The sequence below is a fragment of the Paraburkholderia sp. PAMB 6770 genome, from assembly GCF_057748135.1.
This window is the reverse complement of sequence record NZ_CM173239.1, coordinates 2,623,359-2,677,772: the sequence shown is the minus strand read 5'-3', so window position 1 is coordinate 2,677,772 and position 54,414 is coordinate 2,623,359. Positions and strand designations below refer to the sequence as shown.

Annotated in this window: 57 protein-coding genes (2 of these 57 running past the window's edge); 42 read left to right on the top strand and 15 right to left on the bottom strand. The window is 67.7% G+C overall.

From position 1 onward, the window contains the following. The 14 genes from AC3AP7_RS29520 to AC3AP7_RS29455 form a co-directional block, all read left to right on the top strand. On the top strand, positions 1–139 hold the 3' end of the coding sequence (locus AC3AP7_RS29520; protein ID WP_487363832.1) for a non-heme iron oxygenase ferredoxin subunit. It extends 176 nt beyond the left edge of the window; only the last 139 of its 315 coding nucleotides appear in the window; the start codon falls outside the window, past its left edge; the stop codon is at positions 137–139. A 1-nt stretch (position 140) separates the two neighbouring features. Further along, on the top strand, positions 141–452 hold the full coding sequence (locus AC3AP7_RS29515) for a recombinase-like helix-turn-helix domain-containing protein (RefSeq protein ID WP_487363831.1): 312 nt from the start codon (positions 141–143) through the stop codon (positions 450–452). Between the two features lie 57 nt (positions 453–509). Continuing rightward, positions 510–1,595 carry a Rieske 2Fe-2S domain-containing protein gene (locus tag AC3AP7_RS29510; RefSeq protein WP_487363830.1) on the top strand — a complete coding sequence of 362 codons (1,086 nt, stop codon included), beginning with the start codon at positions 510–512 and terminating at the stop codon, positions 1,593–1,595. After that, positions 1,588–2,355: an SDR family oxidoreductase gene (locus tag AC3AP7_RS29505; protein ID WP_487363829.1), complete on the top strand. Its 768-nt coding sequence runs from the start codon at positions 1,588–1,590 to the stop codon at positions 2,353–2,355. Before AC3AP7_RS29510 ends, AC3AP7_RS29505 begins: the two co-directional genes overlap by 8 nt. A 26-nt stretch (positions 2,356–2,381) precedes the next feature. Beyond that, positions 2,382–2,909: a cupin domain-containing protein gene (locus AC3AP7_RS29500; RefSeq protein ID WP_487363828.1), complete on the top strand. Its 528-nt coding sequence runs from the start codon at positions 2,382–2,384 to the stop codon at positions 2,907–2,909. 84 nt (positions 2,910–2,993) lie between these two features. Next, positions 2,994–3,887, top strand: a complete 894-nt coding sequence (locus AC3AP7_RS29495; protein ID WP_487363827.1) for an alpha/beta fold hydrolase — start codon at positions 2,994–2,996, stop codon at positions 3,885–3,887. After that, positions 3,888–4,757, top strand: a complete 870-nt coding sequence (locus AC3AP7_RS29490; RefSeq protein ID WP_487363826.1) for an IclR family transcriptional regulator — start codon at positions 3,888–3,890, stop codon at positions 4,755–4,757. Continuing rightward, on the top strand, positions 4,757–5,563 hold the full coding sequence (locus tag AC3AP7_RS29485; protein ID WP_487363825.1) for an SDR family oxidoreductase: 807 nt from the start codon (positions 4,757–4,759) through the stop codon (positions 5,561–5,563). Before AC3AP7_RS29490 ends, AC3AP7_RS29485 begins: the two co-directional genes overlap by 1 nt. Then, positions 5,556–7,214, top strand: coding sequence for a thiamine pyrophosphate-binding protein (locus AC3AP7_RS29480; protein WP_487363824.1), 1,659 nt, complete (start codon positions 5,556–5,558; stop codon positions 7,212–7,214). The genes AC3AP7_RS29485 and AC3AP7_RS29480 overlap by 8 nt, the downstream gene beginning before the upstream one ends. Continuing rightward, positions 7,207–8,037, top strand: coding sequence for an aspartate dehydrogenase (locus AC3AP7_RS29475; protein WP_487363823.1), 831 nt, complete (start codon positions 7,207–7,209; stop codon positions 8,035–8,037). The genes AC3AP7_RS29480 and AC3AP7_RS29475 overlap by 8 nt, the downstream gene beginning before the upstream one ends. Positions 8,038–8,072: 35 nt before the next feature. Next, the gene (locus AC3AP7_RS29470; RefSeq protein ID WP_487365055.1) at positions 8,073–9,563 is read left to right on the top strand and encodes an aldehyde dehydrogenase; all 1,491 of its coding nucleotides are present in this window, start codon (positions 8,073–8,075) and stop codon (positions 9,561–9,563) included. Positions 9,564–9,581: 18 nt separating this feature from the next. After that, positions 9,582–10,547, top strand: a complete 966-nt coding sequence (locus AC3AP7_RS29465) for a VOC family protein (protein ID WP_487363822.1) — start codon at positions 9,582–9,584, stop codon at positions 10,545–10,547. After that, positions 10,540–11,805 (top strand): NAD(P)/FAD-dependent oxidoreductase, encoded by a 1,266-nt coding sequence (locus AC3AP7_RS29460; protein WP_487363821.1) that lies wholly within the window; start codon positions 10,540–10,542, stop codon positions 11,803–11,805. The genes AC3AP7_RS29465 and AC3AP7_RS29460 overlap by 8 nt, the downstream gene beginning before the upstream one ends. 24 nt (positions 11,806–11,829) lie before the next feature. Then, on the top strand, positions 11,830–13,233 hold the full coding sequence (locus AC3AP7_RS29455; RefSeq protein WP_487363820.1) for an MFS transporter: 1,404 nt from the start codon (positions 11,830–11,832) through the stop codon (positions 13,231–13,233). A 253-nt stretch (positions 13,234–13,486) separates the two neighbouring features. Here the strand turns inward: AC3AP7_RS29455 and AC3AP7_RS29450 are convergent, their stop codons facing one another. Then, positions 13,487–13,690 carry a DUF3562 domain-containing protein gene (locus AC3AP7_RS29450; RefSeq protein ID WP_487363819.1) on the bottom strand — a complete coding sequence of 68 codons (204 nt, stop codon included), beginning with the start codon at positions 13,688–13,690 and terminating at the stop codon, positions 13,487–13,489. A 186-nt stretch (positions 13,691–13,876) separates the two neighbouring features. Beyond that, positions 13,877–14,455 carry a DUF2878 domain-containing protein gene (locus tag AC3AP7_RS29445; RefSeq protein ID WP_487363818.1) on the bottom strand — a complete coding sequence of 193 codons (579 nt, stop codon included), beginning with the start codon at positions 14,453–14,455 and terminating at the stop codon, positions 13,877–13,879. 89 nt (positions 14,456–14,544) lie between these two features. Between AC3AP7_RS29445 and AC3AP7_RS29440 the strand changes: the two genes are divergently transcribed. The 4 genes from AC3AP7_RS29440 to AC3AP7_RS29425 all read left to right on the top strand — a co-directional run bounded on the left by AC3AP7_RS29440 (position 14,545) and on the right by AC3AP7_RS29425 (position 18,094). Then, positions 14,545–15,144 carry a lipocalin family protein gene (locus AC3AP7_RS29440; protein ID WP_487363817.1) on the top strand — a complete coding sequence of 200 codons (600 nt, stop codon included), beginning with the start codon at positions 14,545–14,547 and terminating at the stop codon, positions 15,142–15,144. Between the two features lie 75 nt (positions 15,145–15,219). Then, positions 15,220–16,008, top strand: coding sequence for a DUF1295 domain-containing protein (locus tag AC3AP7_RS29435; RefSeq protein ID WP_487363816.1), 789 nt, complete (start codon positions 15,220–15,222; stop codon positions 16,006–16,008). A 91-nt stretch (positions 16,009–16,099) separates the two neighbouring features. Beyond that, positions 16,100–17,203, top strand: a complete 1,104-nt coding sequence (locus tag AC3AP7_RS29430) for an SAM-dependent methyltransferase (protein WP_487363815.1) — start codon at positions 16,100–16,102, stop codon at positions 17,201–17,203. A 99-nt stretch (positions 17,204–17,302) separates the two neighbouring features. Continuing rightward, a complete protein-coding gene (locus AC3AP7_RS29425) occupies positions 17,303–18,094 on the top strand; it encodes a class I SAM-dependent methyltransferase (protein ID WP_487363814.1) in 792 nt (263 codons plus the stop codon). A 34-nt stretch (positions 18,095–18,128) separates the two neighbouring features. Here the strand turns inward: AC3AP7_RS29425 and AC3AP7_RS29420 are convergent, their stop codons facing one another. From AC3AP7_RS29420 to AC3AP7_RS29405, 4 genes are all read right to left on the bottom strand, one after another. Next, positions 18,129–19,034, bottom strand: a complete 906-nt coding sequence (locus tag AC3AP7_RS29420; protein WP_487363813.1) for a copper resistance D family protein — start codon at positions 19,032–19,034, stop codon at positions 18,129–18,131. Between the two features lie 2 nt (positions 19,035–19,036). Continuing rightward, a complete protein-coding gene (locus tag AC3AP7_RS29415; RefSeq protein WP_487363812.1) occupies positions 19,037–19,414 on the bottom strand; it encodes a copper resistance CopC family protein in 378 nt (125 codons plus the stop codon). 2 nt (positions 19,415–19,416) lie between these two features. Then, complete coding sequence (locus AC3AP7_RS29410; RefSeq protein ID WP_487363811.1) at positions 19,417–20,343, bottom strand: hypothetical protein; 927 nt, start codon at positions 20,341–20,343, stop codon at positions 19,417–19,419. A gap of 96 nt (positions 20,344–20,439) precedes the next feature. Then, entirely contained in the window at positions 20,440–20,763 is a 324-nt protein-coding gene (locus AC3AP7_RS29405; RefSeq protein ID WP_488324844.1) for a DUF2946 domain-containing protein, read from the bottom strand. Positions 20,764–21,187: 424 nt separating this feature from the next. Between AC3AP7_RS29405 and AC3AP7_RS29400 the strand changes: the two genes are divergently transcribed. Both AC3AP7_RS29400 and AC3AP7_RS29395 read left to right on the top strand, forming a co-directional pair. Continuing rightward, positions 21,188–21,820, top strand: coding sequence for a cytochrome b (locus AC3AP7_RS29400; RefSeq protein WP_487363809.1), 633 nt, complete (start codon positions 21,188–21,190; stop codon positions 21,818–21,820). A 17-nt stretch (positions 21,821–21,837) separates the two neighbouring features. After that, positions 21,838–23,289, top strand: a complete 1,452-nt coding sequence (locus AC3AP7_RS29395; protein WP_487363808.1) for a glycosyltransferase family 2 protein — start codon at positions 21,838–21,840, stop codon at positions 23,287–23,289. 46 nt (positions 23,290–23,335) lie between these two features. Here AC3AP7_RS29395 and AC3AP7_RS29390 read toward each other — a convergent pair whose 3' ends face one another. Next, entirely contained in the window at positions 23,336–24,547 is a 1,212-nt protein-coding gene (locus AC3AP7_RS29390) for an MFS transporter (RefSeq protein WP_487363807.1), read from the bottom strand. Positions 24,548–24,779: 232 nt separating this feature from the next. On the opposite strand from AC3AP7_RS29390, the gene pip reads away from it, so the two are divergent. From pip to AC3AP7_RS29365, 5 genes are all read left to right on the top strand, one after another. Beyond that, positions 24,780–25,712, top strand: a complete 933-nt coding sequence (gene pip / locus AC3AP7_RS29385; protein ID WP_487365054.1) for a prolyl aminopeptidase — start codon at positions 24,780–24,782, stop codon at positions 25,710–25,712. Positions 25,713–25,791: 79 nt separating this feature from the next. Beyond that, positions 25,792–26,487 carry a c-type cytochrome gene (locus tag AC3AP7_RS29380; RefSeq protein ID WP_487363806.1) on the top strand — a complete coding sequence of 232 codons (696 nt, stop codon included), beginning with the start codon at positions 25,792–25,794 and terminating at the stop codon, positions 26,485–26,487. After that, positions 26,477–27,406 carry a c-type cytochrome gene (locus AC3AP7_RS29375; RefSeq protein WP_487363805.1) on the top strand — a complete coding sequence of 310 codons (930 nt, stop codon included), beginning with the start codon at positions 26,477–26,479 and terminating at the stop codon, positions 27,404–27,406. Before AC3AP7_RS29380 ends, AC3AP7_RS29375 begins: the two co-directional genes overlap by 11 nt. 177 nt (positions 27,407–27,583) lie before the next feature. Further along, the gene (locus AC3AP7_RS29370; RefSeq protein ID WP_487363804.1) at positions 27,584–27,997 is read left to right on the top strand and encodes a rubredoxin; all 414 of its coding nucleotides are present in this window, start codon (positions 27,584–27,586) and stop codon (positions 27,995–27,997) included. A 316-nt stretch (positions 27,998–28,313) separates the two neighbouring features. Next, positions 28,314–29,039, top strand: a complete 726-nt coding sequence (locus AC3AP7_RS29365) for a YceH family protein (protein WP_487363803.1) — start codon at positions 28,314–28,316, stop codon at positions 29,037–29,039. A 15-nt stretch (positions 29,040–29,054) separates the two neighbouring features. Here AC3AP7_RS29365 and AC3AP7_RS29360 read toward each other — a convergent pair whose 3' ends face one another. Continuing rightward, positions 29,055–29,354 carry a hypothetical protein gene (locus AC3AP7_RS29360; protein ID WP_487363802.1) on the bottom strand — a complete coding sequence of 100 codons (300 nt, stop codon included), beginning with the start codon at positions 29,352–29,354 and terminating at the stop codon, positions 29,055–29,057. A 22-nt stretch (positions 29,355–29,376) separates the two neighbouring features. Here AC3AP7_RS29360 and AC3AP7_RS29355 point away from each other — a divergent pair, with 22 nt between their 5' ends. Next, a complete protein-coding gene (locus tag AC3AP7_RS29355) occupies positions 29,377–30,438 on the top strand; it encodes a glycoside hydrolase family 191 protein (protein ID WP_487363801.1) in 1,062 nt (353 codons plus the stop codon). On the opposite strand, the gene AC3AP7_RS29350 is transcribed toward AC3AP7_RS29355, so the two are convergent. Continuing rightward, entirely contained in the window at positions 30,425–32,902 is a 2,478-nt protein-coding gene (locus tag AC3AP7_RS29350) for a penicillin acylase family protein (protein WP_487363800.1), read from the bottom strand. The genes AC3AP7_RS29355 and AC3AP7_RS29350 overlap by 14 nt on opposite strands. Positions 32,903–33,105: 203 nt before the next feature. On the opposite strand from AC3AP7_RS29350, the gene AC3AP7_RS29345 reads away from it, so the two are divergent. The 9 genes from AC3AP7_RS29345 to AC3AP7_RS29305 all read left to right on the top strand — a co-directional run bounded on the left by AC3AP7_RS29345 (position 33,106) and on the right by AC3AP7_RS29305 (position 41,440). Further along, positions 33,106–33,411 (top strand): putative quinol monooxygenase, encoded by a 306-nt coding sequence (locus AC3AP7_RS29345; RefSeq protein WP_487363799.1) that lies wholly within the window; start codon positions 33,106–33,108, stop codon positions 33,409–33,411. A 324-nt stretch (positions 33,412–33,735) separates the two neighbouring features. Then, positions 33,736–34,926, top strand: a complete 1,191-nt coding sequence (locus AC3AP7_RS29340; RefSeq protein WP_487363798.1) for a porin — start codon at positions 33,736–33,738, stop codon at positions 34,924–34,926. A gap of 161 nt (positions 34,927–35,087) precedes the next feature. Beyond that, positions 35,088–35,672, top strand: coding sequence for a peroxidase-related enzyme (locus AC3AP7_RS29335; RefSeq protein WP_487363797.1), 585 nt, complete (start codon positions 35,088–35,090; stop codon positions 35,670–35,672). A gap of 218 nt (positions 35,673–35,890) precedes the next feature. Next, positions 35,891–36,118, top strand: coding sequence for a hypothetical protein (locus tag AC3AP7_RS29330; RefSeq protein ID WP_487363796.1), 228 nt, complete (start codon positions 35,891–35,893; stop codon positions 36,116–36,118). A gap of 145 nt (positions 36,119–36,263) precedes the next feature. Then, positions 36,264–36,692 (top strand): hypothetical protein, encoded by a 429-nt coding sequence (locus AC3AP7_RS29325; protein ID WP_487363795.1) that lies wholly within the window; start codon positions 36,264–36,266, stop codon positions 36,690–36,692. Between the two features lie 169 nt (positions 36,693–36,861). Further along, the gene (locus AC3AP7_RS29320; RefSeq protein ID WP_487363794.1) at positions 36,862–37,578 is read left to right on the top strand and encodes a dienelactone hydrolase family protein; all 717 of its coding nucleotides are present in this window, start codon (positions 36,862–36,864) and stop codon (positions 37,576–37,578) included. Positions 37,579–37,868: 290 nt separating this feature from the next. Then, entirely contained in the window at positions 37,869–38,894 is a 1,026-nt protein-coding gene (gene gnd / locus AC3AP7_RS29315; RefSeq protein WP_487363793.1) for a phosphogluconate dehydrogenase (NAD(+)-dependent, decarboxylating), read from the top strand. Positions 38,895–38,986: 92 nt separating this feature from the next. Beyond that, entirely contained in the window at positions 38,987–40,072 is a 1,086-nt protein-coding gene (locus AC3AP7_RS29310) for a squalene/phytoene synthase family protein (RefSeq protein WP_487363792.1), read from the top strand. Positions 40,073–40,138: 66 nt separating this feature from the next. Next, positions 40,139–41,440: a UDP-N-acetylglucosamine 1-carboxyvinyltransferase gene (locus AC3AP7_RS29305; RefSeq protein ID WP_487363791.1), complete on the top strand. Its 1,302-nt coding sequence runs from the start codon at positions 40,139–40,141 to the stop codon at positions 41,438–41,440. A gap of 22 nt (positions 41,441–41,462) precedes the next feature. On the opposite strand, the gene AC3AP7_RS29300 is transcribed toward AC3AP7_RS29305, so the two are convergent. Both AC3AP7_RS29300 and AC3AP7_RS29295 read right to left on the bottom strand, forming a co-directional pair. After that, entirely contained in the window at positions 41,463–42,536 is a 1,074-nt protein-coding gene (locus AC3AP7_RS29300; protein WP_487363790.1) for an asparaginase, read from the bottom strand. Between the two features lie 162 nt (positions 42,537–42,698). After that, on the bottom strand, positions 42,699–42,959 hold the full coding sequence (locus AC3AP7_RS29295) for a hypothetical protein (RefSeq protein ID WP_487363789.1): 261 nt from the start codon (positions 42,957–42,959) through the stop codon (positions 42,699–42,701). A 270-nt stretch (positions 42,960–43,229) separates the two neighbouring features. Between AC3AP7_RS29295 and AC3AP7_RS29290 the strand changes: the two genes are divergently transcribed. From AC3AP7_RS29290 to AC3AP7_RS29280, 3 genes are all read left to right on the top strand, one after another. Beyond that, complete coding sequence (locus AC3AP7_RS29290) at positions 43,230–44,048, top strand: IclR family transcriptional regulator (RefSeq protein ID WP_487363788.1); 819 nt, start codon at positions 43,230–43,232, stop codon at positions 44,046–44,048. 91 nt (positions 44,049–44,139) lie between these two features. Further along, positions 44,140–44,859 (top strand): ectoine/hydroxyectoine ABC transporter permease subunit EhuD, encoded by a 720-nt coding sequence (gene ehuD / locus AC3AP7_RS29285; RefSeq protein WP_487363787.1) that lies wholly within the window; start codon positions 44,140–44,142, stop codon positions 44,857–44,859. A 37-nt stretch (positions 44,860–44,896) separates the two neighbouring features. Continuing rightward, on the top strand, positions 44,897–45,769 hold the full coding sequence (locus AC3AP7_RS29280) for a substrate-binding periplasmic protein (RefSeq protein ID WP_487363786.1): 873 nt from the start codon (positions 44,897–44,899) through the stop codon (positions 45,767–45,769). 331 nt (positions 45,770–46,100) lie between these two features. Here AC3AP7_RS29280 and AC3AP7_RS29275 read toward each other — a convergent pair whose 3' ends face one another. Beyond that, positions 46,101–46,799, bottom strand: a complete 699-nt coding sequence (locus AC3AP7_RS29275) for a DUF1120 domain-containing protein (protein ID WP_487363785.1) — start codon at positions 46,797–46,799, stop codon at positions 46,101–46,103. 200 nt (positions 46,800–46,999) lie between these two features. Next, a complete protein-coding gene (locus tag AC3AP7_RS29270; protein WP_487363784.1) occupies positions 47,000–47,860 on the bottom strand; it encodes a fimbria/pilus chaperone family protein in 861 nt (286 codons plus the stop codon). Positions 47,861–48,332: 472 nt separating this feature from the next. Between AC3AP7_RS29270 and AC3AP7_RS29265 the strand changes: the two genes are divergently transcribed. Next, on the top strand, positions 48,333–48,638 hold the full coding sequence (locus AC3AP7_RS29265) for a DUF4148 domain-containing protein (protein ID WP_487363783.1): 306 nt from the start codon (positions 48,333–48,335) through the stop codon (positions 48,636–48,638). Positions 48,639–48,877: 239 nt separating this feature from the next. Here AC3AP7_RS29265 and AC3AP7_RS29260 read toward each other — a convergent pair whose 3' ends face one another. Then, entirely contained in the window at positions 48,878–51,214 is a 2,337-nt protein-coding gene (locus AC3AP7_RS29260) for an FdhF/YdeP family oxidoreductase (RefSeq protein ID WP_487363782.1), read from the bottom strand. Positions 51,215–51,389: 175 nt separating this feature from the next. On the opposite strand from AC3AP7_RS29260, the gene AC3AP7_RS29255 reads away from it, so the two are divergent. Both AC3AP7_RS29255 and AC3AP7_RS29250 read left to right on the top strand, forming a co-directional pair. After that, positions 51,390–52,823, top strand: a complete 1,434-nt coding sequence (locus AC3AP7_RS29255; protein WP_487363781.1) for an aminotransferase-like domain-containing protein — start codon at positions 51,390–51,392, stop codon at positions 52,821–52,823. Continuing rightward, positions 52,813–53,070, top strand: a complete 258-nt coding sequence (locus AC3AP7_RS29250) for an ArsR family transcriptional regulator (protein WP_487363780.1) — start codon at positions 52,813–52,815, stop codon at positions 53,068–53,070. The genes AC3AP7_RS29255 and AC3AP7_RS29250 overlap by 11 nt, the downstream gene beginning before the upstream one ends. Here AC3AP7_RS29250 and AC3AP7_RS29245 read toward each other — a convergent pair. After that, complete coding sequence (locus AC3AP7_RS29245; RefSeq protein WP_487363779.1) at positions 53,067–53,969, bottom strand: LysR family transcriptional regulator; 903 nt, start codon at positions 53,967–53,969, stop codon at positions 53,067–53,069. The genes AC3AP7_RS29250 and AC3AP7_RS29245 overlap by 4 nt on opposite strands. 254 nt (positions 53,970–54,223) lie before the next feature. Between AC3AP7_RS29245 and AC3AP7_RS29240 the strand changes: the two genes are divergently transcribed. Next, positions 54,224–54,414: the beginning of an adenine deaminase C-terminal domain-containing protein gene (locus tag AC3AP7_RS29240; protein WP_487363778.1), read on the top strand. Its footprint extends 1,579 nt past the window's final position; the window shows 191 of its 1,770 coding nt (coding positions 1–191); the start codon lies at positions 54,224–54,226; its stop codon lies off the right edge, out of view.

The window sequence follows — 54,414 nt, the reverse complement described above, 5'->3', positions numbered from 1 at the left end:
CGACACCGTCGAATGCCCGCTGCACGAGGCCGTGTTCCATATCCCGACCGGCAAGTGCCTGAAGGAGCCGGGTGGCCGCGATCTGAAGACGTACGCGGTGCGCCTTGCCGGTGAAGAAATCCAGATCAAGGTGGAATGACATGCGAGAGGTAGCCGTGAACTTCAATCCGAACCTGAAGCCGTGGCGCGCGCCACAGCCGAACAACGTCGCCGGCAAGGGCGTCATCGAACAGCCGGGCGAGACGCCGAACATCGTCTGGCAGACCCGCAAGGCCGAACCCACGCAGTACGAAAACGACTTCGGCAACGCGCTCGAACAGGTTTTCGAAGCGGGCGCGCTCGAACTGCAGGAAGTCGTCGACGGGCTGAACCACCTCGGTTTCCGCACGCCGGAAGGCACGGCGTGGCACGCCACGCGACTCGCCGACGAATTCCGCCGGCTCGCCGAGTAAGCGCGCGCCGCGCGCCGATCCCGAACACGTCACCCGCATACGCTCCGGAGTTTCCTCATGACGTCCCCCGTTTCCCAGGACCACGGCGCCGCCGATCCGGTCCAGGCTTATCTCGATCTCGGTCTGCGCAACTACTGGTATCCGGTCGCGCCGAGCTGGCAAGTCGGCAGCGCGCCGATCGGCCTCACCCGTCTCGGCGACCAGATCGTGCTGTGGCGCGACCACGAAGGCCGCGTTCATGCGCTCGAAGACCGTTGCCCGCATCGCGGCGCGCGCCTGTCGCTCGGCTGGAATCTCGGCGGCAGCGTCGCCTGCTGGTACCACGGCATTGAAATCAACGGCGGCGGCACCGTCACGAAGGTGCCCGCGGTGTCGAACTGCCCGCTCGAAGGCCAGCAGTGCGTGAAGTCGTATCCGGTCGAAGAGCACGCCGGCGCGATCTTCCTGTGGTTCGGCGACGACGCGCACAAGGAACCGGCGCCGCTCGTGCTGCCGGAAGAACTGGTCGGCGAGGAGTACGCGAGCTTCCTGTGCATGTCGAACTGGAAGTGCAATTACCAGTACGCGATCGACAACGTGATGGACCCGATGCACGGCGCCTATCTGCACGCGACCTCGCACTCGATGGCCGAAGGCGACAAGCAGGCCGAGATGCGTGTGCGCAAGACCGAAACCGGGCTGATGTTCGAGAAGATCGGCCAGCGCGACGTGAACTTCGACTGGGTCGAACTCGGCGAAACGGGCTGCCTGTGGATGCGTCTTGCGATCCCGTACCGGAAGAAGTTCGGCCCCGGCGGCAACTTCGGGATCATCGGCTTTGCCGTGCCGGTCGACGCGGATCACTGCCAGGTCTACTTCTGGCGCACCCGCAAGGTGTCCGGCTGGCAGCGCGACGCATGGCGCTTCATGTACCGCAATCGCCTCGAAGGTCTGCACTGGGACGTGCTGGAGCAGGACCGCTACGTGCTCGAAAGCCTCGCGCCGAATGCGCGCGCGCACGAATTCCTCTATCAGCACGATGTCGGCATGACGCGCGTGCGCCGCATGCTGCGTCAGCGCGCGCAGCAGGACCTGGCCGCGCTCGACGCGCACCGTGCGCAAGCCGGCGACGCACAAGCCGCCGCGGGACACAGCCATGCGTGACGACGCTGCCTCGCCGCTCGCCGGCCGCCGCGTGATCGTGACGGGCGGCGCGCGCGGACTCGGTGCCGCGTTCGTTCGCGCGCTTGCCGCAGCGGGTGCGCAGGTCGCGTTCGGCGACGTGCTGCTCGACGCCGGCCGCGAACTGGCCGACGAACTGCAGCGCGCCGGTCACGCAGCGCACTTCGTGCCGCTCGATCTGGCCGATCCGGCTGCCATCGCAGGCTTCGTCGAGCAGGCCGTGGCGCGGCTCGGCGGCCTCGACGGACTGATCAACAACGCGGCGATCACGAACTCGGGCGGCAAGTCGGCCGACGCGCTCGCGCTCGACACGTGGGACGCCGTGATGAACGTGAACGTGCGCGGCACCTGGCTGATGAGCACGGCGGCCGAGCCGCATCTGCGGGCATCGGGGCGCGGCAGCATCGTGAACATCGCCTCGGATACCGCGTTGTGGGGCGCGCCGAAGCTGCTCGCCTACGTGGCGAGCAAGGGGGCCGTGATCGCGATGACGCGCTCGCTCGCGCGCGAATTCGGCGCGCACGGGATCACCGTCAATGCGATCGCGCCGGGCCTCACCGAAGTCGAGGCGACCGCGTATGTGCCGGCCGAGCGTCACGAGTATTACCTGAAGGGCCGCGCGCTCGCGCGCGCCCAGGTCCCCGACGACGTGAGCGGCCCGGTCCTGTTCCTGTTGTCCGACGCGGCGCGCTTCGTCACCGGACAGTTGCTGCCGGTCAACGGCGGCTTTGTGATGAATTGATCTTGGCTTACCGAAAGGAGAAAGAGATGGCGGACACCGATATCGAACGCAAGTCGTGGGACCAGCCCGCGGACGCCAGCTTTGGCGACTGGATGGAGTCGCGCGTCGCGCGTCTGGAAACGCGCCGCTACGACTGGGATGCGCTGAAGTTCCAGGCCGATTACGACCCGAAATACCGCCGTGCGCAGATGCGCTACGTCGGCACCGGCGGCACCGGCGTCGCAAAAGACGTGAATACCGTGCCGGCAGGCGGCTTCACGTTCTCGACGATGGTGATCCCGGCCGGCAACATCGGCCCGAGCCACATTCATATCGATGTCGAGGAAATCTTCTTCGTGCTGCGCGGCAAGATGAAAGTGGTCTGCGAGCGCGACGGCGAAACCTGGGAAGCGGTGCTGGGCGAGCGCGACCTGATCTCCGTGCCGCCGGGCGTGTACCGCACCGAAATCAACATCGGCGACGAAGACGCGCTGATGTGCGTGATGCTCGGTTCGTCGAAGCCGATCACGCCGACCTATCCGCCCGATTCGCCGCTCGCGAAGATCAAGCGCTGAGCGTTGCCTGCGGCGTCGTCGCGTGTCGCACGTTGCGCCGCGACGCCGCCGCCCCCCAACCGAGTCCTCGTGCCGAAATCCATCATGTCCGCCGCCCCGATCGTTTCTCCCGACACCGCCGACACGTGCGAAGCGCTGCTTGCGCGCTTTCCCGCGCAGCAGGCCGTGATCGCGGCGAGCCAGCAGGTGAGCTATCGCGAAGCGGGCGCTGCCGCGACCGCGGACGCGCTGCCGCTCGTGCTGCTGCACGGGATCGGGTCGGGCGCCGCGTCGTGGGTGCAGCAGCTTGCGGCGCTCGGCGCGACGCGGCGCGTACTGGCATGGGATGCGCCGGGCTACGGCGCATCGACGCCGCTCGCGCCGGCCTCGCCGCAAGCCTCCGACTACGCGGATGCGCTGCGCGGCTGGCTCGACGCGCTGCGCGTCGAGCGTTGCGTGCTGGTCGGTCATTCGCTCGGCGCAATCGTCGCCGGCGCGTTTGCGGCCGCGCATGCGCCGCGCGTCGCCGGACTGCTGCTGCTGTCGCCGGCAGGCGGCTACGGCAACGCGGCACCCGACGTGCGGCAGGCGCGGCGCGACCAGCGTCTCGCGATGCTGGCCGAACTGGGTGCCGCGGGACTGGCGGCGCAGCGCAGCGCGAACATGCTGTCGACTCACGCGAGCGAGGCCGCCCGCGCGTGGGTGCGCTGGAACATGGCGCGCATCGTGCCGCACGGCTATGCGCAGGCCACCCATCTGCTCGCGAATGCGGATCTCGCCGCGGATCTCGCGCGCTGCGGCGGCCGCATCGCGGTCGCGGTCGGCGCGGACGACACGATCACGCCGCCGGCTGCCTGCGACGCGCTCGCCCGCGCGGCGCGCACGCCGCTGCAGGTGGTGCCGCGCGCAGGACACGCGGGCTATGTCGAGGCCCCCGAGGCGTACACCGCGATCATCGATGCGTTTTGCCGCGCGAGTGCCGGCGCACGGAGCCACTGAATGAAACCCGTACCTTCCCCGGCCGAAACCGAGCAGGACGAACGCGCCGACAACGGCTACCGCGTGCCCGGCCTCGAACGCGGCCTGAAAATCCTCACGCAGTTTTCGCCGCGCGAGCCGGTGCTCGGCGCGCCCGAGCTGTCGCGCCGTCTGAACATTCCGCGCACGACGGTGTTCCGGCTGCTGCAGACGCTCGAATCGCTCGGCTTTCTCGAACGCGCGGACAAGGACCGCAACTACCGGCTCGGCATCGCCGTGCTGCGGCTCGGCTTCGAATACCTGAGCTCGCTCGAACTGACCGATCTCGGCTTGCCGATCATCGAGGCGCTGCGCGACGAGACCGGACTCACGTCGCACATCCTGATCCGCGATGGCCGCGACGTCGTGTTCGTCGCGAAGGCGCAAAGCCATGCGCCGATTTTCAGCTCGGTGAAGGTGAACGTCGGCACGCGCCTGCCCGCGCATGCGACCACGCACGGCCAGGTGCTGATGGGCGATCTCACGCTCGCCGACCTGCGCGTGCTGTACCCGGAGCGCAAGCTCGAACGCTATACCGCGCTTACGCCGGAAACCATCGATGAGTTGTACGAACGGATCCGCGAGGATGCGCAGCGCGGCTTCGCGATCAGCGAGTCGTCGTTCGAGCGCGGCATCTCGGTGGTCACCGCGCCCGTGCGCAACGATGCCGGCCGGATCGCGGCGGTGATCACGATCACGATTCCGCGGCCCGAGATCGACGCGACGCTGCTCGGCAGCGGCCTGATCGACAAGGTGTGCCGGGCCGCGCACGAACTCTCGAAGCGCCTGAACTACCGGCCGAAGCATGAGCCGGACGCAGGCCGGACCTATCTGAAGGCATTGGGATTCTGATGATTCAAATCGACTTGACCGGACAGGTCGCGGTGGTGACGGGCGGTTCGTCCGGCATCGGCCTCGCAACCGCCGAACTGTTTCTCCGCGCAGGCGCGTCCGTGGCGATCTGCGGGCGCGACGCCGAGCGCCTCGCGCTGGCCGAGGCGTCGCTGCGTGCGCAGTTTCCCGCAGCCGCGCTGCTGGCCGCGCGCTGCGACGTGCTGGACGAAGCCGACGTGAACGCGTTCGCCCAGGCGGTGCATGAACGCTTCGGGCGCGCGGACATGCTGGTGAACAACGCCGGCCAGGGCCGCGTGTCGACCTTCGCGGACACGACCGACGACGCATGGCGCGAGGAACTCGATCTGAAGTACTTCAGCGTGATGCGTCCGAGCCGCGCGTTCCTGCCGATGCTGCGCGAAGCCGCGCCGCGCGGCAACGCGTCGATCGTGTGCGTGAATTCGCTGCTCGCACTGCAGCCGGAGCCGCACATGGTGGCGACGTCGTCGGCGCGCGCGGGCGTGCTGAGCCTCACGAAGTCGCTCGCCGTCGAGCTTGCGCCGCAGCGCATCCGCGTGAACTCGATCCTGATCGGCATCGTCGAGTCCGGCCAGTGGCGCCGCCGCTTCGCGGCGCAGGCGCAGCCCGGTCAAAGCTGGGAAGACTGGACGGGCGAGCTCGCGCGCAAGAAACACATTCCGCTTGGCCGCTTCGGCCGTCCCGAGGAGGCCGCGCAGGCGCTCTTCTATCTCGCTACCAGCCTGTCGTCCTATACGACCGGCAGCCATATCGACGTTTCTGGAGGCAATGCACGACATGTCTAACAAAACCACCGTCGGCGAGCTGATTGCCGCCTTTCTCGAACAGTGCGGCGTGCAGACCGCGTTCGGCGTGATCTCGATCCACAACATGCCGATCCTCGACGCGATCAACACGCGCGGCAAGATCCGCTATGTCGGCGCGCGCGGCGAAGCCGGCGCGGTGAACATGGCCGATGGCCTCGCGCGGGTGTCGGGCGGCCTCGGCGTCGCGTTCACCAGCACCGGCACGGCGGCCGGCAACGCGGCCGGCGCGATGGTCGAGGCGCTGACCGCCGGCACCGCGCTGCTGCACATCACCGGGCAGATCGAATCCGAATACCTCGATCAGGATCTCGCGTACATCCACGAAGCGCCGGACCAGTTGACGATGCTGTCGGCGGTGTCGAAGGCGGCGTACCGCGTGCGTACCGTCGAGACCGTGCTGCCGACGATCCGCGAAGCGGTGCGCGTCGCGCAGACGGCGCCGAGCGGCCCCGTGAGCGTCGAGATTCCGATCGACATCCAGGCAGCCGAAATCGAATGGCCGGCCGACATCGCGGCGCCGCACGTCGCCGCGCTGCCGCACGACAGCGCGCGCGTGCAGCAGCTCGCGAACGCGCTCGCGAACGCGAAGCGTCCGCTGCTGTGGCTCGGCGGCGGCACGCGCCACGCGCGCAGCGCGGTCGAGCGGCTCGTGAAGCTCGGCTTCGGCGTCGTCACGAGCGTGCAGGGTCGCGGCGTGCTGCCGGAAGATCATCCGGCGACGCTCGGCGCGTTCAACGTGCACACGGCGGTCGAGAGTTTCTACAAGACCTGCGATGCGATTGTCGTGGCGGGTTCGCGGCTGCGCGGCAACGAAACGCTGAAGTACAAGCTCGCGCTGCCGCAGCCGCTGTACCGCATCGACGCGGACGCGCTCGCCGACAACCGCGGCTACCGCAACGCGCAGTTCGTGCACGGCGACGCGGCGAACGTGCTCGACGCGCTCGCGACGCTGCTCGAAGGCCGCCTGAAGGTCGATCCCCAGTTTGCCGCCGATCTCGCGGCCGCGCGCGAAAGCGCGGTGGGCGACGTGGTGAAGGGCCTGGGCCCGTACCGGCAACTGGTCGACGTGCTGCAGCGCGCGGTCGGCGAGGACTACAACTGGGTGCGCGACGTGACGATCTCGAACAGCACGTGGGGCAACCGCCTGCTGAAGATCTTCGCGCCGCGCGCGGGCGTGCATGCGCTCGGCGGCGGCATCGGCCAGGGCATGCAGATGGCGATCGGCGCGGCGCTCGCCGGCACCGCGGCGAAGACCGTGTGCCTCGTCGGCGACGGCGGTCTGATGGTGAACGTCGGCGAGCTCGCGACGGCCGTGCAGGAAAACGCCAACGTGATGATCGTGCTGATGAACGACCAGTGCTACGGCGTGATCCGCAACATCCAGGATGCGCACTACGGCGGCCGCCGCTGCTTCGTGGACCTGCATCAGCCGGATTTCGCGGCGTTCTGCGCAAGCCTGAAGCTCACGCACCACCGCATCCGCTCGCTCGACGAAGCGGAGGGCGTCATTCGCGCGGGCCTCGCGCAGACCGGTCCGGTGCTGGTCGAAGTGGACATGCTGTCGGTCGGGCAATTCGCCACCGCGTTCGCCGGCCCGCCGGTCAAGAAGCAGGAGCCGGAGCATGTCTGACGCTCGCGCGCCCGGCCACGCCGGATCGATCGACGTCGCGATGATCGGCTTCGGCGCGATCGGCCAGGCGGTGTTCCGTTCGGTCGCCGCCGACCCGCAGGTGCATGTGTCGCACGTGATCGTGCCCGAGCATCATACGGCGGCGGTGCGCGACGCGGTCGGCGCCGGCGTCGATGTCGTGTCGTCGGTGAGCGCCCTGTCGAGCCGCCCGCAGTTCGCGCTCGAATGCGCGGGACACGCGGCGCTCGTCGATCACGTCGTGCCGCTGCTGAAGGCGGGCACCGATTGCGCGGTCGCGTCGATCGGCGCGCTGTCCGACACGGGTCTGCTCGACGTGCTGTCGGCCGCGGCCGACGAGGGCGACGCGACGCTCACGCTGCTCCCGGGCGCGATCGGCGGCGTCGATGCGCTCGCCGCCGCGAAGCTCGGCGGTCTCGACGAAGTGCTGTACACGGGCCGCAAGCCGCCGCTCGGCTGGCTCGGCACGCCGGCCGAAGCGCTGTGCGATCTGCGCGCGCTCACTGCCGAGTGCGTGATCTTCGAGGGCAGCGCGCGCGAAGCCGCGCGGCTGTATCCGAAGAACGCGAATGTCGCCGCGACGATCGCGCTCGCGGGCTTGGGTCTCGACGAGACGCGCGTGCGTCTGATCGCCGACCCGGGCGTCGCGCGCAACGTGCACCGGGTGCTCGCGCGCGGCGCGTTCGGCGAAATGTCGCTCGAAATGTCCGGCAAGCCGTTGCCCGACAACCCGAAGACCTCCGCGCTGACCGCATTCAGCGCGATGCGCGCGCTGCGCAATCGCGCGGCGCGATGTGTGATCTGATCAGCAGCACCTGAAGGAAGAGAGCAATGACCGACATGACGCATTTCGATACCGGCCTCGTGCCCAACGGCGATATCTTCATCGGCGGGCAATGGCGGCAGGGTCGCGGCAACCCGTTCAAAAGCCTGTATCCGGCGGATCAGTCGGTCAACATGGAAATCTCCACGGCGAGCGCCGACGACGCCGTCGAAGCGATCGAAGCCGCCGACGCCGCGTGGCGCAAGCCGGACTGGTCGGGGCTGAAGCCGCATCAGCGCGCACTGGTGCTGTACCGGATCGCCGACCTGATCATGGCGCGCCACGAAGCGCTCGCGCAGCTGCAGCGGCGCGACAACGGCAAGCCGATCGGCGAGACGCGCGTGCTGGTCGCGAGCGCGGCCAACACGTTCCGCTACTACGCGGCCTGCCTCGAAACGCTGGACGAAGCGCTGACCCCGTCGCGCGGCGACTACCTGACGATGAGCGTGCACGAGCCGATCGGCGTGATCGCGGCGATCACGCCGTGGAACTCGCCGATCGCATCGGACGCGCAGAAGCTCGCGCCGGCGCTCGCGGGGGGCAACGCGGTGGTGCTCAAGCCGGCCGAGGTGACGCCGCTGGCGTCGCTCGCGCTTGCGCGCATCTGCGAGGAAGCGGGCGTGCCGAAGGGCGTGCTGAGCGTGCTGCCCGGCAAGGGTTCGGTGATCGGCGACGTGCTGGTGCGGCATCCGCGCGTGAAGAAGGTGTCGTTCACGGGCGGCACCGAAGTGGGCCGCGGCATCGCGCGCATTGCCGCCGAGAAGCTGATGCCGGTGTCGCTCGAACTCGGCGGCAAGTCGCCGACGATCGTATTCGACGACGCGGATCTCGATCACGCGGTCAACGGCGTGCTGTACGGCATTTTCAGTTCGTCGGGCGAGGCGTGCATCGCGGGCTCGCGCCTGTTCGTGCAGCGCTCGATCTACGACGCGTTCATGCAGCGCCTGACCGACGGCGCGCGTCGGCTGCGCGTCGGCGACCCGTCGCGCGCCGACACGCAGATGGGCCCGCTCATCACGCCCGCGCATCGCGAGACGGTGGAGCGCTATGTCGCGCTCGGTCTCGAAGAGGGCGGGCGCCTGCTGTGCGGCGGCGAGCGTCCGGCGGGCGACGGCCGGGAAGCGGGCAACTACTATGCGCCGACCATTCTCGACGGGCTGAGCAACCGCGCGCGCATTTGCCAGGAAGAAATCTTCGGGCCGGTGCTGGTCGCGATGCCGTTCGACGACGAAGCGGCGCTGCTGGAAGAGGCCAACGACAGCGTGTTCGGCCTCGCCGCCGGCATCTGGACGCGCGACTACAAGCGCGCATGGCGCGTCGCGCGCGCACTCGAAGCCGGCACGGTGTGGATCAACACCTACAAGCTGTTCTCGATCTCGACCCCGTTCTCCGGCTGGAAGGACAGCGGCATGGGCCGCGAGAAAGGCCGGCTCGGGATCCGCGAATACATGCAGCAGAAGAGCCTCTACTGGGGCTTGAACGACGCGCCGCTCGCGTGGGCGAACTAGGAAACACGAGGCAACACGATGACGATTCTTGGCATTGAGCAGATCACCTACGGGGTCACGGACCTCGACGCCTGCCGGCGCTTCTTCGCGGACTGGGGACTGACGGAAACGGCGCACGACGACACGCGCGCGCGCTTCGAGACGCTGAACGGCTGCACCGTGCTGCTGGTGGACGCGGCCGATGCCGCGCTCCCGCCCGCGTTCGAAGACGGTCCGACGCTGCGCGAAGTGACGTGGGGCGTCGCGACACGCGCGGAACTCGACGCGCTGCGCGGCCGCTTCGCCGGCCAGCCGGGCCACTTCGAACACGACGACGCGGTGGGCTGCGTCGATCCGAACGGGATGGCGATTCGCATCGAGGTGACGCGCAAGCGCGCGATCGACGCGCACGGCTCGCCATCGAACGTGTGGGGCCAGACGCTGCGCGTGAACCAGCCTTCGCCGATCTACGAGCGTGCGCATCCGGTCGAGGTCGGACACGTGGTGTTCTTCACGAACACGCTCGCGCAGACCGAGCGCTTCTACGAGGAACTGCTCGGCTTCGAACTGTCGGACCGCTATCCGGGGCGCGGCGCGTTCCTGCGCTGCGCGCCGCACGGCGGCCATCACGACCTGTTCCTGCTCGCGCTGCCCAACGGCAAGCGCGGTCTGAACCACGTTGCATTCACGGTGCGCGACATCCACGAGGTGTTCGGCGGCGGCATGCACATCAGCCGCTGCGGCTGGGAAACGCAACTCGGACCGGGCCGGCATCCGGTGTCGTCGGCGTACTTCTGGTACTTCCAGAATCCGGCCGGCGCGCTGATCGAGTACTACGCGGATGAAGACCAGCTCACGCCCGAATGGCAGCCGCGCGATTTCGAGCCGGGCCCGACCGTGTTCGCCGAATGGGCGATCGATGGCGGCATCGACGGCAACACGCGCCGCCAGAAGAATGCGAAGGCGCCGGAAGGCAAGTTCATGACGGAGCGCAAACATGACTGATGCTGCCGTATCCGCGGCGCAGGCCGCTCACGCGAACCTGGAGGCGCCGCGCACGATCGCCGTGATCGGCGGCGGCCAGGCGGCGGGCTGGGTCGTCAAGACGCTGCGCAAGGAAGGCTTCGACGGCCGTCTCGTGATGATCGCCGACGAAACCCATCTGCCCTACGAACGCCCGCCGCTGTCGAAAGCGGTGCTGGCCGGCGAGGCCGACATCGAGACCGTGCGGCTCGTGAAGCCGGACGATTTCGCCGCGCTGAACGTCGAAGCGTGGCAGCCGGAGCGTGCCGCGTCGATCGACCGCGCACGGCGCATCGTACGTACGGCGTCCGGGCGCGAGCTCGCCTACGACCGGCTCGTGATCGCCACCGGCGGCGCCGCGCGCCGCTTGCCCGACACGCTCGTGAAAACCGCCAACCTTGCCTATCTGCGCACGCTCGACGAAGCGCTCGCGCTCGGCGAGCGGCTGCGCGCGAGCCGGCACGTGCTGGTGATCGGCGGCGGCTGGATCGGGCTCGAAGTCGCGGCGACCGCGCGCAAGCTCGGCGTCGCGGCGAGCGTGATCGAGGGCGCGCCGCGGCTGTGCGCGCGTTCGGTGCCGCCGCTGGTTTCGTCGTTTCTCGCGCAACTGCATCGCGACAACGGGGTGGATCTGCGGCTGAACGCGGCGCTCGTGTCGCTCGACGATCATCCGCACGACGCAACGCGCGTGCGCGCGACGTTCGCGGACGGCACGACGCTCGACGCGGATTTCGCGGTCGCCGGCATCGGCCTCACGCCGCACACGGCGCTCGCCGCGCAGGCGGGGCTCGAGGTGGCGGACGGCATCGTCGTCGATCACTTTGGCGCGACGTCGGACCCGCGCATCTTTGCGTGCGGCGACGTGGCGAACCATCCGAGCGCGTGGCTGAAGCGGCGCGTGCGGCTCGAATCGTGGGCGAATGCGCAGAACCAGGCGATCGGCGCGGCGAAGGCGCTGCTCGGCGTGTTCGAGCCGTATGCGGAGATTCCGTGGTTCTGGTCCGATCAGTACGACGTGAACCTGCAGATTCTCGGCGACATCCCGAACGACGCGCAGCTTGCGGTACGCGGCGATCTCGCCGGCAAGCGCGCCACGCTCTTTTACGTCGAGGACGGCGCGATGCGCGGCGCGATCGCGATCAATACGCCGCGCGACCTGAAGCTCGCGCGCAAATGGATGAACCAGGGCCGCACCGTGGACGTGGCGACCTTGACCGATACCAGCACGGCACTCGCTTAACCCTTTCCGAAAGGCGGCAACGGCATGAGAACGCTAGACAATACCCTTGGAGACAGCAGCAACGCCGGTGTCTCAGGTCCTATCACCCGCGGCTCGATCATCGCGCGCCTTGAGCGCCTGCCGACGAACGCGATGCAGATTCGCGCGCGTCTGCTGATCGGTCTCGCCACGTTTTTCGACGGCTTCGACGTGATCGCGATCGCGACGACGCTGCCGATCCTGATTCACAAATGGGGGCTCACGCCCGGACAGATCGGCTTTCTGATCGCGTCCGGATCGATCGGCCAGCTCGTCGGCGCGTTCCTGTTCCCGTGGTACGCGGAACGCGGCGGGCGCGTGCGCGCGATCGCGATCAGCTCGGGGATCATCGGCGCGGCGAGCATCGCCTGCGGGTTCGCGCCGACCTATGCCGCGTTCGTCGTGCTGCGCATCGTCCAGGGGCTCGGCCTTGGCGGCGAGCTGCCGGTTGCTGCGACGTACATCAACGAGATCAGTCGCGCGCATGGCCGCGGGCGCTTCGTGCTGCTGTACGAAATCGTCTTCCCGATCGGGCTGCTCGCGTCGAATGCGCTCGGCGCATGGATTGTGCCGCGACTTGGCTGGCAGGTGATGTACTTCGTCGGCGGCGCGCCGCTGATCCTGTTCTTCGTGCTGCGCCGTCTGGTGCCCGAATCGCCGCGCTGGCTGGCCGAGCGCAAACGGATGGCCGATGCCGACCGCGCGGTGCAGGCATTCGAACGCGCGGCGAAGGGTACGCTCGCGCCGATCGAGGACGCCGCCGCGTTCGAGGCGCTCGTGAACCGCCATCCGCGGCGGCGCCTCGGCGACCTGTTCGGGCCGGCGTATCTGAAGCGCTCGCTCGCCGTCGCGATGCTGTGGATGACGTGCGGCTTCATCCAGTACGGCCTGTCGACGTGGCTGCCGACGATTTACCGCACGGTCTATCACGCGCCGCTGCAGCTGTCGCTGAATCTCGCGGCCGTCGCGTCGGTGCTGGGCGTGCTCGGTTCGCTGACGTGTGCGCTGCTCGTCGACAAGGTGGGGCGCAAGCCGATCATCAACTGGTCGTTCTTCGCGTGTGCGCTGTCGCTCGTGCTGGCCGGCGTGTTCCATCATGCGTCGGTGTATGTGGTCGCGACCTGCTGCGCGCTGTCGCTCGGCTTTCTCGCGTGCGGATTCATCACCGCCTACGTGTACACGCCGGAGCTGTATCCGACCAGCATCCGCGCATTCGGCTGCGGGGTGGGCGGCGCGTGGCTGAAGGTCGCGGCGATTTTCGCACCGGCCATCGTGTCGAAGACGATGGTCGGCGGTCATCTCGACATCGCGTTCTATATCCTCGGCGCGGTGCCGTTCCTCGCCGCGCTGGCAGTGCATTTCCTTGGCATCGAGACGAAGGGGCGGGTGCTGGAGCAGCTGGAGGCGTAGCGCGTTTGAACGCGCCGCGCCAGGGCATAGGACTCGCGGCCGCGGAGCCTATGCCTCGATCGGGGTGACTGACGCTTGAATAACCCTGTGGCTTGAATCACCCTGTGCCAGCAGACCCGCCAGGCTGGCCTTATGCGGCGAATCGCCACGCAACCACGACAGGGCGCCCCGGCGGGCGCCCTTTTTCCGTGTACGGGGATTGTCTTTCGCGCTTCGGGCAGCACCGCGCACGCGCGGCATCGCTGCCGCAGCGCTAATGTTTCGCGCCGGCGGCCTGCCGCAGCGTGTCGCGCACGCGCCGGGCGACGAGCAGCGGAATGTAGTCGAATACGCGCGCATTCGTCTGGAAATCGGCGAGCACGTGCGCGTAAATGCCGGATACCGTTTCCGGCGGCGTATTGGTTTCAGCGGCAATGGCCTGCACGACTTCATCGACCGAGGGCTGAGGCTGGGCCATGAAACTCTCCGTGTGGGGTGGCGCGGGGCGTGCTATCGAGGTTCCATTACAGGATGCGTTCAGCCCGGATGCCAATTGAATCGCCCTATCAAGCGTTTGCCACATGGCGGCTTCGGCTTTCGGCAATGAAAGGGAAGGATCGCAAGCGGGGAAGCCGGAAGTCCCTGCGCGGCGGGACGACCCGCATCAGTCGCGCGGGTCGATGCCGTTCCAGCGGCGCGCGAGCGCGAGCATCAGCGGCATCAGCGCGGCCCAGCCGAGCGCCAGCGCGGCGAAGGCGTGCAGCGGCACCGGAAACCGCACGGCGCCAAGCGCCGCTCCGGCGCGAAACGACAGCGGCCCGGCCACCGCGCCCAGCAGGGCGGCGAGCCACAGCCGCGGTTTCAGCCAGCCGAACAGCGCATTGAACTGGATGGCGAACAGCGCCCACAGCGCGAGGATCCACCACGGCGCGGTGCCCGCGATCAGCGTGCCGTTCGGGTACACGAGCAGACCGGCGCGCACGAGCAGGCTTTCCCAGACGGCGCCGACCAGCACCGCGGCCGCTGCGAGCTTCAGTTCGGGCACCGGCCGTGCGGCACGCGACGCATGCCAGACGAGCGCCGCGGCCACGAACAGCCCGCCGATCCACGCGCGATCGCGCGCCGCACTGATCACGCAGACGAACCAGCCTGCCTGGCCCACCACCAGGTAGGTCCACGTCTGAGCGGCGCGGGCGCGCGGTGGATGCGCCCGGAAGAGACGGCGTGCGTTTCGCGTCGACATCGGATCGGAAGCAGGTGGGGATGGCGGGGACGCGCATCCGCGAAGCCGCGTCGCGCGTATCAACAGCATATCGACTGCCCGAGGTTAACATGCGCCGCCAGGTCTGTGCCATTGTGCTTGCCCTCATGCTGATGCCGCTGCTGAACGGCTGCTCCAGCGCACCGCCCAATCCGAACCCGCGCGCGGACGTGCCGCTCGCGACGGTGCCGCTCGATCTGCCCCGCTACATGGGGCGGTGGTACATCATTGCGAACATTCCGTATTTTGCGGAGCGCGGCTTCGTCGGCAGCTACGCGCAGTGGGTGCTGCGCCCGGACGGCAAGATCGACGACTCGTATTACGGCCACAAAGGCAGCTTCGACGCACCGCTGAAGCATTACCAGTTCCTCGACACGCCGGTGCCCGGCAGCGGCGGCGGCAAATGGAGCGTGCAGCTGTTCTGGCCGGTTCACGTGACCCAGTTGACGCTGTATGTCGACCCGGACTACCAGTACACGATCCTCGGCTATCCCGGCAAGAATCTCGGCTGGATCTTCGCGCGCGCGCCGCAGATCAGCGACGCGACCTATCATGCGTTGCTGGCGAAGCTCGATGCGATGGGCTACGACACGTCGCGCTTCCGGCGCGTGCCGCAGCGTCCCGACCAGATCGGTCAGCCGGGCTTCGCGTCGCCGCACGGCAAGGACTGAGCGCGCGGCGGCGGCCGTGCATCCAGTCGGGCGCCGGCTGCGTATAAAGCAGCATCGTCACCCTGTGAGGAATCGATGCCTGTCGTTGCCGCTGCTGCCATCGCGCTGGTCGGGCTCGTGCTGCTCTTCACCGCTGTCTGGGCCTGGCAACTGAAGTCGCACAACGCCGGCATGGTCGATCCGGTCTGGGCGGGGTCGCTCGGCGCCGTCGCGCTGCTTTATGCCGGGCTCGGCACCGGCGCGCCGTCGTGCCGCGCGCTGGTGGCGCTCGGCGGACTCGCGTGGGGCCTGCGCCTCGGCGCGCACCTGTGGCGGCGCAACGCCGGGCAGCCCGAAGACGCGCGCTACCGGCGTCTGCGCGAGACGTGGGGCGAGGCCGCGCCGCGGCGCATGTTCGCGTTCTTTCAGGTGCAGGTGGCCGTGTCGATGTGTCTGTCGGTCGCGTTTCTGGTGCCGGCCTTCCGCACGGGCGCGCCCGCGGCGGCCTCACTGGTCGCGGCCGTGGCGATAGGGTGCGTGTCGGTCGCCGGCGAGGCGCTGGCCGACCGGCAACTGCAGCGCTTTCGCGACGATCCGCGCAATCGCGGCCGCGTCTGCCGGGACGGTCTCTGGCGCTATTCGCGGCATCCGAATTATTTCTTCGAATGTGTGCACTGGGTGGCGTATGTGTTTTTGTCGATCGGCTCGCCGTGGGTCTGGCTCACGTTGCTGCCGCCGCTGCTGATGGCCTGGCTGCTGCTGAAGCTGTCCGGCATTCCGCTGCTCGAAGCGCATCTCGCGCGCACGCGGCAGGGGTACGCGGAGTACATGCGCACGACGAGCGCGCTGATTCCCTGGCCGCCGCGCCGCACGCCGCGCGACTAGCGGCTGGCGGCGCGCCGCGACCAACACAGAAGGCATTGCATTGACGGCAGGCCGGCCGCTTCGGCCGGGACAAGAACAGGGAGAAACGACGATGAGTGTGCCGACCATGGACCAGACCTTGCCGCCGCCATCGCCCGCGTCGTCCGACGACGGCTGGCTGATTCGCTGTTGCGAGCGCGGTTTCGTGCCCGATGCGCTGATTCGCTTCGGCATGCGTCAACTGATGCGCCAGCGTTTGCGCGACGAAGGCGCTGGCGACGGCGAAGCGCGCTCGGCGCGCCTGAATCAATTGCTCGACGAGCTGCGCGCGAGCCCGATCGCCATCGAAACCCAGGCTGCCAATGCACAGCACTACGAAGTACCGGCAGCCTTCTTCGACGCGCATCTCGGACCGCATCTGAAGTACTCGTGCTGCCTCTACCCGCAAGGCACCGAGATGCTCGGCGACGCGGAGGCCGCCATGCTCGCGCTGTATGCGGCGCGCGCGCAGCTTGCCGACGGTCAGCGGATACTCGACCTCGGCTGCGGCTGGGGCTCGTTGTCGCTGTGGCTCGCCGAACGCTATCCGTGCGCGCAGATCGTCGCGCTGTCGAACTCGCAGGGGCAGCGCGCCTTCATCGAGGCGCGCGCCGCCGAGCGCGGCCTGTCGAACCTGACGGTCGTGACCGGCAACATCGTCGATGTCGAGTTCACGGACGCGCAGCGGGGCGACGGCTTCGACCGCGTGGTCTCGATCGAGATGTTCGAGCACATGAAGCACTACGGTCTGCTGCTCGCGAAGATCGCGCGCTGGATGCGCGCCGACGCGAAGCTCTTCGTGCACATCTTCGCGCATCGCACGCTCGCGTATCACTTTCAGGTGAAGGACGGCAGCGACTGGATGTCGAAATACTTCTTCACCGGCGGCACGATGCCGTCCGAGAACCTGCTGCTGAACTTCCAGGACGATCTGCGCGTCGAGCGGCAATGGTGGGTGAGCGGCACGCATTACGCGCGCACCGCGAACCAGTGGCTCGCATCGCTCGACGCGGCGCGCGCGCGCGTGATGCCGATGCTTGCCGACACCTACGGCGCGCGCGATGCGGCCCTCTGGCTGCAGCGCTGGCGGATGTTCTACATGGCGGTGGCGGAACTGTTCGGCTTCGCGAACGGCAACGAATGGGGCGTCGCGCACTATCGCTTCGTGAAGCGCTGAGGCGCGCGGGGCACTCGACAGGCGCCGCCGCGCGGCGGCATACTGCGCGAACCGCACCGTTCGTGCCCCGCCGTTTGCCCCGCCTTCACGGAATGCCCGATGAGCGACACCATCCCCTTCATTGCCAACCGCTTTCAGCACAACGCCGCGTATTACCTGCAAGGCCGGCCTGCGTATGCACCGGGGCTGATCCGGCGCGTGGCGGCCGCCTGCCGGCTCGACGGCCGTCAGCGTCTGCTCGATCTCGGCTGCGGGCCGGGCCCGCTTGCGCTGGCGTTTTCCACGTATGTCGCGAGCGGCGTCGCGCTCGATCCCGAGCCGGAGATGCTGCGCATCGCGGCGGCGCTCGGGCTCGCGATCGCGCCGAACATCGCCTTCCGGCAGGGCAGTTCGTACGACCTGTCGCCGGCAATCGGACGCTTCGATATCGCCGTGATCGGCCGGGCGTTCCACTGGATGGATCGGCCCGACACGCTGGCGCGTCTGGACTCGCTCCTCGAACCGGGGGGCGCCGTGGTGCTGTTCGGGACCACGGCGCCGGACGACCCGACGCTGCCGTGGATGGCGCAATACCGCGCGCTGCTGGAGGAGTACGCGGGCGAAGACCCCGCGCGCAGGCAGCGCAAGGCGCAGGGATGGCGAAGCCACGATGCGGTGCTGATGCAGTCGGCGTTCAGTGCGCTCGAACGCGTCACGGTAGTCGAGAAACGGCGCGTGTCGCTCGATGCGCTGCTTGCGCGCCCGCTGTCGATGTCGAGCCTGTCGCGCGAGCGGCTCGGCGCGCAGCTCGATACGCTGCTCGATCGGGCGCGCGCGTTGCTCGAACCTCACGCGCAGGACGGCTGGCTCGACGAGCGGGTCGAATCGGGTGCGTTGATCGCGCGCCGTTAGCGCGCATGCGGGATGCCGCATGCGGTGTGCCGCGTCAGCCCCCTGTGGGCGACGTATGCCCGAGCACGCCGGCGATCGTCAGCACCGCCAGCATCGCGACCGCCTCGATGGCGAGCAGCCGGTCGAAGCGGCGCTGGGCGGGCTCGGCGTCCTCGCCTGCCGCGACCGCCGCGCGCAGATGCGGCAGGCACACCATCCGGTTGTAGCCGCCCAGCAGCACCGCCAGCGCAACGAACGCGAGCTTCAGGGTCAGCAGCTTGCCGTAAGGGACGCCCAGCAGCGGGCCGTTCAGATGCGCGGTGTCCTGCAGCGTGTTGTAGATGCCGGTGACGACCACGACGGCGAGTGCTGCCGTCGCGAGTTCGGACAGGCGCGTGCAGAACCGCAGGCGCGCGAGATCCGTTTCCGCGTCGGCGCGCGGCCAGCGCCGCAGCAGCGGCGCTGCGACGATCACGCTGCCGGCCCACAGCGCCGTCGCGCCCAGATGCACGACGTGCACCCCTTCGCGCAGCGTGAAGTCGCCGGAGTCGGCGGCGTGGCTCGTGGCGGCCTTGCCCGCCGCGTAGGCGAGCAGACCGAGCGCCGCGAGCACCATCGCGCCGCCGCCTTTTCGCGTGCCGCCGCAGCAGGCGATGACCGTGCCCGCGAAGGCGACCGACCACGCGGCGCCGTAGTGGGTTTGCGTCAGCACGGGCGCCAGCGCCGCGCCCGCGCCGGCGAACGGCGCTCCGCTCATGATCGCCGCTTCGAGCCACAGATACAGCAGCAGCGCGAGCGCCAGCACGCCGAGCGCGCTGCCGCGCGCACGCGCGAGCGCCGTGCGCCCGCTCGGATGCGGCAGCAGCATGGCGCGGCAGGCGAGCGCGCCGGCAGCGAGCGCGCACAGCACGTCTTGCGCGGCCTGCGTGACGATCTGCGCGACGACGAGCGGATCGGCCACGCCTATTTCACCGTAAAGTGATAGTGACCCTGCGTGCGATGGCCGTCTTCCGCGACCGCGACCCACGCGACCGCATAGTCGCCCGGCACGAGCGGCTTGAGCGCGACCGACATGTGCTTCTTGTTGTTCGCGTCGACGACGGCCTTCGCGCTCGTCACCGGGTGGCCGTGCGCGTCGGTCACGGCGATCGAGCTGAAGGCGGGTTCGAGGCCATCGTCGAAGTCGATGGCGACCGTGCTGGTCGACGCCGGCACGGTCGCGCCCGCGCCGGGCATTTCGTGGGTGGGGTACGCGTGCGCATGCGCGAGTTGGGCGGCGCCGAGCGCCAGCGCGGCGACGAGGCCGCGCACCGTCAGGGTTGGCTTGAGAGAGGGGTTCATGATCAGTTGAAGAGAGGTTTGCCCAGGGAGTTGGGGAAGCTGTCGTCGAAATACAGATGCGCGTCGAACAGCACGCCTACGTGATCGCCGCTCTGATGATTGACCGGAATCATCGCTTCGACGCCGAACTGGCCGTAGCGGTTCAGCCACAGGAAGCCCGGATTGAGCGTGCCGGTCGTCTGGCCCGAGCAGGCGCCCGCCGTGCAGGTGCTCATCGGCGCTTCGACGACAAGGTACAGGTTGCTGAACGGCTGCGGGATGCCCAGATTCTTCACCTCGTCCTGCAGGTAAGGAATGCTGTACTGCAGCGTGAGGCCCCAGCCGAACGAGTCCGGACCGTTGGCCGACGTCGTCGTGGTGAGGTTCGGGCCGAGTTCGGCGGTCACGGCGAACGGGCGAAGGTACGACAGTGCGGACGGCAGATCGCCGAAGCCCTTGCCGAGATAGACCTCGGGGGTGAAGGTCGAATACGCGTTCGCGATCGATTTCGCACCGGTGCCCCCGATCTCGCTTTCCAGCCCGATCGACGCCATGAATTCGTGCGCGGCGTTCGCGTAGATCATGTACTTCACGCCGAGCGTCACGTTGTCCCAGCCCTTGGCCGAACCGCCGTCCGGATCGTTCTGGCTCACGTAGTCGCCGGCGATGCTGAACTGGAAGTTCTTCGTGATCGTCTTGTCCCATTCGTAAGATACGGTGTTGACGTTCATGTCGTCGCCGTTGTCGTCGGGGGTCTTGACGTGGCCGAACTGCGTGTCGAACTCGTCGCCGACACCGGGGTCATCGACCGTCAGCGTGGCGGGAAAAACGCGGTCGCCGACCACCGCGTGCGCGAAAGCCGCCGGTGCACCGGCGAGGCAGGCGGCGCCGACGGCGGCACCCAGTGCGGCGCGCGCGGGCGTCGCATGCCGTGTGAAAAACATGCGCATGATGAGGTCCTTCTCAAGTCGTCTCGATGCTGCGCGCGTGCGCAGACGTGCCGCCGCTGCCTGTGCAGCGCGGCGTTTGTTGTGGTGCGGATCGACTCAGGAGAAGGCGGGGGGCGCGCGCGGCAGCGCGGCCGTATGGCAAAGCGGGACGTGGAGCGCCGCGCGCACGGCGCGCATGGGTGCGCGCACAACCAGTTGCGTGGCCGCGAATACCGCGACGATGCCGGGCAGTACCGGCAGATGCGCGAGCAGCCCGCAATAGCCGCACGCCTGCCAGTGATAGCCGGACGCGGGCGCGCTTTTGCCGGCGTCGCCGGGATCGGACGGCGGCTGTTGTGCGGAGCAGTAGGAGGCGAGTGCGTCGCCGAGACGGTCGTGCGCGGCGAGCGTTTGCGACACCGTCGGCGCGAGCGTGCTCATCAGGATTGCAAGCAATCCCAACCAGCTGCCGATTTTCTGGAGTCGTAGGCGTAGCATGCTGCGCGTCGCGCAAGGCCGGAACGGGGGAACGGAGCGGATTATGCCACGTGCGCCCCATGCCGGACACACGATTGTTGCATACCGCGGATCGCGCGCGATGCACCGCCCGTATGTCCCGGTTGCGCACGAGCCCCTGCATGCACGGCCGACGCGATGCGCCGTTTCATAGGAAGATTCGGGATGTGGCATCGTGTCGCAATGACGTGGCGCGTCGCGCCCATCCCCGCGCGGTCGCCTGGCGAACCGCACGCGCGCCGGTCCGCGCTGGAATAAACGGCGGCCTGCGCGCGTTAGCAGACAGGGCGTATCGTATCGTTTTCAAACCGCTTTCAATGCAGTGCGGCTTATCCGCACGGAACGGCTCATGAATACTCCGACTCACGCGTCGTCCGCGATGGTGGACGACCCCGGCGCGGCGACGCGCTACACCCGCGTGGCGATGCTGCTGCACTGGCTGATCGCGATCCTGATCCTCTGCAACGTCGTGCTGGGTCTGAGCGCCGGTTCGCTGCCGGACGCCTGGGTGCGTCCGGTCATCGACACGCACAAGTCGATCGGCATTACCGTGCTCGGCCTCGTGCTGCTGCGCATCCTGTGGCGCCTGTCGCACCGGCCGCCGGCGTTGCCGGCCGTGTTTCCCGACTGGGAGCGCAAGGCCGCGCACGTCGCCCATGTGCTGTTGTATGTGCTGATGATCGCGCTGCCGCTGTCGGGCTGGCTGCACGACTCCGCGTGGAAAGACGCGGCAACGCATCCGATGCGGCTGTTCAACCTGTTTCCGTGGCCGCGCATCGGCTATGTGATGCATCTGAACCCCGCGCTGAAGGAAACGCTGCACAACCGCTTCGGCGAACTGCATACCTGGCTCGGCTACGCGCTATATCTGCTGCTGGCGCTGCACGTCGGCGGTGCGCTCAAGCACGAATGGGTCGACCGGCATTCGGTCATCAAGCGGATGATTCCGTCGCGCGACAACCGGTCGCGCGACGTCTCGTGACCGAAGGCACCCGTATCTTGAAGAGCACTCTGGAACAGGCGCTGGCGCTCGCTTCGCCGCGTATCGTGCCGCGTCGCGCAACGCTCGCGAGCACGCTGATTCATCTGGCCGTCGTGGTGTTATGGCTGCTGCTGTTTGCGCGCGCGTTCTTTCTGCACGGCGTGGTGGCGTGGTCGACGGGTATCGCCTACGTGATCTACGACACGCTGCTGCTCGTCTTCGTCACGCTGAAGACGTGGCCGCTGTGCCGGCCGCCGGCACCGCCGGATCCGGCTGCGCTGCAGCGCGCGCGGCCCGAGATGGGCGCGATCGTCGCGGCCCATAACGAAGCGTCCGTGCTGCCCGTGACGCTCGCCGCGCTGCTGCGCCAGACCGGCGGCCTCGCGCAGATCGTGATTGCAGACGACGGCTCCAGCGACGGCACCGCGGCGCTGCTCGGCGCGCAGTTCGGCCTCGTCGCGCCGCCCGAAGGCGAACTGAGCGCGCCCAGCACGCGGTACCCGAACCTGTACTGGCTGCGCTTGCCGCACGGCGGCAAGGCACGCGCGCTGAACGCCGCGATCGCGGTGATGACGACCGAAACCGTGATGACCGTCGATGCCGATACGCTGCTCGACGACGACGCCACGCTTGCAATGCGCACGGCGTTCGCCGCGCAGCCAGGGCTCGTCGCGGCGACCGGCATTCTCGTGCCGCTGTGCGGACGCACGCTGTCCGGGCGCGTGTTCCAGTGGTTCCAGACTTACGAGTACATGCGCAATTTCGTGGCGCGCTATGCATGGATGCGCGCGGACAGCCTGCTGCTGGTATCGGGCGCGTTTGCGTCGTTCCAGCGCGAAGCGCTGGTGGCGGTGGGCGGCTTCGATCCGCAATGTCTTGTCGAGGACTACGAACTGATTCACCGCCTGCGGCGCTATGCGGTCGATCATGGCCTCGTCTGGGACGTGCGCGTGGTCGGCGACGCGCAGGCGCGCACCGACGCGCCAGGCACGCTCGGCAGTTTCCTGCGGCAGCGGCGCCGCTGGTTTGCGGGCTTTCTGCAGACGCAGTACTGGAACCGCGACATGACCGGCAATCCGCGCTACGGCACGCTCGGCCTGCTGATGCTGCCGGTGAAGGCGTTCGACACGATGCAGCCGGTCTACGGGCTGACCGCGTTCGGGCTGCTGCTCGCATTCGTGTTCGGCGGGCACGGCGGGCTCGTGGCGGCGATTTTCGGCGTGATCGGTCTGAAGACCGCCCTCGATCTCGCGTACTACGTGTGGTGCATCCGTCTGTACCGCCGCTGGACCGGTCAGATGGCCGGCACGAGCCTGTGGATGACGATGGCCGCCGCGCTTGCCGAGCCGTTCAGCTTCCAGTTGATCCGCCATACCGGCGCCGTGCTCGGATGGCTGCATTTTCTGCGCGGCGGCCGTGCATGGGGTGCGCAGCGCCGCACGGGCCTCGTCGCGCACGACGAACCCTGACGGCGCCGCCGCGCCGGCACGCGTGCGCTGCGTCCGGCCTCGGGAATCAGCTTTCCGCACTGGCGCGGCGCGCGTCGCGCCGCCGCAGCCGCGAGCCGGCGAGCGCGATCGCCGCGCCGGCCACGCCCATGGCCGCGGACAGCAGCACGATCAGCATCGCGGTCTGTCCATGCCGGGAAAAGACGCCGACCAGCAGGCCGGCGAGCGGCTGCGTCAGGTTGTTCAACAGGATGATCACGCCGGTGGTCTTGCCGTAGTCGCGCGGCGGAATGATCTGCTGGCGCGTGCTGCGGATGTAGACGTTGAACATCTTGTCGAAGCCGGTGATCAGCACGAAGCCGAGTGCGTAGCCCCATGCGTCGCGGCTCGCGCCGGCAATCAGGCCGCCCGCGCAGATCGCGACGAACGCGAGCAGCCCGAGCGTCTTTCGCGACAGCGACACTCGCGCGATCGCCAGCAGGATCACAACGGTCGCGATGGCGCCGAGCGTTTGCAGCACGGTGTAGAAGCGCTCCGACTGATGATGGATGCCGGTGACCATCGCGGCCGACGTCGCGAGCGTGACGCCGATCACGAGGTTTTCGGCAGCAGCGAGCATCACCACGCGCTGCAATCCGGGGAGTTGCCGCAGATGGCCGAGGGCGGTCGCGAACGGCTGTGCCCAGTGGCCCGGCGCGGGATGCGACGCCGCCGCCCGAAAGCCGCTCGTGCGCTGCCACAGCACGAACGCGACGTCGGCGAGCAGGAACAGCCCGGCCGCGCAGCCGGCCACGTATTCCCAGCGCCACGCGACCAGCAGCAGGCCGGCCAGCATCGGGCCGAGCACGACGCCGAGCTGGTCCGCGAGCTGCGAGTGCGCGAGCACGCGCTCGAAGCGCTCGCGCCTGAAGACCTGCGGCAACAACACCTCGCGTGCGACGAACCCCTGGCTCGTCAGCACGCCGCAGCAGGCGGACAGCGCGATCACCCAGCCGATGCCGCCGCATAGCGCGTAGCCCGCGATGCCCGTGGCACAGCAGAGCGCGCGGCATGACTGGCTGATGCGCATCAGCGTGAGCGGCGAGAAGCGGTCGGCGAACGCGCCGAATAGCGGAAAGAACGCATAGCGCGGCAGCGCTTCGGCGAAGAAGGCGAGGCCGGACCACGCGACCCGGTGGGTGGTCTGGAATACGACGAGCGGTACGAGGAAGAGCAGGATCTGATCGGCCAGCCGCGCGAAGAATAGCGAGCCGTAGAAGGCCTGATGGGATACGCGCACGGTTGACGGTCCTGTGAAGGAGGAGCATGCGGCCGGCTTCGCAAGGGGGGGCGCGCCGCCCCGCTCGGGCGATGTGCGGATGATAACGGCAAACCGTGCGCAGCCGGTCCGGCGCGATTCCCGCGACGGCGCATTGCATGGATTGCGTGCCGGCGACGCCGCATGTATCGTGGCGCGTACGACACGCGGCATGCGGACACACCGCGTGCGCGATCCTCTCTGGGCAACGATCATGTACCCGTCAATCGAACCCTACCGGCACGGCTTTCTGGATACCGGAGACGGACATCGGCTCTACTGGGAGCTGTGCGGCAATCCGGCCGGCAAGCCAGCGGTGTTTCTGCACGGCGGACCGGGGGCCGGCTGCAGCGCCGTGCACCGGCGGCTCTTCGATCCCGCGCGCTACAACGTGCTGCTGTTCGACCAGCGCGGGTGCGGCCGCTCGCAGCCTCACGCGAGCCTCGAAAACAACACGACCTGGCATCTGGTCGACGACATCGAGCGGCTGCGCGCGCTGCTCGGCGTCGAACAGTGGCTCGTGTTCGGCGGGTCGTGGGGCAGTGCGCTTGCGCTCGCCTATGCGCAGACGCATCCACGGCGCGTGAGCGCGCTGGTCGTGCGCGGCATCTTCACGCTGCGGCGCGCCGAGCTGCTGTGGTACTACCAGGAAGGCGCCTCGTGGCTCTTTCCGGATCTGTGGGAAGGATTTCTTGCGCCGATTCCGCCTGCGGAGCGCGGCGACCTGATGGCGGCTTACCGGCGTCGCCTCACCGGCGCGGACGAGCCTGCGAAGCGCGAGGCGGCGCGCGCGTGGAGCCGCTGGGAAGGCAGCACGATCACGCTGCTGCCGAACGACGACCTCGCGGCGCACTTCAGCGAAGAGACCTACGCGCTGGCGTTCGCGCGGATCGAAAATCACTACTTCGTAAACGCCGGCTTCATGGACGAAGGCCAGTTGCTGCGCGACGCGCATCGGCTTGCCGGCATACCGGGCGTGATCGTGCAGGGCCGCTACGATGTGGCGACGCCGGCGCGCAGCGCATGGGAACTGTCGAAGGCCTGGCCCGAGGCCACGTTGCAGATCGTCGCGGATGCCGGTCATGCATTCGACGAGCCCGGCATCCTGCGGGCATTGATCGACGCGACAGACCGGTTCGCGGATTGACGCGGCGCGCGGCCGCCCAAAACAGACAGACAAAGCAGACCGACACTAGCGGCCGATCGCCGGCGCGCACGGAGAGAACATGAACGAGACCGTATCGCGCAGCGCGCGGCGGATGCTGTGGGCGCTCGGCGCGCTCGCGCTATCCTGCGGCGCGCATGCGCAGCAGTCGCCGCTCGGCATGACGATCGCCACGCGGGGCACCGCCAAGGGCATTCCCGCCTGCATCAGCTGTCACGGCGCGCACGGCGAAGGCAATGCCGCAGCGGGTTTTCCGCGCCTCGCGGGCGTCGGCGCGGCCTACCTCGAAGAACAACTGGGGGCGTTCGCCGACGGCCGGCGGTCGAGCACGGTGATGCAGCCGTTCGCCAAAATCATGTCGCTCGACGGGCGTGTGGCGGTCGCGCAATACTTCAGCCAGCTTCCGCCGCCCGCAGGCATCCGCACGCACGACCCCGCCTCTCCTTCTGCCGCCGATACCGGCGCATGGCTCGCCACGCGCGGCCGCTGGGACGAGGGGCTGCCCGCATGCGCGCAATGTCACGGTCCGGGCGGTGCCGGCGTCGGCACGGCCTTTCCGCCGCTCGCCGGACAGCCGGCCGCGTATATCGAGGCCCAGTTGCATGCATGGCAAACCGGCGCGCGGCCGCCCGGACCGCTTGCACTGATGCCGATGGTGGTCAGCAAGCTCTCGGATGCCGACATGCATGCGGTGGCGGCCTACTACGCACAACAAGGCGGCGACGCGGACCAGGAGGCACACCAGAATGCCCGATAACCCTATCGCGCGGCGGATCGCGCTTGCGTTCGCGTGTGCCGCGCTGCTCGGCAGCGCGGCTGTCGCCGCCCAGACCGCCGGCGCGGCCTCGTCCGCACCGGCGACGCGGGCCGCACCGGCCGACGCGCCGGTCGCGTTCACGCCGCCGCCGGAGAGTGCGATGCCCGCCGGCGAATTCGGCAAGTCCGTGCGGCTCGGCGAGCAGATCTTCGTGCATACGCGGGCGTTCGCCGGTCACTACGTGGGCAACGACCTGAGTTGCGCGAACTGTCATCTGGATGCGGGCCGCAAGGCGAACGCGAGCCCGATGTGGGCCGCCTATATCGCGTATCCGGCTTATCGCAGCAAGAACGGTCACGTGAACACGTTCGCCGAACGGATGCAGGGCTGCTTTCGCTACAGCATGAACGGCAAGGCGCCGCCGCTCGGCGACCCGGTGCTGGTTGCGCTCGAGAGCTACGCGTACTGGCTCGCCACCGGCGCGCCGGTCGGCAAGAAGGTCGTGGGCCACGGCTATCCGAAGCTGCCGCCGCCGCCTCGGAAAGCGGACTACGCGCGCGGCGCGCAGGTCTATGCCCAGCACTGCGCGCTGTGTCATGGCGCGGACGGCGCCGGTCAGCAAAGCCAGGGGGAAACCGTGTTCCCGCCGCTGTGGGGGGCGCGTTCGTTCAACTGGGGCGCGGGCATGCACGAGATCCAGAATGCGGCGGGTTTCATCCAGGCGAACATGCCGCTCGGGCTCGGCGGCACGCTGACCGATCAGCAGGCGTGGGATGTCGCGCTCTTCATGGACAGTCACGAACGGCCGCAGGATCCGCGCTACACCGGCTCGGTGGCGCAGACTCGCGCGCGGTATCACGACACGCCCTATTCGATGTACGGAATGACGGTCAACGGGCACGTGCTGGGTAGCCCCTGAACGCGCCCGGAGCCGGCGTTTGCCAACGCGCAGGAAACGGAGCATCTCCGCTGCGTCGCTAATGCGGCGCGGGCAGGCGTGGATAATGTCGGCTCTTTCAACCGGGGGGCGCACGCGGTCTGCGTCGTCATGAACCGCTCTCGGGCCGCCCAGGCACCCCCGCCGATACGATCAGCCATGTACAAAAAGGGCGTAGCGCTCGAAATCCAGTTTGCCCCCGAGCGGCTCAACGATGCGGCAGGCGATCCTTACTGGATCGATTTGACTCGCGCCGAAGCGCAGACCCTGCTCGACCGGTTGCAGGCGCAACTGAACGCGGAGGGCACGGGGACGTCGGGGCCGCTCGTCGTCAGTCTCGACGACGCGCCGCGCGAGGCTTCGCGGGACGATGCGCGCCGCGCATGCGAAGCCGCGCCCGCCGCCGGGCTTACGCAGTGGGTGTGCGTGATCTGCGGATGGGTTTATGACGAAGCGGCCGGCCTGCCGGAAGAGGGAATCGCCCCCGGCACACGCTGGGCCGACGTGCCCGCGGACTGGCGCTGCCCGTTGTGCGACGTCGGCAAGGATGACTTCGCGTTGGTCGAGTTCTGAGCGGGCGGTCGTGCGTTTAACGCAGGATCGGACAGGAGCAGACCCTCGCCGGCAGATGAGTTGATTAGCATGGCGAAGTATCTGGAACTCGCCGGAACGAGACGGCCGGTTGCCGCGACGAGACGCGCGCAGCGTGGTTTCATCGTGGCGCGGTCAATCCATCGGACGGCAGCCGGCGCACAGCACGCGTTGCCGCACAGCGGCCGCGCGGCCCGGGCCGATCCCGTGTCCGCTATCATACGAACCGGCGCCGCATACCCGATGCGGCGCGAGCCAGTGGCGCGCGATGCGCCCGATTCACGCGGTGAGCCCGTCCATGAATACCCCCTCCGATACGCCAGCCCGTCCCGCGATGCGCGTCCTGACTCCCGTCGAAGCCCGCGTGCTGGGCGTACTGGTCGAGAAGCAGCGCACGGTGCCCGACACCTATCCGTTATCGATGAATGCGCTGACCGCCGGCTGCAATCAGAAGACGGCGCGCGCACCGGTCATGAACCTGACCGAGGCCGACGTGCTGGACGCCATCGAGGGCCTGAAGCGCCTCTCGCTCGTGCTCGAAGGCAGCAGCAGCCGCGTGCCGCGCTTCGAACACAACGTCGCCCGCGTGCTCGGTGCGCCCGGCCAGGCGGTTGCACTGCTCGCGGTGCTGATGCTGCGCGGTCCGCAAACCGCAGCCGAACTGCGGCTGAATACCGCGCGCCTGCATGACTTTGCCGATATTTCGTCGGTGGACGCGTTTCTCGACGAACTCGCGCAGCAGACGCCGCCGCGCGTGGTGAAGCTCGCGCGGACACCCGGCGAGCGCGAGCATCGCTGGATGCATCTGCTGTGCGGCGAGGTCGCGGGCGTCGCGGGCGAGGCGGCGGCGTCTCGCGCCGCGACGCCGGCCGAATCGTCCGACGACGAACTGGCATCGCTGCGGGCCGCGCACCAGAACCTCGCCGACGAAGTCGCACGGTTGCGCGCACAACTTGCGTATCTGGCCGACGCGCTCGGCGTCGATCTTGCGAAGCTGGACCCTGACCTGTCGCAGCCGATCTAAATGCGCGCCGCGGTTTCAGTTGCCCGGAAAGTCCGCGAACGGGTCGGCGGCGGCGCGTTTGGCTTCGGCTCCGGCTTCGGCGCTCAGGTTGTACTCCGCGCGTACCGCGCGCAGCGCGGCTTCGATATCGCGCTCGAAGCCGGCGGCATTGCCGAAGTGCTTCATCGTCCAGTTGCAGCCGGTCTTGTCGGGCGGCTGAGGCTGCGGGCGCGGCACGCGTATTTTCGCGCCGTCCTCGGCCGCGTCGAGCAGACGCTGCAGACGTCGCTGCACTTCCTGCTGCAACTGGGACGCATTGAGGCTCTTGCGTATCATCGACATTCTCCATTATTCAAACATGGCTGCCTGCTTTAAGCGCTTCGTCCTGCTGTTCGCCTGGGCACTGATGGCCTGCGTCGCCGCGTGCGGCGGAGGAGGGGGCGGCGACGGCTCCGCCACGGCTGCCGCAAGCGGTACCGCCAGCACCCCGGCGAGCAATCCCGCCAATGATAGCGTCACGGTGACGGGCAGCACCGCCGTGACGGTTGCGGCGGCACGCAACCTGCCGGCCTCGGCGGTGTGGGCCGTGTATTACGGCAGCGCCGCGCAGACCGATGTCGCGAAGCTCGCGTCGACGTTCAACGTGATCGTGATCGACGCGGACCCGGCCAACGGGTCGCCGGATTTCACCGCCGCGCAGATCGCCGCGCTGAAGGCCAACGGCGCGAAGGTGCTGAGCTACCTGAACGTGGGCGCTTGCGAAACATGGCGCACGTACTGGCAAACCGTGCCGGCCGGCTTCGTATCGTGCGGCGCGAACACGGCTGCGCAACTGGGGCAGTACAGCGGCTACAGCAACGAGTACTGGATGAATGTCGGCAACGCCGATTACCAGCACCTGATCGTCGATTATGTGGCGCCGCGCCTCGCGGCGACCGGCGTGGACGGCTTCATGCTCGATAACTTCGAAATCGTCGGGCACGCGGCCAATGCCGCGCAGGGTCCGTGCGACGCGGCATGCAAGCAGGGCGGCCTCGATCTGGTCGCGCAGTTGCGCAATGCGTTTCCAAACGCATCGATCGTGCTGAATGCGGCACCCGCGTCGGCGCTGAGCGGCGAGAGCGGCGGCGTCGCGTTTCCGATGCTGGTGGACGGCGAGTTCGCCGAACAGGTGTTCGCGCCGTCGACCGACAGCGGGTTGCTGCAGATGCTGCAGGCCTGGCAGCAGACCGAAGCGCAATTGCCGCGCAGCGCGTTCTTCACGGGCTCGCTCGACTATGTCGGCAGTTGCAGCGATACGAGCGCCGCGCAAAGCGACTGGAACGCGAGCCTGGGCGCGGGTCTGCGTCCGGCGGTGGCGACCTCGGCCCTCAACCAGGTATGCTGGTGGCCGTTCCTGCCGGCCGTCACGGGCAGCTGAGCGCGGCCGTGCGCGGGTACGCGCCCGGCACGAGTTCGAGGCGATGCACGGCCGCTCCGGGCAGAAACGGTGTCGCGGCTGCATGCACCCACGCTTCATGGCCAGCCAGAAAATACGGCGACAGCGGATGCCCGGATTCGCCGCCGGGCATCTCGAACAGGCCCTCCTGCTCGTGGCCGGGCACCACCACCATCCGCTCCGATGCGCCGAACGAAGGCGCCTGCACGCGCGGCATGTTGAAGTCGCCGGGCAGCGGCTCGGCCGGCGCGGCGAGCGCGTCGCGCAGCCACGGCAGCCACGCGGGCACAAGGCGCGCAAACGGATGCGCGATCGCCGCGCGGTTGCGTTCGCCCCAGCGCGCGCCAGCGAGCGTTCCGTGCGACGTCGAGGTGCGAATCACCTGATCGATTTGCGCAAGCACGAACGCATGCCAGTTCGCGTAGCGCGCCGGAACCCACGCATGATGTGCGGCGAGCGATTCCATCACCGCTTCGTAGCGCGAACTGGCGGTGCGCACGCTGAGCGCGAGATCCGGCGGAGTGCCGGCGCTTGCGGCGAGGCGCGCATCGAGCGGGCCGAACCACGCATCGTAGAGCGCGAAGAAGAACGCGCGCAGCAGCCGGTAGCCGACCGCATCGATATCCGCGCGGCCATCCCAGTCGAGCAGCCATTGGCGGAATGCGGCGCGCTGCGGATGGCCGCGCAGCGCGGCGTCGTCGAGCGCGTCGAGCGCGACGCGCCGCCAGCCGGCGATCCAGCGCGCGCGGTCGTCGGTCTGCACCGCGAGCAGATCGCGCTCACTGGCGTGCGGGAGTGCGAGCAGATCGTCGCGTATCTGCGTGGCCCGCGCGCCGAGGTCGGTGCCCGCGTCGCCCGCGGGCGATGCCTCGGGCGCCGCGAGCGTGCGATTGTTCGCGGTCCACAGGCGGCCGAGCGGCGGGTCGACGCGCACCGGATATTCGGCGGGCGTCAGGTATCCGTGCCAGCCTGTGTAGCGAGACGATTCGTCGGGCAGATCGTCGATCGCCGCGTAACCCGCCGTGCGCCGCGGCACCGGTCCGGCCAGCGTCCAGCCGATGTGGCCGTGCGCGTCCGCCACCATCACGTTCTGCGTCGGCGTCCCGCTCGTTTGCGCGATGTGCAGCGCGTCGGTCACGCTCGTACAGTCTTCGAGTTGCCGCAGGTTCAGGTTGAGCGCGGCGGGATCGTGCGCGACCCAGCGCAGCGCATAGGCATGCGCGCCGACGACGATCTGTGGGCCCCATTGCGTGTCGATGACCGGCAGGTCGACCGGGGCGCCGCCCTTCACGTCGATGCGTTCATGATGAACCGCCGCGCGCCGCCAGCCGTCGGGCGTGCGGTATTGCAGCGGGTCGGCCGGGTTGCGCTGCAGGTCGATCAGATCGATGTAGCGCCCGTAGCTGTTCGTCAATCCCCATGCGATGTCGCCGTTGCTGCCCGCGATGACGAGCGGCGTGCCAGGCAGGCTGACGCCGGTCACCCGCCGCAGATGTCCGTGCGCGTCCGGCCAGACGAGCGACAGCCGATACCAGATGTTCGGCAGCGCGAGGCCGAGATGCATGTCGCTCGCGAGCAGCGCGCGATGCTGCGCGCCGTGCGCGGCGTCGACAACCCAGCCGTTGCTGCCGATGGCTTCGGCCGTTGCCGGCGACGCGCCGGCGCTGCGCCGCTCGCGCGCGGCAAGCGGCGGGGGGGCCGTCGCGTCGAGCCAGGCGGGGCGCGCCGCGGGCGGCGCGGGTAACGCTAGCGCGGGCGACGACGCATCGTCGAGCGGCGCGTCCCAGTGGCTCGCCGTCGGCAACAGGAACGCGAGCAGGGTAGCAGGCACCTGTTCGCGCAGGGCGGCGCGCGCGAGGATGCGGTTCACCTCGAACGACTGCAGATCCAGATACATCGCATAGGCGACCAGCAGCGTGTCCTCGGGACGCCATGCGACCGGTTGCGTGCGCAACAGCCAGTACTCGAACGGACGCGCACGCAGTGACGCGAGGCCGTCGTTGACGCCTGCCGCGTATCGTTCCAGCAGTTGCCGGTCGGCGGCGGGGAGCGCGCGCAGGTGTTGCTGCGCGAGCGCGCGGAACCGGTGCACGCGGTTGCGCCGGTCGAGTTCGAGCGCCGCCGGCCCGATCAGCGCCGCCATTTCTCCGGCGGCCACCCGGCGCAGCAGATCCATCTGGAAGAAGCGGTCCTGGGCATGCACAAAACCCGTTGCATACGCAACGTCAAGCCGCGTCTGGCCGCGCACGGTCGGCACGCCGAGCGCATCGCGTTCGATGCGCACCGGGGCCGACAGGGGCCCGGCGCGCAGACGGCCATCGAGCGGCGGCAGGCTTGCGCACAGCGTGAGCCAGGCCGCGGCAGCGGCGAGCGCGACGCCGGAGAGCATCGCGAGCAGCAGATACCACGGCCAGCGGCGGCGCGGGTGTGACGACAGGCGGATCATGGCGGAGCACCAACGGGTGGGGGGCGCGGCAGGCCCGCTGCGCGGCCGTACGAACATAGCACACGCGCACGTCGGCGTTCGCGCGCCGCCTGCTCGCGCGCGAAGGCGTATCCTGCAAGACCGGCATGCGGCAACTGAAGCCCGTTACGCCAGCGGCTTTCGCATGCACATGGAGTGCGACATTCACCCACTGGAGGAACACGATGATCACGCATGCGCTGTTTGCGCGTTTCGAGGCGAAGCCCGGCAAGGAAGCGGAGGTCGAGGCATTTTTGCGGGAAGCGCTTGCGCTTGCCAATGCGGAGTCGACTACGCCGATCTGGTTCGCACTGAAGCTGTCGAGCCATATGTTTGGCGTATTCGACGCGTTTGCCGACGAGGCCGCGCGCGAAGCGCACCTGCAGGGACCGATCGCCCAGGCGCTGATGGCGCGGGCCGACGAACTGTTCACGCAGGCGCCGGGCATCGCCAAAATCGAAGTGCTCGGGATGAAGAACCCGTTCGGCTGATGGCGCGGGGCGCGTCGCAGCGGCTCCTCGCGGCGCGCACCAGTGTGGCGACGAACCAACAACCCTGGACGCATACCCGGTATGCGAGCGCGGCGCATCCGCCGTAAAGCCTTGTCCCGCCGTGCCTTGCGTTATTTCAACGCATTGAAAGTCTGAATTCCAGGCTGGATCGATTATTAAAAGTAAAACACCTGGATATATTTCGCCGTGCACGACGCATGCCGCCGGCACGGCGTGTAGCGCACTTCATGCCGTAGCGATCCGTGTTGCGCAGACTTCTTTTGCGCGGCGACGGGTATATTTATTTTTAAATAATTCAGATTCATGAAAAAAACAATTCTGGCTCTTTTATCTCTCGCGGCGATGACGTCGGTCGCGCACGCACAGTCGAGCGTCACGCTGTACGGCGCGGTGGATACCAGCGTGGCGTACTTCACCAATCAGGCCGGCAGCAACGGCCATTCGGGCAACACGGTCGAAATGATGGGCGGCAACCTGTCGCCGAACCTGTGGGGCCTGCGGGGCACGGAGGACCTGGGCGGCGGTCTGGACGCGATCTTCCGCATCGAAAGCGGTTTTAACCTCGACAACGGCCGCCTCGGCCAGGGGCAGCGCATTTTCGGCCGCGTCGCGATGGTCGGCCTGAGCGACAGGCAGACCGGCACCGTCACGCTCGGCCGCCAGTACGATCCGCTGATCGACCTGATCCAGCCGCTCACGAACGACGGCGCGTTCGGCCCGACCTTCGCGACGCCGGGCGACATGGACAACTACGACAACAGCTACCGGACCAACAACTCGGTCAAGTACATGTCGCCGAACTTCGCGGGCCTGCAGGCTTCGGCCATGTACGCGTTTGGCGGCGTGCCGGGCAGCCTCGCGGCCGGTCAGACGTTCGCGGGCGCGGTGTCGTACAACCGGGGTCCGTTCGGGTTCGGCGCCGGCTACTTCCATGCGAACAGCGACCACGCGAGCGCGTCGTCGTTCGACGGCCTGTACCCGGATGCGGCCACGAGCGGCTCGAATGCGATCGGTGTCGATTCGGAAGCGATCACCGGCGCGTTCGTCACGGCCAACTCGATGCAGATCATTCGCGCGGCGGGCGACTACACGTTTGCGAACGTCACGGTGGGTCTCGCCTACAGCAACGTCGCATACAACGACTACGCGACCGCGGCCGGCAGCCAGAACACGACCCGCTTCAACACGGGCCAGGTGTTCGTGAACTACCAGCTGACGCCGGCGCTGCTCCTCGGCGCGGGCTACGACTACACGAAGGGCGGCGGCAACAGCGTGACGGTGGCCTACAACCAGTTCAGCCTCGGCGCGGACTACTTCCTGTCGAAGCATACCGACCTGTACCTGCTGGCCGGCTATCAGAAGGCTTCGGGCAACACCTACGATGCGACGACCGGCGAACGGGTGTCGGCGGTGGCATCGCTCGGCGACTTCGGCAACGACGCCACGACCGACAAGCAGGCGATGGCCATGATCGGGATTCGCCACAAATTCTGATTGAAGCAGAGGTCCGACGCACGCGCGCGTGCGCCGTTCCGCAGCCCGCCCGGGTCGCCCGGGCGGGCTGTTTGCCGTCTGCCGTGCGACGGTGCGCGCGCGGCGGGACCCGCGGCAAGCCGCTACAATCGACGCGAGCCTGTCTAAAACGGAGCGCTCCAATGACGCATGCACAGCCGATCAGCCGTTACCCGGTTCCCGACCCTGGCGCGTGGCCCGACGATATCCGCACCCGCATTCTGGAGGTCCAGCAGAAGGCCGGCTTCGTGCCCAACGTGTTTCTCGCGCTGGCACACCGCCCCGACGAATTCCGGGCGTTCTTCGCGTATCACGATGCGCTGATGCTGAAAGAAGGCCGCCTCACAAAAGGCGAGCGCGAGATGATCGTCGTTGCGACGAGCGCGGCGAACCACTGCCTGTATTGCGTCGTCGCGCATGGCGCGATCCTGCGCATCTACGAGAAGCAACCGCTCGTCGCCGACCAGCTTGCAGTCAATTATCTCAAGGCCGATCTCACGCCGCGCCAGAAGGCGATGCTCGATTTCGCGCTGAAGGTGTGCCGCGAGTCGGATCGCGTCGACACAGAGGACTTTGCGGCGCTGCGCGCGCATGGCTTCGACGACGAGGACATCTGGGACATTGCGGCGATTACCGCGTTCTTCGGCCTGTCGAACCGGATGGCCAATGTGATCTCGATGCGCCCGAACGACGAGTTCTATCTGATGGGGCGTGTGCCGAAAGCGTAAGCGCACTTCGCGCGCCGCGCACTTGACAATGTTTTACAGCTTCGGCGGAGGGCCGGTGCTATCGTCGGCGAGGGTATCGGCGCGCGTGCGCGCAGCGGTGTTCCGCGCGTTTTATGTAGCCTGTGCATGCTTAACGGAGGTTGCGGCGTTTGTCCGCACGGTGCATGCCGATATCGGCGCAGCATTCATGTCGACGTTCAACAGATACGGTGATTGTCATGGGAATTCTGAACACGGTGGGCGAGATCGCGGGTGCGGTCGCCGCGGTCGAAGGGGTCGAGAAGGCCGATCCGGATGCCGGCTTGCTGACCAAGGGCATTGCCGCGGTCGCGGGCTTCAAGGGCGCGGGCGCGCTGGAATCGCTCGTCGAGAAGAAGGAGGACGGCGCGGATGCGCCTGCGCAGGACGCCGATACCGGCAGCGACGGCGACGCGTCGCAAACCTGAGCGTACGGCGGCTTGCCGTACGCAGGCGAAGGCCAGCCGCTCATCCGGCTGGCCTTTCTTCTGGCGCATCGGCCATGACCGGCGAGCATGCGGGTGTCGCCGGCCTGGCGTATCCGGTTGCACGCGCAACGAAAGCGGAGTGAACATGAGCGAGTCGTGGCAGTACCAGCTGCGCATCGACGTGTCCGCGGCGCTCGCGCCCGCGCTGCGCGACGACCCGTCAGGGGTGGCGATTGCCGCGCTGCACGAGGTTCTGTGCGCGCATCGCGCGGTGCTGCGCTGCCAGTTCGACGCGTTCGCCGATTATGTGCGCGAGGCCGAACAGCACGGCGCGCACGACTACCCGCTCTACGCGTGGACGCGGCAGACGCTCGCGGATCCCGACAAGCGGGCGCGTTATCTGCGATCCTTCACGCTCTATGTGGAGGGCCGCGAGGTCTACGACAAGGCGGTCGCCGACGCGCTCGAAGCGCAGCTCGCGCCGCTCGCCGGCCGCGACGGCATCGAGCGCGTGCGCAGGTTCGACACGAACCCCGCGCATAACCCGCAGCCGCCGGCAGAGGCGCGCGGCTAGCGGGCGGTGCGCCGGCGCCGCGCGCCGTGCGGTGCAGTGCGGTGCAGTGCGGTGCAGTGCAGTGCAGTGCAGTGCAGTGCAGTGCAGTGCAGCAGATCGCGCAGCCGCCGGCTGCACGGATGCGCACACGCCGCTATGCTATAGGCCTCATTCAACACAGGACCTTCTCATGAAGCCGACAACAGGATCGATGGTCGCTTTTCGTCGCCCGGATGGGCAGGAAGTTCAGGGGTATCTCGCGCAGCCGTCCGCCCCCGAAGGGGCGCCCGGTATCGTCGTGATTCAGGAGTGGTGGGGCTTGAACGACCAGATTCGCGGGGTGGCAGACCGTCTGGCGCGCTGCGGGTATGTCGCGCTGGTGCCCGATCTCTATCGCGGCAAGTCGACCGTCGAGGAAGAAGAGGCGCATCACCTGATGAGCGGCCTGAACTTCGGCGACGCCGCCACGCAGGATGTGCGTGGCGCGGTGCAGTATCTGAAGCAGCAGGCGGCACACGTCGCGGTGACCGGCTACTGCATGGGCGGCGCGCTGACGCTGCTGTCGCTGTGCCACATTCCGGAACTGTCGGCCGGCGTGGTCTGGTACGGCTGCCCGCCGGTCGAGTACATCGATGCGACGAAGATCAAGGCGCCGGTGCAGGCGCACTGGGCGAGCCAGGACGTGTTCTTCGCACCGGCGGCCGTCGAGGCGGTCGAAGCGAAGCTGCGCGATGCGGGCGTCGCGCTCGACTCGCACCATTACCTCGCGCATCACGCATTCGCCAACGAGACCGCCGTGGGACCGGGCCGCATCGCGGGCACCCAGTACGATCCGGTTTGGGCACAGCAGGCGTGGGATCGCGCGCTCACCTTCCTTGGCCGCAACCTGTGGCCGCAGCGCGGCTGATCTGACGCGCCGCGCGGGCTGGGCGCGCGCCGTGCCGCGCATCGCCCGCGCGCGCCGCGTCACGCGCCGCGCCCGCGCGCGCCCATGACGAAGCGGGAACGACCTTTCGTACGCTGCTGTCTCACCTGTGCGTTCGCCATCCGGCGGGCGTTGGCCTGTCAGCCCGTTGCACGAGGCCATCTGGCTGGTTTGCGCGCATCGCGATGCGCGCAACGCGCACGCCGAGGCGTGCCGGCGCCGCTGCCGGGGCCCGCACGCACACGTGCCGCGACACACGAAAGGAGTCATGGATGCAGCTAGGCATGATCGGATTGGGGCGCATGGGCGCCGACATGGTGCGCCGTCTCGCCGCCGCCGGGCAGACGTGCGTGGTCTACGACGTCCAGCAGGCGGCCGTCGAAAAGGTCGCGACGGACGGCATCGCGGGCGCGACGTCGCTCGCGGATCTCGTGAAGCAGCTTGCGCAGCCGCGCGCCCTCTGGCTGATGGTGCCCGCCGGCGTCGTCGACGACACGCTCGCGCAACTCGTGCCGCTGCTCGCGCCCGGCGATATCGTCATCGACGGCGGCAATTCGTATTACCGCGACGACGTGCGGCGCGCGAAAGCGCTCGCGCAGCAGCAGCTTCACTATGTGGACGTCGGCACGAGCGGCGGCGTGGCGGGGCGCGAGCGCGGCTACTGCCTGATGATTGGCGGCGAGGCGCCGGTGGTGGAGCGGCTCGCGCCGATCTTCGCGGCGCTCGCGCCCGGCGTGCAGGCCGCCACGGCAACGCCGGGCCGCGCGAAGGACGCGGGGACCGCCGACCAGGGCTTTCTGCATTGCGGGGCCCACGGCGCCGGACATTTCGTCAAGATGGTCCACAACGGCATCGAGTACGGAATCATGGCTGCGTACGCGGAAGGGCTGAACATCCTGCACAACGCGGATGCGGGCAACCACACGCGCGATAACGACGCGGAGACCGCGCCGCTGCGCGACCCGGATTTCTACCGCTACGACCTCGACCTGCCCGAGATTGCCGAGGTGTGGCGGCGCGGCAGCGTGATCGGCTCGTGGCTGCTCGATCTGATCGCGGCATCGCTGGCCGGCGACGCGAAGCTGGGGGCGTACACGGGGCGTGTGTCGGATTCCGGCGAGGGGCGCTGGACCGTCGAGGCGGCAATCGACGAGGGCGTGCCCGCCCCCGTGCTGAGCGCCGCGCTGTTCGAGCGTTTCAGTTCGCGCGGCGAGGACGATTTCGCGAATCGCGTGCTGTCGGCGATGCGCCACGATTTCGGCGGCCACGCGGAGAAAACGGGCCGGCCCGGCGCATAGCGGCGTGGGGGCGCGCGCCGGCGAGGCAGCCGGCGCGCGGCGGGATACAATTCGGCTGCGCCAGAATCGTCCCCTTTCGACCCGTTCCATCCATGCAGAATCCAGATCGGGCTGTCCTGCTCGGCCCGTTGCTCAAGGGCGTATCACGTTCGTTCTACCTCACGCTGCGCGTGCTGCCCGCGGGCATGCGCGATCCGGTTGCGCTCGCGTATCTGCTGGCGCGCGCGGCCGATACGATCGCCGATACGTCACTGGTTCCGCCGCCGCGGCGGCTCGCGCTGCTGCTCGCGCTGCGCGCCCAGGTCAACGGGGCGCACGGTACCGCGGCATTCGTGCAGCAGGTCGTGCAGGAGCTGGCCGGCCAGCAGACGCAATCGGACGAGAAGCGTCTGCTCGAATCGCTCGGGGCGGCGCTCGCGCTGCACGCGCAGCTTGCCGCAAGCGACCGGGAGGCGGTGCGCGCAATCGTGACGACGCTCACCGAGGGCATGGAATTCGATCTGTGCACGTTCCCGGACGAGCGCTCCGGCGAACTCGCCGCGCTGCGCGAGCCTGCCGAACTCGACCGCTATACGTACCTCGTGGCCGGCTGCGTCGGCGAGTTCTGGACCGACATGACCTACGCGCATCTGCCCGGACTGCTTGCGGCGCAGCCTGCCGTGATGCGCGCGCGCGGCGTGCGCTTCGGCAAGGCGCTGCAGATGACCAACGTGCTGCGCGACTGCGGCAAGGATCTGCGGATCGGCCGCTGCTATCTGCCGCTCGACGCGCTCGCGCGCCACGGCCTCGGCCCGCGCGACCTGCTCGACCCGGCGAACTCGATGCGCGCGCAACCGCTGCTGTTCGAACTGGTGCGCGTGGCGCTCGAGCATTTTTGCGCGGCGCTTGACTACACGCTGGCGATACCGCGCCGCGCAGTGCGGCTGCGGCTCGCGTGCCTCTGGCCCATCCTGATCGGCCTCGAAACCTTGCTGCTGCTCGTGCATAACGACGCATGGCTCGATCCGGCGCGGGTGGCGAAGATTGCGCGCGGCCGCGTCTACCGGATCATGGCGGCGTCGCTGCCGGCCGTGGTGTCCGACGCGGCGCTGCGCCGCTGGGCCGAAGCGCTGGTCGCGCGGATTCATGCGCGCATCGACGTGCCCGTGCCCGGCGGCGCGGCGCCCCGGCATGGCTAGCGCGACGCACGCCGCGCGATGGCATGATAGGGGCCTCGCGTCCTCATTCGTCCTACCTTTGCGAACATGTCCAATCTGATTGTCCACGGCGGTCTCCCGCTGCGCGGCGAGATTACGCCGTCTGCCAACAAGAACGCGGTGCTGCCGATCCTGTGCGCGACGCTGCTGACCGATCAGCCGCTGCGCCTGATCGGCGTGCCGGAGATTACCGACGTGCGGAAGATTCTCGACATCTTCCGCACGCTCGGCAGCGACGTGTCGATGAATTTCTCGACCGGGGTGCTCGATCTGCATCATCGTGCCACCGCGTTCGATCCGGCCACGCACAAGCTGCCGGAGGAGATGCGCTCGTCGATCATGCTGGTGCCGCCGCTGCTGGCGCGCTTCGGCGTCGCGCGGCTGGAGAACGACGTGAAGGGCTGCACGCTCGGCGTGCGCGAGATCGATCCGCACGTCGAGGTGTTCGAGCGCTTCGGCGCGCGCGTGGCACGCACCGACGACTCGCTGATCGTGCGCAGCGTGACCAGAATGGCCGCGAACGATCACTGGCTCGATTACGCGTCGGTGACGACGACCGAAAACTTCGTGCTGTGCGCCGCCGCGGCAGAGGGTACCTCGACGCTCGTGAACGCCGCGTCGGAGCCGCACGTGCAGGAGTTCTGCCGCTTCCTCGCGATGCTGGGCGTGCGCATCGACGGCCTCGGCACGTCGCGGCTCGCGGTGAGCGGCGGCGGCCCGCTGGGCGGCGGAGAATTCCGCTTCAGCGAGGACTTTCACGAGATAGCCACGTTTCTCGCGCTCGGTGCGATTACCGGCGGCGATATCGCGGTACGCAATTCCGCACCCGAGCAGTTTCCGCTAATCGACCGGACCTTCGCGAAGTTCGGCGTGCAGCTCGACCATCGCGACGGCTGGTCGCGCGCGCTGCGCGACGGTCCACTGCGCGTGCGCCGGCCGTTCACGCAGAACATCCTGACGAAGGTCGAAGCGGCGCCGTGGCCCTATCTGCCGGTGGATCTGCTGCCGATCTTCGTCGCGCTCGGCGTGAAGGCCGAAGGCAGCGCGATGTTCTGGAACAAGGTCTATGACGGCGCGATGGGCTGGACCGGCGAGCTGTCGAAGTTCGGCGCGCACGTGTTCCTGTCCGATCCGCACCGGCTGATCACGTTCGGCGGGCTCGCGCTGAGCCCGGCGCGTGTCGAGAGCCCGTACATCATCCGCGTGGCGATTGCGCTGCTGATGGTCGCGGCGAGCATCGAAGGACGCTCGGAGATCATGAACGCGCAGCCGATCCGGCGCGCGCATCCGCGCTTCGTCGAGAATCTGCGCTCGGTGGGCGCGAACGTCGAGTGGACCAGCAGCGAGTGAGCGCGGTGCGCGCCGCCGCGCGCTACGCGTCCTGCGGGCCCGGCTCCAGCGCGACCGACAGCGCGAGGCGTCCGGTCGGCACGCCCATCGTGTTGCGCATCGGCGGCGTGCGATAGGCGTCGAGCTGCGCGCGCTGCGCCGCCGTGCCGATGCCGAGTTGCGCGAGCAGGTCCGCAACGATCGCATACAGGATCGCGGTGTTGCCGTCCTCGACCTTCACCGCGAGTCCGAGCGCGCCGCGCGCGCCGAGCCGCGCGGTGTGCGCATCGGGCCGCACGCCGATCGCGTAGCTCGCTTCGGCGCCGACCTTGCCCACCAGCGCGCCGTCGAACGCGCGCATCAGCGCCGTGCAGAAGCGCCCTTCGCCCGCGACCATCTCCGGGTAGCCGGTCATGGCCCGGTAGATGCGCGCGAGCGCCGCGCGGCGCGCGGAGGCCGGCGTGGCGTCCGCCGCCGCATCCGCGAGCTTCGCGTACAGGCGCGCGAGACGGTCGAGCGCGAACGCGGGGGTCGGCAGATTGCAGCCGTCGATCGCCCACTGCACCGTGTCGTCAGGCAGGTCGCAGACGTCGGCAACGGCATGGCGCACACGCTGCTGCAGCGGATGGTCTGGCAGATGGTAGTCCGCGCGCGGCGCGCCGAGGGCCTGCGTCCCCGCCAGCATCCCGGCATGCTTGCCCGAGCAGTTGCTGCAGACCGCACCGGGCGTGAAGTCGCGTTTGATCCACGCGCGCAGCACCGCGTCGGAGAGCGGCGGATGGCCGCCGCAGCGCAGGTCGCTCTCGCGCGACTGCGACTTCGCGAGCATGTGCCGCGCGCGTTCGAGGTGGCGTTCCTCGCTGTTGTGCGACCCGCACATCAGCGCGAGGTCGGCGTCGTCGAAGCCGTAGCGTTCGAGCGCGCCGGTCTCGATCACCGCGAGGGCCTGCGCGGGCTTGGCCGCGGAGCGGGCCAGCGTGAGCCGCGCGGGGTCGCCGAAGGCATACAGCAGACGGCCGCCGGCATCGACCACGGCGACATGGGCAACATGACGGTTCTCGATCGCATCGCCGCGATAGGTCGTGGCCGCGATCGGCCCCGGAACGCGCGCAGTCATCGGCTTTCTCCTGCAGGGTGACGGAATGCAGGCGATTTTACGCGGACGCCTCCCGGTGCGGGCGCGCGCGTCGCGGCGAGGGCCGGTCAACTGCTTTCAGGCAGGCATTATTTGCCGGTTCAGAAATGAATCGAAAGGCGCGCATGAAAATCGCCTGACATACTATTCTTTTAGTATTTCAAGAATCCGTTCGATCTCGCTGAACTGCGTACGCGACAATTGATGATTTTGAGTGAGCGCATGCAGGCGCTTGCGCCAATATGCACGCGGCAGGCCGGATTGATCGAGCGCGCTCGCCGACAGATTTTGAGCGACCTGCCGAATATGCAGGATTTCGGCATTGACGAGCCGCGCCGAATGGGCGCCGGACATTTTCGGCTCCCTGTCGTCGCAGATGATGCCCCGTTCGGTAATAGTTCCCATGTTTTGTCTGCCGACGGGCAGCGTTGCAGGTGCACTCAAACCCCGGAAATGCAACGCCGCCCGAATCTGGCCTCTCAGATGTAATTTTTGATCACAGGACGCACGGTAATATTCGCTGCGTCCAGGTGCCGGGTGATTAATTTAATAATCGTTCGGCTATACGGAACTTAGTTCGGTATATGAATTTATGTTAATTTTCGGCCTGGCAGGTGTCAATATGAGACGTAGGGCGCTAGCGGGGTAGCGTCCAGTATGAGGGACTAAAAGAAAATGACAGATGCAGCGCAAACTGTAGAAGACCGATACGCGCTACGCAGCGTCAATCGTGCACTCGACGCACTCGAGGCACTGGGGAAAGCAGGCAGCGAAGGACTGACGGTGGCGGGCGTAGCCGAAAAGATCGGAGTATCGAAGAGCACCGCATTCGCGCTGCTGCAGACCCTGCTGCAGCGCAATTTCGTGGCCGATGTCCGGCTGGGCGGATCGCGCCGGTATCGGCTCGGGCTGTCGCTCGTGTCGCTCGGCGATCGCGCGGCCGAGGACGTCGGCATCCTGCAGCTCGCGCAGCCGGTGTTGCGCGAGCTGACCGCGCAGACCGGACTCACGTCGCGGCTCGCGGTGCTCGATCACGGTTACGCGGTGGCCATCAGCCGCGTCGACGCGCCGGGTATCCTGCGCATTGCGTCCGCGCTCGGCCAGCGCGAGTTGCCGCATTGCTCTGCGCTCGGCAAGTCGCTGCTGGCGCTGCTGCCGCCGGCGATCGTCGTCAAGCTGCTTGCGCAGACCGGCATGCCGCGACGCACCGAATTCACGCTGACGACTCCCCCGGAACTGATGGCCGATCTCGCGCGCGTCGCGGAGCGCGGCTATGCGTTCGACGACGAGGAGGACAACATCGGCGTCGTGTGCATCGGTGCGGCGATCACCGACCGCGACGGCGAGGGGGTTGCCGCGATCAGCGTCACCACGCTGAAAAGCGGCCTGAGCGATGACGAGCTGCACGCGCTGGGCCGCACGATCCGCGGATACGCGGACCGCGTGAGCCGCCTGCTGGGCGCCCGGCTCGACCCCGAGGCCGTTTCACCGTAGCATTCGCGCTGCCCTGCGCCGCGCCGCGACACGGCGGCGCAGCGGGGCAGCGCGTGTCCGACGCACACCGCGCATCGCTTCAGGGAAACGCATGCTGACAAGATGGTCCGATCTGTTCGATCTGCACGGCGTTGGCGACTATCTGCCGACGCTGCTCAAGGGCGCCGCGACGAGCATCGAGCTGACGGTGTGCATCCTCGCGATCAGCCTGCCGCTCGGTCTCGCGATCGCGCTGGCGAAGATGAGCCCGCGGCGAGCGCCGCGCGCGCTCGCATCGGCCTATATCGAGGTGATTCGCGGTACGCCCGCGCTGCTGCAGCTGTTCTACATCTACTTCGTGCTGCCTGCGTTCGGCATCCGCTTCAGCCCGTTTCTGTCCGGCGTGATCGGCCTGTCGATCAACTATGCCGCGTATCTCGCGGAGGTCTATCGGGCGGGTGTCGGAGCGGTGCCGCGCGGTCAGGTCGAGGCAGCGAAGGCGCTCGGCATGTCGCGCGGCCAGGCGATGCGGCTCGTCGTGCTGCCGCAGGCCATCCGCGTCGTGATTCCGCCGCTCGGCAACCATGCGATCGCCCTCTTCAAGGACACGTCGCTGGTGTCGATCGTGACCGTGAAGGAACTGATTTTCAGCGGGCAGATCATCGCCGCGACCAACTTCCAGTATCTGACCGTATTCACGATCATCGGCGTGATCTATCTGGCGTTTTCGTATCCGAGCGCGCTGCTGGTACGCTGGCTCGAACGCCGGATGAACGTCGAGCGCAGAGGCGCCGTGCTCGCCGCCGCCCCGCGAGGCGCAGCCGCACCGTGAACGTCCTCCACCTGTCCTGTCGCAACGGGAGCATTCGATGAGAGTCACCCTGCTGAAAACGGCGGCCTGGATGCTCGGCCTGCTGTGCGCGGCCCACGCGTTCGCCGCGGACACGGGCATCGGCGCAATCGGCGGCATCAGCGGCGTGAGCTTCGACGGCGGCGACGGCTCCTACCGGCGAGCCGTCGAAAGCGGCGTCACGTTCGTGATTGCAAACGATCCGCCGTCCACCTACTTCGACCCGAAGACGCATGCGTTCGACGGCGCGGACGTGCGCATCTTCGAAGACATCGCGCGGCGCCTCGGCATCACGAAGGTCAAATGGGACATCGTGCCGTTCGACGCGATGATTCCGTCGCTGCTTGCGGGGCGCGCGGACGTGATCGTCGACAACCTGCACGAGACCGGGCCGCGCCTGCGCGTCGTCGCGTTCACGAGTCCGGCATACTGGTACGGCTCGGGTATCGCGGTGCAGGTGGGCAACCCGCTGAAGATTCATCGCTGGGAGGATTTCGCGGGGCGCCGGGTCGGCACGCTGCGCGGCAGCATCAACCAGCAGCTGCTGGGCGAGCGCACCGACCTGAAGGAGCTGAAGCTGTATACGAGCAGCGAGGCCGAGTTTGCGGATCTGATTGCCGGGCGCATCGATGTCGCGATGGAGGACGACGTCAAGATCGGCGAGTTTCTGCAGCAGCATCCGGATGCGCGCATCGAACTCGTGAAGGACTATCAGCCGCGGCCGCGCGAATACGGCTATGCGCGTTACGCGTTGCGCAAACGCGATGTCGATCTGAACGATGCGATCTCGCGCGCGCTCGACGAGATGCGCGCGGACGGCTCGCTGCGCACGATCCTCGCGCACTTCGGCTACACGGATCGCAATCTCTGGTACTACCCGGTCAGTCACTGATGGCGACAGGCGCGCGCCGAGCCCGTACAATCGCGTCTTCGTATCCGCGTGCGCCGATCCTTGCGACGGCGCACGCCGCGCAACAGCGCGTTTTCCGTGACCTGAACTTCGACCTGTCCGTGGCTGCTTCCCGTTCCTCTCGCACATCGACTTCCCGCAAATCCCTCACGATCATCCAGACCCTCGTGCTAGTCGGCACGGGCGGACTGCTGGCCTCGCTGCTCGCGAGGTGGCTGGCCTAGCCTGCGCGCGTCGCGGCCGGCCCATGAAAAAAGCCATGCCCTGTGACAGGCATGGCTTTCGGATTCCAGACTGCTGGAATCAGCGGCGCTTAGAAATAACGCACGTAGAACTGCGCGGTGCCGCTGAACGGAACCTGCTGTGCGTTCGTGATGTTGTTCGCCGTGTTCAGCTGCGGATAGACGTCGAAGCTGAAGGTGAAGGTGTTGGCCACGGCCGGAGCACTGGTCGACGGATCGAGCACCGTCCAGTCTTCCTGCGTGCTGTAACCCTCACCCATGCTCCACGAGGCGAAGCTCGTCGAGGTGTGCGTGGCATCGCCGACGTAACCGAACGTGCTCGGATTCGACGTGCCGTCGAACGACGATCCGGTCGACACCAGCGAGAAATTGCCGATCTTCTGGTTCGTGACCGGGTCCATGCCAAGGCCGAAGATCCGGTTCGGATCGCCTGCGTTAGACTGGCTCGTGCCCGGGATCGTGGTACCGACCATCGCCGAGCTGGCGTTCGGATCGGTCGCCCAGAACGCCATGTGCGTCGTCAGCCCGTCATCGCAGCTGACCTGCAGCGTGGCAGTCTGAGGCTCCAGCGTGGTGTAGGCCGTCGTGCTGAGATCGTTATGCGACACTTCGCCCCAGTCGAGATCCGCGCCGCCGGCAAACTCCGCCGAGCATGCGGGCGGCACGATCACGCCGGTCACGTTCACGTTTGCCGATTGTGCGTGGGCCGCGCCGGCCGCTGCAAACGCACACAGAACGGCACTGCGGGCGACGAGTTGAGAAATACGCATTGCAATAATCTCCTTCAGATCAGATGTGCCGATTCGATATCCTCTTTTGCGAAAGAGACGCACCGGCTCATGCGACGTGAACCGTTTCCGCAAGGGCGGCAGTTCCATGTCGCGTTTGCCGTGATAGGACCGTCACGGCTTCGGTGTTGCTTGCACGCAGGCGCAAGGCCCGCGTGTTCCGGTCTGCTGGCCCGACAGGCTCAGTCCGCGCTACCCGCTCGACCGCCCGATGCGGCCTGCGGAGCAGCGGCCTGCGGCGCAGCCTTGTCACCGGACACATCGGCAGGCGGCGCGGCGTCGTGCGCGCCCGGCGCAGCGGCCTGCGGTGCTGCCGGCGCGTCGTTCGCCACACGCTCGACCGGCGCATGCCGCCCGTCGAGGATGTAGTTGTAGTCGGACACCGCGGAGAACTCGACCTGGGTGCCCGCCGGCGGCGTGTAGCCGGCCGGCAGCGGGGCGCAGTTGTTCGAGTCCGGCAGCGCATAGGGTTTCGGCATCGTCACCGGCGTGTTGTCCGGCACCAGCCTGACGTTATTGACAAAGCGCACCGCGTACTTCGTGTCGTTGGACACGCACAGCTGATCGCCCCTGAAGTGCCACTTCAGGTATTCCCACTTGTTGTCCACGGGCTTGTAGCCCTTCGGCCGGATCACCACCGGCAGATCCTGGCCGAGCATCATGCTGATGCGCCCGGGCTTGTCGTCCTTGGGCGGAATGCCCATGAACAGCACGCGTGCCAGATGCTCCCTGTCGAGCGCCTTGTCGCTGCGATAGAGCACGCGCACGACCTGCGTCTCGCCCGGCTGCACGACCACCGCCGCGGGCGTCGGGATCAACGCCGCGTCCAGATTCTCGTCGTCGAGGCGGACGATCTTCGTGTACAGCAGCACCGGCTCTTTCTCGGTATTCTTCACGCCGATCGAACCTTCCTTGTCCGCCTCGTTGATGATCAGCACCGACGTGCTCGGCAGCACCGCGGAGGCCATCGCCTGTCCGCAGAGCGTGCCCAGACCGGTCACGCCGGCGATCAGCGACAGCATCAGGGGGTTCAGTTTTCGCATTGCAATCTCCAGGGAATGTTCTCGAATCCGGTTTGACAGGCAGCGCCGGGGGCGTCGGCGACGGCAGGACGAAGTCCCGTATCGCAAGCTTCGGGGAAGATCAGGAGTGCTCCTGATTTCCCGTCTGACCGTGCTGCTCAACATGAGTGAAAGTATCGGTTTTAACCGGAGCGCCCACTATCGGGCACTAGGACATCGGCCCCGAAATCGGCTAGGACCGGTCCTAAACGCGGGGCACGGGTGAGTCGGGTGCGCGATCTCGTGCGAATCCCGGATGAGGGCTGCATGGCACGCGGCACGAGCGAGGGAGGGAACGGATGGTGCGAGCCGGGTCGGATTATTCCAACGCGTTTAGCAATAATGTTTCGCAAAATGCCCTGTTACTCCGACAGCGTTGCATAACTAGAATGCAATCACTGGCTACCGACATGGTGTCGGCGGCAGCAAAAAAGAGAAATCCGGAGGTATTGCCATGAAATCCCTGATCCAGACTGTCGTCATTGCCGCTGCGTTCGCAGCTCCCGTTGCCGCGTTTGCACAGCAGTCGGACGCGCCGCTGACTCGCGCACAGGTGCGTGCGCAACTTGTCCAGCTTGAACAGGCGGGCTTCCATCCGGGCGTCTCCGATCCGCACTATCCGGCCGACGTTCAGGCCGCACAGGCACGCGTCGATGCCGATAACGCGGTGGGCGGCGTCGCCAACGCGACGGCGACGGGCGTGCGCGCCACGGAGCCGGCTGCGTCGGCGAGCGTGAAGCCGGTCTACTTCGGCCAGTAACAGCAGGATCGATACGCGTCGTCCGGAGAAGGTGGGCAAACGTATAGGTATCCTGATGAATCAGGAATAAGCTCGACTGCGGCATGAATGCCGCTGTCGAGCCGTCGCCGTTTCCGGTGTGCGCCGGCGCGCGGCGCGGGTGTGAGGGATCCTCCGCCGTCGGGTTGCCGGCGGCTTCGCTCAGGCCGTGGCGGCCTGAGCGCTTTTTCCGCAGACCCGTGCTGGCTGCGGGTTCTCCTTCAGGCCGCGACCGGTTCAGCTGCGCTTTCGGCTTCCGCTTCGACCGATGCGCGCAGGACGACCGGAATGGATTTCGAGGTCGGCGTGCCGGCGCCGTCGGCCACCGAGGCGAGCGGCACGAGCGGGTTCGTCTCCGGGTAGTACGCGCCGAGACAGCCGCGCGGGATGTCGTATTCGACCAGCAGGAATCCGTCGACGCGCCGCTCGACGCCGTCGTCCCAGACGCTCGTGATATCGACGCGCTGGCCGGCCGCGAAGCCGAGCATCGCGATGTCCTCCGGGTGGGCGAACAGCACGCGCCGCTGGCCGAAGACGCCGCGATAGCGGTCGTCCAGACCGTAGATGGTCGTGTTGTACTGGTCGTGCGAGCGCGTGGTCATCAGCGTCATCAGCCGCTGGCCGTGCTGTTGGCGGGCGCGGTGGATCGGCGTGTCGACGTCGATCGCATGCACGACGAACTGCGCCTTGCCGCTCGGCGTCTGCCAGATCCGCTCGCGCGACGCGACGCCGAGATGGAAGCCGCCTGGCGTCGCGAGCCGCTCGTTGTAACGCTCGAAGCCGTCGAACACCTTTTCGATCCCATTGCGGATCAGCGCATAGTCGTTCATGTGAGCGCGCCAGTCGACCTTGTCGCTGCCGAGCGTCGCCTCCGCCATCCGTGCGACGATCGCGATCTCGGACAGCAGGTTCGGCGAAGCCGGCTTGTTCATCCCATACGAGATGTGCACCATGCTCATCGAGTCTTCGACGCTCACCCCCTGCGCCACGCCGTTCTGCATGTCGATTTCGGTGCGCCCGAGGGTCGGCAGGATCAGCGCGTCGCGGCCGTGCACGAGGTGGCTGCGGTTGAGTTTCGTCGTGATGTGCACGGTCAGTTCGCACGCGCGCATGGCTGCCCACGTGCGGGGCGTGTCGGGTGTCGCGATCGAGAAGTTGCCGCCGAGGCCGATGAACACCTTGACCTTGCCATCGAGCATCGCCTGAATCGTGCCGACGACGTCGAGCCCGTGCGCGCGCGGCGGATCGAAGTCGTACGCGCGGCCGAGCCGGTCGAGAAACTCGGGTGTCGGACGCTCCTCGATGCCGACCGTGCGGTCGCCCTGCACGTTCGAATGGCCGCGCACCGGGCACAGGCCCGCGCCGCGCCGGCCGATGTTGCCGCGCATCATCATCAGGTTCGACAGCAGTTGCACGGTCGGCAGCGAGTTCTTGTGCTGCGTGAGGCCCATGCCCCAGGTCGAGATCACGGCGCGGCCCTTCGCATAGATGTCCGCGAGTTTGAGGATGTCTTCGAGCGGCGTGCCGGCTTCGGCGACGATGGTCTCCCACGACTCGGCGCGCAGATCGGCCGCGAATGCGTCGAAGCCCACCGTATGCTGCGCGATGAAGTCGACGTCGAGCACACGTTCGTTGCCGGCGGCGCACGCGGCGTCGTCGAGTTCGAGCACGTGTTTCGCGACGCCTTTGATCAGCGCGAAGTCGCCGCCGACTTTCGGCCGGATGAACACCGAGCTGATCTTCGTGCTGCCGAGCGTGAGCATTTCGACCGGATGCTGCGGGCTCGCGAAGCGTTCGAGGCCGCGCTCGCGCAGCGGGTTGATCGACACGATCGTCGCGCCGCGCTTCGCGCATTCGCGCAGTTCGCCGAGCATGCGCGGGTGGTTGGTCGCCGGGTTCTGGCCGAACAGGAGCAGCGTGTCGGCGTGCTCGAAGTCGTCCAGCGTCACCGTGCCCTTGCCGACGCCGACCGTGCCTGGCAGTCCGCGGCTCGTCGCTTCGTGGCACATGTTCGAGCAGTCGGGGAAGTTGTTGGTGCCATACAGGCGCACGAACAGCTGATACAGGAACGCGGCTTCGTTGCTGGCGCGTCCCGACGTGTAGAACGCGGCGCGGTCCGGATGGTCGAGCGCGTTCAGATGGCGCGCGATCAGGGCGAACGCCGCGTCCCATCCGATCGGCACGTAGCGGTCGCTGGCCGCGTCGTACACCATCGGATCGGTCAGGCGGCCGTGCTGTTCGAGTTCGTAGTCGGACTGCCGCATCAGCGCGGCGACCGTGTGCTGCGCAAAAAACGCGGGCGTCACGCGCTTGCTGGTGGCCTCCGCCGCCACCGCCTTCACGCCGTTCTCGCAGAACTCGAACGTCGAGGCATGCTCGCGGTCCGGCCACGCGCAACCGGGACAGTCGAAGCCGTTCGGCTGGTTCTGCGCGAGCAGCGTGCGATAGTTGCCACCCGCAACCTTTTCCTTCAGGAGGTTGAGCGCGACATATTTCAGCGCCCCCCATCCGGCGGCCGGGTGATGATACGGTTCGATGCGGGCTTCGGGCTTTTTCATGATTCTGCGAGGGTCGAGGCAGACGGAATGTCGATGGGCTCTAGCGTACTGTGTTCCATATTGGCGGCGGAATACAGAATTTGCGAAATAGAAGGAGTACAGTTAAGGGCGTCCCGGTCCGTCCGGCCGGGGTAGCGCGGGCAGCGCTCAATCGTTCGAACCGGCGTGACCTCTTGTGAAGCTCTACGAAAAACTGGCGGATGACATTGGCGAGGCCGTGCGGCGCGGCGTGTTTGCGGCCGGCGAACGGATTCCGTCGGTGCGGCAGGCGAGCCAGCAGCACGGCGTCAGCATCAAGACGGTGCTGCATGCGTACGCGCTGCTCGAAGGGCGCGGGCTGATCGAAACGCGGCCGCAGTCGGGCTATTTCGTGCGCGAGCAGGCCGCGTTGCCGCACGCGCGGCCACCGGCCGCGCAACGCCCGGCGCCGGCTTCCGAAGTGGACGTGAGCCGTCTCGTGCTGTCGACGCTGCGCAGCATCGGCGCGCAGGACGCGGTGCCGTTCGGCTCGCCGTATCCCGATCCCTCGCTGTTCCCGTGGCGGCGCATCAACCAGTACGCGAACGCGATTGCGCGCCGCCACGCGAGCTGGAACCTGATCGACGATCTGCCGCCGGGCAACGCCGAACTGATTCGGCAGATCGCGCGGCGCTACGCGGAAAGCGGCGTGCCGGTCGATCCGGGCGAAATCGTGATCACGCTCGGCGCGACCGAGGCGATCAACCTGAGCCTGCAGGCGGTCGCGAAGCCCGGCGACACCGTGGTGGTGGAATCGCCCACCTACTACGCGATGCTGCACGCAATCGAGCGCCTCGGCATGCGCGCGATCGCGGTGGCGACCCATCCGCGCGAAGGCATCGATCTCGACGTGCTCGCGCACACCATTCGCACGCACAAGATTGCCGCATGCATGGTGATGCCGAACTTCCAGAATCCACTGGGTTTCCAGATGCCGGACGAACGCAAGCGCCGGCTCGTTGCGCTGCTCGCCGCGCATGAGATTCCGGTGATCGAGAACGACGTGTACCAGGAACTGTATTTCGGCGAAGCACGGCCCACGACGCTGAAGAACTTCGATACGAAGGGCCTGGTGCTGCATTGCGCGTCGTTCTCGAAGAGCCTGACCGCGTCGTACCGGATCGGCTGGGCGATGCCCGGGCGCTTTCGCGCGCAGCTCGAAAAGCTCAAGTTCCTCAATACGCTGACGACGCCGTCGGTGCCGCAGGTGGCGGTGGCGGATTATCTGCGGCACGATGGCTACGACCGGCATCTGCGGCACGTGCGGCGCTTTTACCGGCAGCAGGCGCGTCTGATGAGTGCGTTCGTGCAGCGCTTTTTTCCGGAGGGCACGCGGCTGTCCGAGCCGCAGGGCGGCTACGTGCTGTGGATCGAGTTGCCGGCGCAGGTCGATTCGATGCAGCTGTATCAGGCGGCGCTCGCACGCGGCATCACGATCGGGCCCGGCTACATGTTCTCGACCCGCAACGATTTTCGCCACTTCATCCGGCTCAACTACAGTTACGCGTGGACCGCGCAGACTGAAGCGGCGCTAAAAATACTCGGCGAACTGGTCGCCGACATGGCACGACGAGGCCACCATGAACGATGAAATCGACCCGCAGCTCGCAGCCGTACTGATCCAGCTTTGGCGCGCGGAGCAGGAAACGCCCGGGCGGGCGTGGTCGCTCGCGAAGCTGTCGAAGCAGGCGGCCGTGCCAATGAGCAGTCTGCGCAGACTGCTGAGTGCGTTGACCGATGGCGGCATTGCCGCGATGACGCTGACCGAGGACGGCACCGGAACCGCGTGTCTGAGCGAGGCGGGGCGTCAGTTGTGTGCGGAGCTGTTTCGCGCCTAGCCGCTCATCGCACCCAGCACGCTCATGATTTCCTCCGCGAGGAGCATGCTCGCGAGACCGCGTCCGTGCGTCTCGCGGCGCACGAGCGAAAGCACGTTCTTGCTGAATGCGCGGTCGCGAATCTGCCGGTACGTGAGCACGTCCTGGCGATGCTCCTCCGCGATGTCGAACTTGCTCAGAAAGGCGATGCCTTCGCTCGCGGCGGCGAGGCGCTTCATCGTTTCGATCGAATTCGTCCGGAACGCGGGCTCGACGTTTAACCCCGCCTTCGCGAAGGTGTCGGCGACGATGCCGTGGATCAGCATCGACTCGTCGGCGAAGATGAGCGGATACGACGTGCAGTGAGCGAGCGGGATCGACTCCATGCGCGCCAGCGCATGCTGTGGCGAAATCACGGCGCCGAGCGTCGTGTCCATGTCCCAGAGGCTTTCGAGCTGCGGTGAAGGCGGCAGGTTGAAGCCGAGGCCGAGGTCGGCTTCGCCGTTGACGAGCGCGTCGAGGATTTCGCGCACCGACATGACCCGGATCGAAATCTTGATGTGCGGATGGTGCGCGCCGAAATTCGCGGCGGCCGTGGACGCGATGCCGCTTGCGAGGCCGGTCACCGTGGCGATGATCACTTCGCCCTTCTGCAACGTCTTCAGGTCGCGGATCTCGGCTTCCACCTGACGGTATTCCCGCATTGTCCTGCGCACATGGGCGAGCAGGATCTCGCCGGCCGGCGTGGGCCGCAACCCGCGCGGCAGCCGCTCGAACAGCGGTTCGCCGATCTCCTCTTCGAGAAGCAGCACGTGCTTGTTGATCGCGGAAGGCGCGACGTGCAGCTTTTCGCCGGCCGCGCGGATCGAACCGCATCGCGCCACTTCGTCGATGTAGCGCAGCAATCTTGAATGCAGCATGGTCGCCTGTCTCCCCGATCGGCCCATCGTACTCGAAAAGTGCACGCTCCGTGCGAAAAACGCTGCTTTTTATGAACGGTGATTTCAGTTTTCATTACACCAGCCGAACGCGTAGGCGCGGGATCTGACCAGGACCGATCAACCGCGCGCCCGGCCGGCCGTGCCGCACACGTTGCTGCGCATTTGCTCTGACGAATGCGCGTGCGCGGCGCGAAGCAGCATGCTCACACTCATCGACGAAAGCGAGACCAGTCATGTACCAAGAAGTTAGCGAGAGGAATGTCACGGCACCCGCACAACGGGGCGACGTTGCGGCCCACTACGATCAGGTGAAGGCGATCTTCGACATCCTGAACGGAAAGAAGGAAGCCGATCTTCTGCTGAAGAACCTGCATATCCTCGATGTCCACAGCGAGACCGTCTATCAGGGATCGATTCTCGTCTA

What these genes read in the sequence shown, in the direction of transcription:
- AC3AP7_RS29295 (WP_487363789.1), bottom strand. Translation starts at nt 42,959, where the DNA reads ATGGGAACTATTACCGAACGGGGCATCATCTGCGACGACAGGGAGCCG.
- AC3AP7_RS29405 (WP_488324844.1), bottom strand. Translation starts at nt 20,763, where the DNA reads ATGAGCACGCTCGCGCCGACGGTGTCGCAAACGCTCGCCGCGCACGAC.
- AC3AP7_RS29375 (WP_487363805.1), top strand. Translation starts at nt 26,477, where the DNA reads ATGCCCGATAACCCTATCGCGCGGCGGATCGCGCTTGCGTTCGCGTGT.
- AC3AP7_RS29465 (WP_487363822.1), top strand. Translation starts at nt 9,582, where the DNA reads ATGACGATTCTTGGCATTGAGCAGATCACCTACGGGGTCACGGACCTC.
- AC3AP7_RS29355 (WP_487363801.1), top strand. Translation starts at nt 29,377, where the DNA reads ATGGCTGCCTGCTTTAAGCGCTTCGTCCTGCTGTTCGCCTGGGCACTG.
- AC3AP7_RS29505 (WP_487363829.1), top strand. Translation starts at nt 1,588, where the DNA reads ATGCGTGACGACGCTGCCTCGCCGCTCGCCGGCCGCCGCGTGATCGTG.
- AC3AP7_RS29500 (WP_487363828.1), top strand. Translation starts at nt 2,382, where the DNA reads ATGGCGGACACCGATATCGAACGCAAGTCGTGGGACCAGCCCGCGGAC.
- AC3AP7_RS29460 (WP_487363821.1), top strand. Translation starts at nt 10,540, where the DNA reads ATGACTGATGCTGCCGTATCCGCGGCGCAGGCCGCTCACGCGAACCTG.
- AC3AP7_RS29480 (WP_487363824.1), top strand. Translation starts at nt 5,556, where the DNA reads ATGTCTAACAAAACCACCGTCGGCGAGCTGATTGCCGCCTTTCTCGAA.
- ehuD (WP_487363787.1), top strand. Translation starts at nt 44,140, where the DNA reads ATGCTGACAAGATGGTCCGATCTGTTCGATCTGCACGGCGTTGGCGAC.
- AC3AP7_RS29290 (WP_487363788.1), top strand. Translation starts at nt 43,230, where the DNA reads ATGACAGATGCAGCGCAAACTGTAGAAGACCGATACGCGCTACGCAGC.
- AC3AP7_RS29320 (WP_487363794.1), top strand. Translation starts at nt 36,862, where the DNA reads ATGAAGCCGACAACAGGATCGATGGTCGCTTTTCGTCGCCCGGATGGG.
- AC3AP7_RS29280 (WP_487363786.1), top strand. Translation starts at nt 44,897, where the DNA reads ATGAGAGTCACCCTGCTGAAAACGGCGGCCTGGATGCTCGGCCTGCTG.
- AC3AP7_RS29515 (WP_487363831.1), top strand. Translation starts at nt 141, where the DNA reads ATGCGAGAGGTAGCCGTGAACTTCAATCCGAACCTGAAGCCGTGGCGC.
- AC3AP7_RS29305 (WP_487363791.1), top strand. Translation starts at nt 40,139, where the DNA reads ATGTCCAATCTGATTGTCCACGGCGGTCTCCCGCTGCGCGGCGAGATT.
- AC3AP7_RS29310 (WP_487363792.1), top strand. Translation starts at nt 38,987, where the DNA reads ATGCAGAATCCAGATCGGGCTGTCCTGCTCGGCCCGTTGCTCAAGGGC.
- AC3AP7_RS29330 (WP_487363796.1), top strand. Translation starts at nt 35,891, where the DNA reads ATGGGAATTCTGAACACGGTGGGCGAGATCGCGGGTGCGGTCGCCGCG.
- AC3AP7_RS29490 (WP_487363826.1), top strand. Translation starts at nt 3,888, where the DNA reads ATGAAACCCGTACCTTCCCCGGCCGAAACCGAGCAGGACGAACGCGCC.
- AC3AP7_RS29435 (WP_487363816.1), top strand. Translation starts at nt 15,220, where the DNA reads ATGCCTGTCGTTGCCGCTGCTGCCATCGCGCTGGTCGGGCTCGTGCTG.
- AC3AP7_RS29475 (WP_487363823.1), top strand. Translation starts at nt 7,207, where the DNA reads ATGTCTGACGCTCGCGCGCCCGGCCACGCCGGATCGATCGACGTCGCG.
- AC3AP7_RS29325 (WP_487363795.1), top strand. Translation starts at nt 36,264, where the DNA reads ATGAGCGAGTCGTGGCAGTACCAGCTGCGCATCGACGTGTCCGCGGCG.
- AC3AP7_RS29260 (WP_487363782.1), bottom strand. Translation starts at nt 51,214, where the DNA reads ATGAAAAAGCCCGAAGCCCGCATCGAACCGTATCATCACCCGGCCGCC.
- AC3AP7_RS29450 (WP_487363819.1), bottom strand. Translation starts at nt 13,690, where the DNA reads ATGGCCCAGCCTCAGCCCTCGGTCGATGAAGTCGTGCAGGCCATTGCC.
- AC3AP7_RS29270 (WP_487363784.1), bottom strand. Translation starts at nt 47,860, where the DNA reads ATGCGAAAACTGAACCCCCTGATGCTGTCGCTGATCGCCGGCGTGACC.
- AC3AP7_RS29265 (WP_487363783.1), top strand. Translation starts at nt 48,333, where the DNA reads ATGAAATCCCTGATCCAGACTGTCGTCATTGCCGCTGCGTTCGCAGCT.
- AC3AP7_RS29245 (WP_487363779.1), bottom strand. Translation starts at nt 53,969, where the DNA reads ATGCTGCATTCAAGATTGCTGCGCTACATCGACGAAGTGGCGCGATGC.
- AC3AP7_RS29250 (WP_487363780.1), top strand. Translation starts at nt 52,813, where the DNA reads ATGAACGATGAAATCGACCCGCAGCTCGCAGCCGTACTGATCCAGCTT.
- AC3AP7_RS29300 (WP_487363790.1), bottom strand. Translation starts at nt 42,536, where the DNA reads ATGACTGCGCGCGTTCCGGGGCCGATCGCGGCCACGACCTATCGCGGC.
- AC3AP7_RS29455 (WP_487363820.1), top strand. Translation starts at nt 11,830, where the DNA reads ATGAGAACGCTAGACAATACCCTTGGAGACAGCAGCAACGCCGGTGTC.
- AC3AP7_RS29350 (WP_487363800.1), bottom strand. Translation starts at nt 32,902, where the DNA reads ATGATCCGCCTGTCGTCACACCCGCGCCGCCGCTGGCCGTGGTATCTG.
- AC3AP7_RS29445 (WP_487363818.1), bottom strand. Translation starts at nt 14,455, where the DNA reads ATGTCGACGCGAAACGCACGCCGTCTCTTCCGGGCGCATCCACCGCGC.
- AC3AP7_RS29470 (WP_487365055.1), top strand. Translation starts at nt 8,073, where the DNA reads ATGACGCATTTCGATACCGGCCTCGTGCCCAACGGCGATATCTTCATC.
- AC3AP7_RS29360 (WP_487363802.1), bottom strand. Translation starts at nt 29,354, where the DNA reads ATGATACGCAAGAGCCTCAATGCGTCCCAGTTGCAGCAGGAAGTGCAG.
- AC3AP7_RS29335 (WP_487363797.1), top strand. Translation starts at nt 35,088, where the DNA reads ATGACGCATGCACAGCCGATCAGCCGTTACCCGGTTCCCGACCCTGGC.
- AC3AP7_RS29495 (WP_487363827.1), top strand. Translation starts at nt 2,994, where the DNA reads ATGTCCGCCGCCCCGATCGTTTCTCCCGACACCGCCGACACGTGCGAA.
- AC3AP7_RS29370 (WP_487363804.1), top strand. Translation starts at nt 27,584, where the DNA reads ATGTACAAAAAGGGCGTAGCGCTCGAAATCCAGTTTGCCCCCGAGCGG.
- AC3AP7_RS29440 (WP_487363817.1), top strand. Translation starts at nt 14,545, where the DNA reads ATGCGCCGCCAGGTCTGTGCCATTGTGCTTGCCCTCATGCTGATGCCG.
- AC3AP7_RS29410 (WP_487363811.1), bottom strand. Translation starts at nt 20,343, where the DNA reads ATGCGCATGTTTTTCACACGGCATGCGACGCCCGCGCGCGCCGCACTG.
- AC3AP7_RS29510 (WP_487363830.1), top strand. Translation starts at nt 510, where the DNA reads ATGACGTCCCCCGTTTCCCAGGACCACGGCGCCGCCGATCCGGTCCAG.
- AC3AP7_RS29415 (WP_487363812.1), bottom strand. Translation starts at nt 19,414, where the DNA reads ATGAACCCCTCTCTCAAGCCAACCCTGACGGTGCGCGGCCTCGTCGCC.
- AC3AP7_RS29485 (WP_487363825.1), top strand. Translation starts at nt 4,757, where the DNA reads ATGATTCAAATCGACTTGACCGGACAGGTCGCGGTGGTGACGGGCGGT.
- AC3AP7_RS29365 (WP_487363803.1), top strand. Translation starts at nt 28,314, where the DNA reads ATGAATACCCCCTCCGATACGCCAGCCCGTCCCGCGATGCGCGTCCTG.
- AC3AP7_RS29430 (WP_487363815.1), top strand. Translation starts at nt 16,100, where the DNA reads ATGAGTGTGCCGACCATGGACCAGACCTTGCCGCCGCCATCGCCCGCG.
- AC3AP7_RS29425 (WP_487363814.1), top strand. Translation starts at nt 17,303, where the DNA reads ATGAGCGACACCATCCCCTTCATTGCCAACCGCTTTCAGCACAACGCC.
- gnd (WP_487363793.1), top strand. Translation starts at nt 37,869, where the DNA reads ATGCAGCTAGGCATGATCGGATTGGGGCGCATGGGCGCCGACATGGTG.
- AC3AP7_RS29400 (WP_487363809.1), top strand. Translation starts at nt 21,188, where the DNA reads ATGAATACTCCGACTCACGCGTCGTCCGCGATGGTGGACGACCCCGGC.
- pip (WP_487365054.1), top strand. Translation starts at nt 24,780, where the DNA reads ATGTACCCGTCAATCGAACCCTACCGGCACGGCTTTCTGGATACCGGA.
- AC3AP7_RS29275 (WP_487363785.1), bottom strand. Translation starts at nt 46,799, where the DNA reads ATGCGTATTTCTCAACTCGTCGCCCGCAGTGCCGTTCTGTGTGCGTTT.
- AC3AP7_RS29340 (WP_487363798.1), top strand. Translation starts at nt 33,736, where the DNA reads ATGAAAAAAACAATTCTGGCTCTTTTATCTCTCGCGGCGATGACGTCG.
- AC3AP7_RS29345 (WP_487363799.1), top strand. Translation starts at nt 33,106, where the DNA reads ATGATCACGCATGCGCTGTTTGCGCGTTTCGAGGCGAAGCCCGGCAAG.
- AC3AP7_RS29380 (WP_487363806.1), top strand. Translation starts at nt 25,792, where the DNA reads ATGAACGAGACCGTATCGCGCAGCGCGCGGCGGATGCTGTGGGCGCTC.